Source organism: Staphylococcus sp. HMSC14D10 (genome assembly GCF_001808125.1).
In the GTDB taxonomy this organism is placed as follows: Bacteria; Bacillota; Bacilli; order Staphylococcales; family Staphylococcaceae; genus Staphylococcus; species Staphylococcus haemolyticus.
On sequence record NZ_KV792233.1, the window covers coordinates 674 to 58344 of the forward strand.

The 57671-nt window shown below is 32.4% G+C and carries 55 protein-coding genes and 1 tRNA gene (1 of these 56 cut by a window edge); 14 read left to right on the forward strand and 42 right to left on the reverse strand.

Annotated elements, in window-relative coordinates; all coding sequences use genetic code 11:
* The first annotated feature begins 851 nt into the window (after positions 1 to 851).
* A tRNA-Arg gene (locus tag HMPREF3134_RS01115) sits at positions 852 to 925 on the forward strand.
* Between the two features lie 405 nt (positions 926 to 1330).
* Here the strand turns inward: HMPREF3134_RS01115 and HMPREF3134_RS01120 are convergent.
* The 12 genes from HMPREF3134_RS01120 to zapA form a co-directional block, all read right to left on the reverse strand.
* Positions 1331 to 1840: a YfcE family phosphodiesterase gene (locus HMPREF3134_RS01120; RefSeq protein ID WP_070440215.1), complete on the reverse strand. Its 510-nt coding sequence runs from the start codon at positions 1838 to 1840 to the stop codon at positions 1331 to 1333.
* Positions 1840 to 2421: an XTP/dITP diphosphatase gene (locus HMPREF3134_RS01125; protein WP_070440217.1), complete on the reverse strand. Its 582-nt coding sequence runs from the start codon at positions 2419 to 2421 to the stop codon at positions 1840 to 1842. The genes HMPREF3134_RS01120 and HMPREF3134_RS01125 overlap by 1 nt, the downstream gene beginning before the upstream one ends.
* 16 nt (positions 2422 to 2437) lie before the next feature.
* Positions 2438 to 3238: a glutamate racemase gene (racE, locus tag HMPREF3134_RS01130; RefSeq protein ID WP_037549449.1), complete on the reverse strand. Its 801-nt coding sequence runs from the start codon at positions 3236 to 3238 to the stop codon at positions 2438 to 2440.
* 177 nt (positions 3239 to 3415) lie between these two features.
* Positions 3416 to 4264 carry a succinate dehydrogenase iron-sulfur subunit gene (gene sdhB / locus HMPREF3134_RS01135; RefSeq protein ID WP_070440219.1) on the reverse strand — a complete coding sequence of 283 codons (849 nt, stop codon included), beginning with the start codon at positions 4262 to 4264 and terminating at the stop codon, positions 3416 to 3418.
* Positions 4264 to 6030 (reverse strand): succinate dehydrogenase flavoprotein subunit, encoded by a 1767-nt coding sequence (gene sdhA, locus HMPREF3134_RS01140; RefSeq protein ID WP_070440221.1) that lies wholly within the window; start codon positions 6028 to 6030, stop codon positions 4264 to 4266. Before sdhA ends, sdhB begins: the two co-directional genes overlap by 1 nt.
* Before the next feature lie 123 nt (positions 6031 to 6153).
* Positions 6154 to 6768, reverse strand: a complete 615-nt coding sequence (locus tag HMPREF3134_RS01145; RefSeq protein ID WP_011276091.1) for a succinate dehydrogenase cytochrome b558 subunit — start codon at positions 6766 to 6768, stop codon at positions 6154 to 6156.
* Positions 6769 to 7148: 380 nt separating this feature from the next.
* Entirely contained in the window at positions 7149 to 8936 is a 1788-nt protein-coding gene (gene uvrC / locus HMPREF3134_RS01150; RefSeq protein ID WP_070440314.1) for an excinuclease ABC subunit UvrC, read from the reverse strand.
* Between the two features lie 97 nt (positions 8937 to 9033).
* The gene (gene trxA, locus HMPREF3134_RS01155; protein ID WP_011276093.1) at positions 9034 to 9348 is read right to left on the reverse strand and encodes a thioredoxin; all 315 of its coding nucleotides are present in this window, start codon (positions 9346 to 9348) and stop codon (positions 9034 to 9036) included.
* Positions 9349 to 9548: 200 nt separating this feature from the next.
* Positions 9549 to 11900, reverse strand: a complete 2352-nt coding sequence (locus HMPREF3134_RS01160; RefSeq protein WP_070440223.1) for an endonuclease MutS2 — start codon at positions 11898 to 11900, stop codon at positions 9549 to 9551.
* A 9-nt stretch (positions 11901 to 11909) separates the two neighbouring features.
* Entirely contained in the window at positions 11910 to 13622 is a 1713-nt protein-coding gene (gene polX, locus HMPREF3134_RS01165) for a DNA polymerase/3'-5' exonuclease PolX (RefSeq protein ID WP_070440225.1), read from the reverse strand.
* Between the two features lie 74 nt (positions 13623 to 13696).
* Positions 13697 to 14218: a CvpA family protein gene (locus HMPREF3134_RS01170; protein WP_070440227.1), complete on the reverse strand. Its 522-nt coding sequence runs from the start codon at positions 14216 to 14218 to the stop codon at positions 13697 to 13699.
* Positions 14219 to 14485: a cell division protein ZapA gene (gene zapA, locus HMPREF3134_RS01175; protein WP_011276097.1), complete on the reverse strand. Its 267-nt coding sequence runs from the start codon at positions 14483 to 14485 to the stop codon at positions 14219 to 14221.
* Positions 14486 to 14765: 280 nt separating this feature from the next.
* Here zapA and rnhC point away from each other — a divergent pair, with 280 nt between their 5' ends.
* Positions 14766 to 15698 carry a ribonuclease HIII gene (gene rnhC / locus HMPREF3134_RS01180; protein WP_070440229.1) on the forward strand — a complete coding sequence of 311 codons (933 nt, stop codon included), beginning with the start codon at positions 14766 to 14768 and terminating at the stop codon, positions 15696 to 15698.
* Between the two features lie 51 nt (positions 15699 to 15749).
* On the opposite strand, the gene pheT is transcribed toward rnhC, so the two are convergent.
* The 5 genes from pheT to HMPREF3134_RS01205 form a co-directional block, all read right to left on the reverse strand.
* On the reverse strand, positions 15750 to 18152 hold the full coding sequence (gene pheT, locus HMPREF3134_RS01185) for a phenylalanine--tRNA ligase subunit beta (protein WP_070440231.1): 2403 nt from the start codon (positions 18150 to 18152) through the stop codon (positions 15750 to 15752).
* A complete protein-coding gene (gene pheS / locus HMPREF3134_RS01190; RefSeq protein WP_037536224.1) occupies positions 18152 to 19210 on the reverse strand; it encodes a phenylalanine--tRNA ligase subunit alpha in 1059 nt (352 codons plus the stop codon). The genes pheT and pheS overlap by 1 nt, the downstream gene beginning before the upstream one ends.
* A gap of 363 nt (positions 19211 to 19573) precedes the next feature.
* Positions 19574 to 20314 carry a TrmH family RNA methyltransferase gene (locus HMPREF3134_RS01195; protein ID WP_037536222.1) on the reverse strand — a complete coding sequence of 247 codons (741 nt, stop codon included), beginning with the start codon at positions 20312 to 20314 and terminating at the stop codon, positions 19574 to 19576.
* 201 nt (positions 20315 to 20515) lie between these two features.
* A complete protein-coding gene (gene rpmF, locus HMPREF3134_RS01200) occupies positions 20516 to 20689 on the reverse strand; it encodes a 50S ribosomal protein L32 (protein ID WP_002435373.1) in 174 nt (57 codons plus the stop codon).
* A gap of 82 nt (positions 20690 to 20771) precedes the next feature.
* Positions 20772 to 21326: a YceD family protein gene (locus HMPREF3134_RS01205; protein ID WP_070440233.1), complete on the reverse strand. Its 555-nt coding sequence runs from the start codon at positions 21324 to 21326 to the stop codon at positions 20772 to 20774.
* A 126-nt stretch (positions 21327 to 21452) separates the two neighbouring features.
* On the opposite strand from HMPREF3134_RS01205, the gene HMPREF3134_RS01210 reads away from it, so the two are divergent.
* Complete coding sequence (locus HMPREF3134_RS01210) at positions 21453 to 22595, forward strand: nucleotidyltransferase (protein WP_070440235.1); 1143 nt, start codon at positions 21453 to 21455, stop codon at positions 22593 to 22595.
* Positions 22596 to 22720: 125 nt separating this feature from the next.
* Here the strand turns inward: HMPREF3134_RS01210 and coaD are convergent, their stop codons facing one another.
* Together coaD and rsmD are read right to left on the reverse strand one after the other, a co-directional pair.
* On the reverse strand, positions 22721 to 23206 hold the full coding sequence (gene coaD / locus HMPREF3134_RS01215; RefSeq protein WP_070440237.1) for a pantetheine-phosphate adenylyltransferase: 486 nt from the start codon (positions 23204 to 23206) through the stop codon (positions 22721 to 22723).
* Entirely contained in the window at positions 23199 to 23750 is a 552-nt protein-coding gene (gene rsmD, locus HMPREF3134_RS01220) for a 16S rRNA (guanine(966)-N(2))-methyltransferase RsmD (protein WP_070440239.1), read from the reverse strand. Before rsmD ends, coaD begins: the two co-directional genes overlap by 8 nt.
* 69 nt (positions 23751 to 23819) lie before the next feature.
* Between rsmD and HMPREF3134_RS01225 the strand changes: the two genes are divergently transcribed.
* Positions 23820 to 24209, forward strand: coding sequence for a DUF7147 family protein (locus HMPREF3134_RS01225; protein ID WP_037536215.1), 390 nt, complete (start codon positions 23820 to 23822; stop codon positions 24207 to 24209).
* Between the two features lie 2 nt (positions 24210 to 24211).
* Here the strand turns inward: HMPREF3134_RS01225 and HMPREF3134_RS01230 are convergent, their stop codons facing one another.
* Positions 24212 to 24463, reverse strand: coding sequence for a DUF2129 domain-containing protein (locus tag HMPREF3134_RS01230; protein WP_037536213.1), 252 nt, complete (start codon positions 24461 to 24463; stop codon positions 24212 to 24214).
* Between the two features lie 167 nt (positions 24464 to 24630).
* Here HMPREF3134_RS01230 and HMPREF3134_RS01235 point away from each other — a divergent pair, with 167 nt between their 5' ends.
* Positions 24631 to 25560 (forward strand): glycerophosphodiester phosphodiesterase family protein, encoded by a 930-nt coding sequence (locus tag HMPREF3134_RS01235; RefSeq protein ID WP_070440241.1) that lies wholly within the window; start codon positions 24631 to 24633, stop codon positions 25558 to 25560.
* A gap of 60 nt (positions 25561 to 25620) precedes the next feature.
* Here the strand turns inward: HMPREF3134_RS01235 and HMPREF3134_RS01240 are convergent, their stop codons facing one another.
* The 4 genes from HMPREF3134_RS01240 to cyoE all read right to left on the reverse strand — a co-directional run bounded on the left by HMPREF3134_RS01240 (position 25621) and on the right by cyoE (position 28742).
* Entirely contained in the window at positions 25621 to 26058 is a 438-nt protein-coding gene (locus HMPREF3134_RS01240) for a YlbF/YmcA family competence regulator (protein WP_037536210.1), read from the reverse strand.
* Positions 26059 to 26085: 27 nt separating this feature from the next.
* Complete coding sequence (locus HMPREF3134_RS01245; protein WP_070440243.1) at positions 26086 to 27144, reverse strand: CAP-associated domain-containing protein; 1059 nt, start codon at positions 27142 to 27144, stop codon at positions 26086 to 26088.
* Positions 27145 to 27339: 195 nt separating this feature from the next.
* Positions 27340 to 27801, reverse strand: coding sequence for a DUF420 domain-containing protein (locus HMPREF3134_RS01250; RefSeq protein WP_011276111.1), 462 nt, complete (start codon positions 27799 to 27801; stop codon positions 27340 to 27342).
* Between the two features lie 29 nt (positions 27802 to 27830).
* A complete protein-coding gene (cyoE, locus tag HMPREF3134_RS01255) occupies positions 27831 to 28742 on the reverse strand; it encodes a heme o synthase (protein WP_070440245.1) in 912 nt (303 codons plus the stop codon).
* 247 nt (positions 28743 to 28989) lie between these two features.
* Here cyoE and HMPREF3134_RS01260 point away from each other — a divergent pair, with 247 nt between their 5' ends.
* On the forward strand, positions 28990 to 29904 hold the full coding sequence (locus HMPREF3134_RS01260) for a COX15/CtaA family protein (RefSeq protein ID WP_070440247.1): 915 nt from the start codon (positions 28990 to 28992) through the stop codon (positions 29902 to 29904).
* A gap of 166 nt (positions 29905 to 30070) precedes the next feature.
* Here the strand turns inward: HMPREF3134_RS01260 and HMPREF3134_RS01265 are convergent, their stop codons facing one another.
* From HMPREF3134_RS01265 to HMPREF3134_RS01275, 3 genes are all read right to left on the reverse strand, one after another.
* Positions 30071 to 33520, reverse strand: a complete 3450-nt coding sequence (locus HMPREF3134_RS01265) for a pyruvate carboxylase (RefSeq protein WP_070440249.1) — start codon at positions 33518 to 33520, stop codon at positions 30071 to 30073.
* A gap of 346 nt (positions 33521 to 33866) precedes the next feature.
* Positions 33867 to 35093, reverse strand: coding sequence for a cell division peptidoglycan polymerase FtsW (ftsW, locus tag HMPREF3134_RS01270; RefSeq protein WP_070440252.1), 1227 nt, complete (start codon positions 35091 to 35093; stop codon positions 33867 to 33869).
* 324 nt (positions 35094 to 35417) lie between these two features.
* Complete coding sequence (locus HMPREF3134_RS01275; protein WP_011276116.1) at positions 35418 to 35696, reverse strand: Fpa/YlaN family protein; 279 nt, start codon at positions 35694 to 35696, stop codon at positions 35418 to 35420.
* Positions 35697 to 35836: 140 nt separating this feature from the next.
* On the opposite strand from HMPREF3134_RS01275, the gene HMPREF3134_RS01280 reads away from it, so the two are divergent.
* Together HMPREF3134_RS01280 and HMPREF3134_RS01285 are read left to right on the forward strand one after the other, a co-directional pair.
* On the forward strand, positions 35837 to 36322 hold the full coding sequence (locus HMPREF3134_RS01280; protein ID WP_037549393.1) for a hypothetical protein: 486 nt from the start codon (positions 35837 to 35839) through the stop codon (positions 36320 to 36322).
* Between the two features lies 1 nt (position 36323).
* Positions 36324 to 36515: a YlaI family protein gene (locus HMPREF3134_RS01285; protein WP_070440254.1), complete on the forward strand. Its 192-nt coding sequence runs from the start codon at positions 36324 to 36326 to the stop codon at positions 36513 to 36515.
* Positions 36516 to 36634: 119 nt separating this feature from the next.
* On the opposite strand, the gene typA is transcribed toward HMPREF3134_RS01285, so the two are convergent.
* Positions 36635 to 38479 (reverse strand): translational GTPase TypA, encoded by a 1845-nt coding sequence (gene typA / locus HMPREF3134_RS01290; RefSeq protein ID WP_011276119.1) that lies wholly within the window; start codon positions 38477 to 38479, stop codon positions 36635 to 36637.
* A gap of 97 nt (positions 38480 to 38576) precedes the next feature.
* Between typA and HMPREF3134_RS01295 the strand changes: the two genes are divergently transcribed.
* A complete protein-coding gene (locus HMPREF3134_RS01295) occupies positions 38577 to 38768 on the forward strand; it encodes a DUF5325 family protein (RefSeq protein ID WP_011276120.1) in 192 nt (63 codons plus the stop codon).
* A gap of 71 nt (positions 38769 to 38839) precedes the next feature.
* Here HMPREF3134_RS01295 and HMPREF3134_RS01300 read toward each other — a convergent pair whose 3' ends face one another.
* Positions 38840 to 39655, reverse strand: a complete 816-nt coding sequence (locus HMPREF3134_RS01300) for an inositol monophosphatase family protein (RefSeq protein ID WP_037536186.1) — start codon at positions 39653 to 39655, stop codon at positions 38840 to 38842.
* A 179-nt stretch (positions 39656 to 39834) separates the two neighbouring features.
* On the opposite strand from HMPREF3134_RS01300, the gene HMPREF3134_RS01305 reads away from it, so the two are divergent.
* The gene (locus HMPREF3134_RS01305; protein WP_070440256.1) at positions 39835 to 40446 is read left to right on the forward strand and encodes a YktB family protein; all 612 of its coding nucleotides are present in this window, start codon (positions 39835 to 39837) and stop codon (positions 40444 to 40446) included.
* A gap of 464 nt (positions 40447 to 40910) precedes the next feature.
* Entirely contained in the window at positions 40911 to 42251 is a 1341-nt protein-coding gene (locus HMPREF3134_RS01310; RefSeq protein ID WP_070440258.1) for an Nramp family divalent metal transporter, read from the forward strand.
* 57 nt (positions 42252 to 42308) lie between these two features.
* Here HMPREF3134_RS01310 and HMPREF3134_RS01315 read toward each other — a convergent pair whose 3' ends face one another.
* The 13 genes from HMPREF3134_RS01315 to HMPREF3134_RS01375 all read right to left on the reverse strand — a co-directional run bounded on the left by HMPREF3134_RS01315 (position 42309) and on the right by HMPREF3134_RS01375 (position 54977).
* Entirely contained in the window at positions 42309 to 42794 is a 486-nt protein-coding gene (locus HMPREF3134_RS01315) for a DUF4064 domain-containing protein (protein ID WP_070440260.1), read from the reverse strand.
* Between the two features lie 140 nt (positions 42795 to 42934).
* Entirely contained in the window at positions 42935 to 44137 is a 1203-nt protein-coding gene (auxB, locus tag HMPREF3134_RS01320) for a lipoteichoic acid stability factor AuxB (RefSeq protein WP_070440262.1), read from the reverse strand.
* 72 nt (positions 44138 to 44209) lie between these two features.
* Positions 44210 to 45283: an ABC transporter substrate-binding protein gene (locus tag HMPREF3134_RS01325; protein ID WP_070440264.1), complete on the reverse strand. Its 1074-nt coding sequence runs from the start codon at positions 45281 to 45283 to the stop codon at positions 44210 to 44212.
* Entirely contained in the window at positions 45280 to 46092 is an 813-nt protein-coding gene (locus HMPREF3134_RS01330; protein WP_070440266.1) for an ABC transporter permease, read from the reverse strand. Before HMPREF3134_RS01330 ends, HMPREF3134_RS01325 begins: the two co-directional genes overlap by 4 nt.
* A 5-nt stretch (positions 46093 to 46097) precedes the next feature.
* Positions 46098 to 46901 (reverse strand): ABC transporter permease, encoded by an 804-nt coding sequence (locus tag HMPREF3134_RS01335; RefSeq protein ID WP_070440268.1) that lies wholly within the window; start codon positions 46899 to 46901, stop codon positions 46098 to 46100.
* A complete protein-coding gene (locus HMPREF3134_RS01340) occupies positions 46894 to 47988 on the reverse strand; it encodes an ABC transporter ATP-binding protein (protein WP_070440270.1) in 1095 nt (364 codons plus the stop codon). The genes HMPREF3134_RS01335 and HMPREF3134_RS01340 overlap by 8 nt, the downstream gene beginning before the upstream one ends.
* Positions 47989 to 48003: 15 nt before the next feature.
* The gene (locus tag HMPREF3134_RS01345) at positions 48004 to 48543 is read right to left on the reverse strand and encodes a helix-turn-helix domain-containing protein (RefSeq protein ID WP_070440272.1); all 540 of its coding nucleotides are present in this window, start codon (positions 48541 to 48543) and stop codon (positions 48004 to 48006) included.
* A gap of 170 nt (positions 48544 to 48713) precedes the next feature.
* Entirely contained in the window at positions 48714 to 48986 is a 273-nt protein-coding gene (locus HMPREF3134_RS01350) for a UPF0223 family protein (protein ID WP_037535602.1), read from the reverse strand.
* Positions 48987 to 49173: 187 nt separating this feature from the next.
* On the reverse strand, positions 49174 to 50580 hold the full coding sequence (gene lpdA, locus HMPREF3134_RS01355; RefSeq protein ID WP_070440274.1) for a dihydrolipoyl dehydrogenase: 1407 nt from the start codon (positions 50578 to 50580) through the stop codon (positions 49174 to 49176).
* A gap of 3 nt (positions 50581 to 50583) precedes the next feature.
* Positions 50584 to 51885: a dihydrolipoamide acetyltransferase family protein gene (locus HMPREF3134_RS01360; RefSeq protein ID WP_070440276.1), complete on the reverse strand. Its 1302-nt coding sequence runs from the start codon at positions 51883 to 51885 to the stop codon at positions 50584 to 50586.
* Between the two features lie 202 nt (positions 51886 to 52087).
* Positions 52088 to 53065 (reverse strand): alpha-ketoacid dehydrogenase subunit beta, encoded by a 978-nt coding sequence (locus HMPREF3134_RS01365; RefSeq protein WP_011276134.1) that lies wholly within the window; start codon positions 53063 to 53065, stop codon positions 52088 to 52090.
* Positions 53066 to 53068: 3 nt separating this feature from the next.
* Positions 53069 to 54181 (reverse strand): pyruvate dehydrogenase (acetyl-transferring) E1 component subunit alpha, encoded by a 1113-nt coding sequence (pdhA, locus tag HMPREF3134_RS01370; protein ID WP_011276135.1) that lies wholly within the window; start codon positions 54179 to 54181, stop codon positions 53069 to 53071.
* A 172-nt stretch (positions 54182 to 54353) separates the two neighbouring features.
* The gene (locus tag HMPREF3134_RS01375; protein ID WP_070440278.1) at positions 54354 to 54977 is read right to left on the reverse strand and encodes a YkyA family protein; all 624 of its coding nucleotides are present in this window, start codon (positions 54975 to 54977) and stop codon (positions 54354 to 54356) included.
* Between the two features lie 130 nt (positions 54978 to 55107).
* Here HMPREF3134_RS01375 and def point away from each other — a divergent pair, with 130 nt between their 5' ends.
* From def to rnjA, 3 genes are all read left to right on the forward strand, one after another.
* A complete protein-coding gene (gene def / locus HMPREF3134_RS01380) occupies positions 55108 to 55659 on the forward strand; it encodes a peptide deformylase (protein WP_011276137.1) in 552 nt (183 codons plus the stop codon).
* Positions 55660 to 56144: 485 nt separating this feature from the next.
* The gene (locus HMPREF3134_RS01385; RefSeq protein WP_002448185.1) at positions 56145 to 56363 is read left to right on the forward strand and encodes a DNA-dependent RNA polymerase subunit epsilon; all 219 of its coding nucleotides are present in this window, start codon (positions 56145 to 56147) and stop codon (positions 56361 to 56363) included.
* Positions 56363 to 57671: the 5' portion of a ribonuclease J1 gene (gene rnjA, locus HMPREF3134_RS01390; RefSeq protein WP_011276138.1), read on the forward strand. Its footprint extends 371 nt past the window's final position; only the first 1309 of its 1680 coding nucleotides appear in the window; it begins with the start codon at positions 56363 to 56365; the stop codon falls past the right edge of the window. Before HMPREF3134_RS01385 ends, rnjA begins: the two co-directional genes overlap by 1 nt.

The window sequence follows — 57671 nt, forward strand, 5'->3', positions numbered from 1 at the left end:
CTTGTACTAATTTTGACATTTAAATCGCTCCATTTCTTTTTATTTAAAGTATTTAAATCTTAATGTATAAAATTCAATAGATACATTAAGCTATTTCTTAAAACCAAAAACGATTAATTGGTAAGTTTTTGTTTACCTATCGTTTTGTTACTTATACTATATAGTGATTTATGCTATTTGCGTTCTATCTTTCTTAACTTATAAATTAGACATCAAAACTGTAGACCTTTGATTACATAAAACACACTTAGGCATTCAAATATGTTGTGCAAAATCTGACAATTCTGCAAACGTTTACAAGACCTTTACATTAGCTTTATATTTCTTTAAAATTCACCTTGTTTTATAAACCCTTTAACCTACTTAGAGACCATTGCAAGTCAAGGATTCTCATTACAACCATTTATCTAAACAGACAAGTGAATATACTCTAGTCCTTTTCAACTATTTAATTAATCGTAATGTTAGTCATTGCAATTTTATTAATTTCTGTATTTCACTATTTATCATGATACTTTTATTTTGTAATTGGATTGAGTATATGAATAATAGATGAGAATAATTTCAACACTTAGGATCTATTTATTACTTTATTCATTCATAGATGTTTATAGTTTGTTCATAGTTGTTTATAATGCCTCCCATTGGTTCTATATATTTGATTACTTCTGCGTCCATATGGCTTGAAGATATTCATTCAATTGCTCGACTTTATGTCTTATTGCACTTGCACATAATCGATATGAGTTACAAATACACATAATTAGTGAAAAATATAAACTTTTTTTATATTAAAGCTATTGCTAAATAAGGTTTCTTTAGCTATAATTATTCTTGTGTTAAAAATTCATGTCCTGGTAGCTCAGCTGGATAGAGCAATGGCCTTCTAAGCCATCGGTCGGGGGTTCGAATCCCTCCCAGGACGTCATTAACTAAAAATTACATATATTTTTAGGTTGAGAACGCTGTTATGACGGCGTTCTTTTTATTTTGTCTTGTAACTAAGCTAAACTGCACCAAAAATAGAAAAACCCGCCATGTTATGACGAGTTTCTAAGATAATATTATTATGTTGTTAGTTTAAAAATTTTTGACACGTATTTGACACGTGATCAACAACTTTTTTACCTAAAAAATTTAGTTTTTAAATGTAAGTATTAAATTAATTATTGAAATGACCAAAATGACTATTGCAAAATAAAACGTTAAAGACGTTAGTTTTTCACTTCTCAATTTAAAAACTCCATTCAATATTAATATTCTATTAACCAATATTATATGTATTGGAATAAACACTTAGGAGTTAATTAAATGCTTAAGTGTCTATATATCAAAGTTCAAATTCAATCGTTTCTATAATATGATTATCTCGATTTCTATAATTTAGAATAGCCCTACCATTCACTTCATCAATAATGAGTTCGGCAAACGTTTCTTCAATACCACTGCGAGATTGTGATATACTGCCTGGATTTATGACATGTACACCATCTAAATGCTCATATTTTGCAACATGAGTATGACCATAAAATGCAAATTGACATCCCTGAGATTTAGCTTTTTGTGCTAAATGCATACGAGTTTGATTTACTGAATACAAATGTCCATGAGTATATAAAGCCTTTAAACCTTTAATTTCCACTTCTTCTTCATTAGGAAATTCAGGATAAAAGTCACAATTCCCTTTTACTCTTCTATATAGGCTTAGTTCAGTATCATTATATTCAAATTCTGAATCCCCTAAATGTAATAAAACATCAGCATCCTTATGCGCTTCATATAAGTGATATAAAATACCAGATTCTGTATGATTGTCACTGACGATAAGCCACTTTGTCATTACTTTTCACTCTCCAAATAAGCATTCAATTTTTTAATTGCATTACCTCTATGACTGATTTCACTCTTTTCTGTTGCTGTAAGTTGAGCCATAGTTTTACCTTTTTCAGGCACATAGAAAATAGGATCATAACCAAAACCATGCTCGCCCTGTCTTTCAGTAGTAATCACTCCAGAAACAGTACCTTTGAAAGTTTGAGTAGTTTCATTAGGTGCACTCATACTAATGACGCAAACAAATTGTGCATCTCGATTTTCGATACTATCTAAATTCTTTAATAATTTATCAATATTAGCATCATCACTCTTATCTAATCCTGCATATCTAGCTGAATAAACGCCAGGTTCGCCATTTAGAGCAAATACCTCTAATCCACTATCATCTGCTATCACACGTTTATTCAATACTTTTGCAGCTTCTTCAGACTTTAATCGTGCATTCTCTTCAAAAGTTGTTCCCGTTTCCTCTACATCAAAGTCTTTTATTAGTTCTGATATACCTATCACATTGTCATTGGGAAAAATTGATTTAAAATCATTAATTTTACCTTTATTATTTGTAGCAATTACGATGTCTGTCATTCATATTCCTCCTTGATTATTCATCTACACTGATGCGTTCAACTTCAACATCTAATTTTAACCATTGTAGAATGATATTTTTAATATGTACTGTATCTCCAGTAGCAAAGAATCTATGCTCTGGATGTTGTGTATAACTCGCATGTTCATTACTAAAAGTTAATAAAGCACTAACTTCACGTGCTGTTTCTAATCCAGAGGAAATAACTTTTTTCTCTCCTCCAAAATAATCATTTATAGGCTTATATAACAATGGATAGTGTGTGCATCCTAAAATTATCGTATCTGCATCAGTATTTCTCCACTGTTTTAACGTTTGATGAATGACAATACTTGTAATTGTAGGGTCATCGTAGCGCATTTGTTCAACTAGTGGAACAAACCCAGGGCAAGCTACACCATAAACATGTACGTTTGGGTTAATGCGCTTAATATGATGTCTATACGCCTCAGATTTAATTGTTCCTTCAGTCCCTAAAATTAAAACATTTTGATTTTTAGTAGTCATAATGGCTGTTCTTGACCCTGGCTCAATAACTCCAATAACTGGAATAGGCAGCAATTGTTGCAAATGTTCTAATGCTACAGCGGTAGCTGTATTACAAGCTATTACAAGCATTTTAATATCAAATTGCATTAATTTATTAGCAAGTTGAGTAGTAAATTGTTTAACTTCATCACCAGGTCTTGGACCATAAGGACATCTTGCAATATCCCCTAGATAGTAAATTGTTTCGTTGGGTAATTGACGCATGATTTCTTTAGCAACTGTCAAACCACCTACACCTGAATCTATAACACCAATTGGTTTGTTCATCTTCATTCATCCTTATAACACATAATACATTTATTTTATCATATACATGCTAAGAGTTTGACTAATCCGATTAAGCATTCATATACATACCTTAAAAAGCTTTATAAAGAAAAAAGTAGTTAATCAATTCAATTAAGAATCATTAACTACTTTTCAAATTATAATTAAATGTATATATTAATCTACTTTGTGGTCTGAGCCGAAGAATGATTTAAACATATGGAATGTTGTTTCTCTATTCATAGCTGCGATAGAAGTTGTCAAAGGAATACCTTTCGGACAAGCATTTACACAGTTTTGAGAATTACCACATTCTTGCAAACCGCCAGCACTCATTAAAGCGTCTAATCGTTCGTCTTTAGTCATTGCACCAGTTGGATGTAAGTCGAATAAACGAACTTGAGAAATTGCCTGAGCACCAACGAATTTATTATTTTGAGTAACATTAGGACAAACTTCTAAACAAACACCACACGTCATACATTTAGATAACTCATAAGCTGTTTGACGTTTTTTCTCAGGCATACGTGGTCCTGGTCCTAAATCATACGTACCATCAATAGGAATCCAAGCTTTCATACGTTTTAAGTTATCAAACATTCTAGTACGATCCACTTGTAAGTCACGAATAACAGGGAAAGTACTCATTGGTTCAAGACGTATAGGTTGTTCTAATTGATCAACAATTGCTGAGCATGATTGTCTAGCACGTCCATTGATGACCATTGAACAAGCACCACAAACTTCTTCTAAACAGTTCATATCCCATGTAACAGGTGTTGTTTTTTCACCTTTATTATTTACTGGATTACGTCTGATTTCCATTAAACATGCGATTACGTTCATATTTTCTTTATAAGGAATTTCAAACGTTTCTTCATACGGTTTAGAATCTTGATTATCTTGTCGTTTGATAATCAACTTGATTGATTTTTGTTTTGGTTCTTTTTGCTCTTTTTCATTTGTATTATTATCGTTTTGGCGAAGTTCTTCGGGAGTGTCTTTTACTGATTGATTGTCAGCCATTATTTTTTACCTCCTTTAGACTTACTTGTATAGTCACGTTTACGTGGTGGAATTAAACTTACATCAACTGGTTCATAAGTGAATTTAGGCGCTTCTTCTCTACCTTGATATTCAGCTAATGTTGTTTTTAACCATTCATCATCATTACGGTCAGGGAATTCTGGTTTGTAATGTGCGCCACGAGATTCGTTACGATTGTAAGCCCCAATTGTAATTACACGTGCTAAAACTAACATATTCCACAATTGACGAGTGAAGAATACAGCTTGGTTACTCCAAGTTTGTGTATCTTCCATATCAATATTTTCATAACGTTTCATTAATTCAACGATTTTTTTATCTGTTTCTAATAATTTATCGTTTTCACGAACAACTGTTACGTTCGCTGTCATAATTTCACCAAGTTCACGGTGAAGTTTATATGCATTTTCAGTTCCACGCATATTTAATAATTTATCAAAGCGTTCTTGCTCTTCATCGACACGTTTTTGATAAATGCTGTCATCTAATTCAGTATATGTTGTTTCTACATTCTCAACATATTTTATTGCATTAGGACCAGCTACAGTACCACCGTAGATTGCAGATAATAATGAGTTGGCACCTAATCGGTTACCACCATGTTGAGAGAAATCACATTCCCCAGCTGCAAATAATCCTTTAATATTAGTCATTTGATCATAGTCTACGTATAAGCCACCCATTGAATAGTGAACGGCAGGGAAAATTTTCATTGGAACTTTACGTGGGTCATCACCCGTAAATTTCTCATAAATTTCAATAATACCACCAAGTTTAACATCTAATTCGTGTGGATCTTTATGAGATAAATCAAGGTAAACCATGTTTTCCCCGTTTATACCTAATTTCTGATTGATACAAACATCAAAGATTTCACGCGTTGCAATATCACGAGGTACTAAGTTACCATAATCAGGATATTTCTCTTCTAAGAAGTACCAAGGTTTACCGTCTTTGTATGTCCAAATACGACCACCTTCACCACGTGCTGATTCACTCATTAGGCGTAATTTATCATCACCAGGAATAGCTGTTGGGTGAATTTGAATAAATTCACCATTTGCATATTTAGCACCTTGTTGGTATGCAATTGATGCCGCTGAACCTGTATTAATCATTGAGTTTGTTGTTTTACCGAAAATGATACCAGATCCACCAGTTGCCATAATAACGGCATCTGAACCAAATGATTTAATTTCAGAAGTTGTCATATTTTGAGCTACGATGCCTCTTGCAGCATTGTCCTCATCTTTGACAATTCCTAGGAATTCCCAACCTTCATACTTAGTTACTAATCCATCTACTTCAAATGAACGTACTTGTTCATCAAGCGCGTATAATAATTGTTGACCAGTAGTTGCACCTGCAAAAGCAGTTCTGTGATAAAGCGTACCACCGAAACGTCTAAAGTCTAATAGCCCTTCTTTTGTTCTACTAAACATAACGCCCATACGGTCCAATAAATGAATGATTGATGGAGCAGCTTCAGCCATAGCTTTAACAGGTGGTTGGTTTGCTAAGAAGTCCCCACCATAAACTGTATCATCAAAGTGAATCCAAGGAGAATCCCCTTCACCTTTGGTATTTACCGCACCGTTAATACCACCTTGGGCACAAACAGAGTGCGAACGTTTAACAGGTACAATTGAGAATAAATCTACATGCGCACCTTGTTCTGCAGCTTTAATTGTTGACATCAGACCGGCAAGTCCTCCACCGACAACAATAATTTTTTTCTCTGCCATAGAAAAGTCACTCCCCTAAAATATATCGATAGCTTAACGTAATTGCTTAAGCTCATTTGATAAGTACGTGATATAAATACTTATCTAAAATTCAACGTACTATATATGATTACAAATTGTGTTTTATACAAATGCGAAAATTGCAGATACTCCAATGTATCCTAGAACTAAGAATACGATTAAAGAGATCCAAGTGAATACACGTTGTGATTGTTTAGATTGTAAGAATCCCCATGTTACAAAGAATGACCATAAACCATTTGAGAAATGGAAAATAACACATAATACACAAACGATATATACGATAACCCAAATTGGATTTTCAAGTGTTTTGTGCATCAATTCAAAATCAACTGCTTTACCAAAGAAGTATTTTTGAATTGTAGTTTGCCATAAATGCATGAAGATAAATACGAATGTCACAATACCTGAAAATCTTTGTAATGCAAACATCCAGTTTCTAAATAAAGAATAATGACCGATATTTTCTTTAGCTGTAAATGCAATGTGAATACCATACAAACCGTGATATAAAATTGGAATATAAATTAATAAAAATTCAACTGCTAATAAAAATGGAATTGATTCCATAAAGCCAGCTGCCTTATTAAAAGCCTCTGCCCCTTGTGTTGCTTGATGATTCACAATTAAATGAACAACTAAAAATGCACCAATTGGAATAATACCTAGTAACGAGTGAACACGTCTAAGGTAGAATTCATTTTTAGACTTTGCCAAAAGGAGTCCCCCCTGTAAAACTATTGATTTAAATAGTTTATTTATAAGAAAGTCTTTACAATCAAGAAACATCATAATGATTTACTATTTTATTTAGTACTTGTTCATTGTTAAATTATTGTGACAATAATCAATAAATATCGGTTCTATTAAGAACTATGTAAACAAGTAGGACTTAAAAAAGTAAATAAATCATATTTGTTTTAATGAGAAATGTTAGTATTACATTAATCATTAATAAAACCACTTTAATGATAATGTTTCTCAATCAGAAAACGCTTCCATACTTTCTTAAAAAAATAAACTTTTTGTTAACTGTATTGTAACATTTTTTATATGTTTTTGGGCTATGAGAATAATTCTCATAGCCCTTTTTTTAATTAATCATTTGATAATGCTTGCTGCAAGTTTAGTGCAACCTTTTCAGGAAGTCCTGCTTTCTTCAAATCCGCTACACTCGCTTCCTTCATTTTCTTAATCGATCCAAATGTTCTTAACAAACTTGTCTTGCGTTTGCTTCCAATTCCATCAACAGTGTCCAATACTGATTGTAATCCTGTTTTTTGACGTGTTTGACGATGGAATGTAATTGCGAAACGGTGTACTTCATCTTGAATTCGATGTAATAAATAGAATGCTTGACTATTCTTCTTCAATGGTACAACTTCTGCATTTGTTCCATAAAGTAACTCTGACGTTTGGTGTTTATCATTTTTTCTTAATCCAGCGACCGGAATATCCAGTCCTAGTTCATTCTCTAGAACATCTAATACACCCGACATATGTCCTTTCCCACCATCAACTATAATCAAATCAGGTAACGGTAAGCCTTCATTTAGAACACGTGTGTATCTACGACGAACAACTTCTCTCATTGATTTGTAGTCATCAGGTCCATCAACTGTTTTAATTTTATATTTTCTATAACCTTTTTTATCTGCTTTTCCATCAACAAAGGTTACCATAGCAGACACAGGGTCTACACCTTGTATGTTTGAGTTATCAAATGCTTCAATACGAATAGGTGTTTGTATACCCATTCGTTCACCGAGCTCCTCTATTGCCTTTATCGTACGTGATTCATCTCTAGCAATTAGCTCGAATTTATTTTCAAGAGCGACTTCCGCATTATGGTTTGCTAAATCTACCATTTCTTTTTTTGCGCCACGAGCTGGCTGTACAATTTTAGTACCTACTACAGATTGAATCATATCTTTATCTAAATTTTTAGGAACATGTACTTCTTTGGGTAATATATGCTGATTTAAACTATAGAATTGACCTATAAATGTATAAAATTCTTCTTCTTCAGATTGCTGTTGTAAAGGAATCATTGTAGCATCTCTTTGTATCAAATTACCTTGACGAATAAAGAAGACTTGAATGCACATCCATCCTTTAGAGACACTATAACCAAACACATCTCGAATCGTATTATCAGATGACATAATTTTTTGTTTTTTAGTTAAATTATGAATATGTTGTATTAAATCACGATATTCTTTTGCACGTTCAAAGTCTAATTTTTCACTAGCATCCATCATACGATCTTCTAAATTTTTAAGTATAGTTTTATCTTCACCATTTAAAAAATCACTTATTTCACGAGTCATTTGTGCATAAACTTGTTGATCAACATCATATACACATGGTCCCATACACTGTCCAATGTGATAATAAAGACATAATTTATCAGGCATTTTATCACATTTTCTAAAAGGATAAATACGGTCTAATAACTTTTTTGTCTCTTGAGCTGAATAAGCATTAGGGTATGGTCCAAAATATTTTCCAGTACCTTTTTTAACTGTACGCGTAACAATTAACTTTGGATGCTTTTCTTTAGTAATTTTTATAAATGGATAACTTTTATCATCTTTTAATAGAATATTGTAGCGAGGCTGATATTGTTTAATTAAATTTAATTCTAAAAGCAAGGATTCAGTTTCACTTGAAGTTACTATAAATTCAAAATTTCGAATTTCTCCTACCAACCGAGTAGTTTTTGCATCATGTGCACCTGTGAAGTATGAACGTAATCTATTTCTTAAACGCTTGGCTTTGCCGACATAAATCACTAGATCATTACGATCTTTCATTAAGTAACAACCCGGTTCAAATGGAACTACACTTAATTTATTTTTAATTTTCTCTTTGTAGTCTGACAACATTTATCCTCCTTCCCATAAAATTAACTACACATAAAAAAGACGGAGCTATTACATTCTATGTAATGCCCCAGTCTCATATACGTTCAAATTATTCTTAAAGATGTTTATCTAATACTTCAGCTAAGTTTTCTTTAGGTTGGAAACCTACTACTTTATCAACTGGTTCACCGTCTTTAAATACGATTAAAGTTGGGATACTCATTACTTCAAATTTAGCTGCTGTTGATGGGTTTTCATCAACATCTAATTTTAAAATATCAGCTTTTCCATCATAATCTCCAGCTAATTCTTCTAAAACTGGTGCGATCATTTTACAAGGTCCACACCAAGTTGCCCAGAAATCAACTAATTTAACGCCTGATTGAATATTTTCATCAAAGTTTGAATCCGTTACTTTTACGATTGCCATAAATGCCAATCCTCCTTAAATTTTGAATGATGAGCAAATTATAACAGACTTTAGTAGTACGTGCATTGCAATTGCTCACTTATTAACTGTCTGTCAATAATTGTCGAATCTCACTCATTTCATTTCATTTTATTTTCACTGGCTTAATTGTACGTTATTTTCTAAAAAAATCAACAACACTGCTTACACTTTATTATGCCTTATTTAAGTTCAGCTACTGTCACACCAAAACCACCTTCACTTGGCATACCACCACGATATGATTTAACACTTTTATGTTTTTTCAAGTGATTCTGTACGGCTTTTTGGAGTGCACCGGTACCTTTACCATGAATAATATAAACTTGCTCATAATTACTCAAGACAGCTTGGTCAATATATTGATCTAATTCGCCAACCGCTTCCTCATAACGATAACCTCGTAAATCTAATTCAGTTTTAATTGTTTGACGATTTTGTCGAGTTACCATCTTAGTTGGTTTCTCTTTTTTCTTTTTAGTTTTTTCAAGGTCTTCAATAGGTAATTTCATTTTAATAATACCCATTTGAACAACTGCTTCTTCTTCATTTACAAGTTCTAATACTTCGCCCTTTTGACCATATGATAATACTTTGACCTCGTCACCTTCATGTATTTCATCATATTTTTGTTTTTGTACATCTTGTTTTATTGATCTCTCTTCATATTGATCATCTAATTGTTTCTTTTTATCAATAAGTTCGTGTTCTTTGACATCTGCACCTTTTTGATCACGTAATGTTCTTAACTCTTTTAAGATTGAATCCGCTTCTTTAGTAGCAGATTTAACACGTTGATTTGCTTTTTCTTTAGCTTCATCCATCAATCTTTTCTCATAATTTTTATACTGCTCGTATTGTTGCTCTAGATCGTTATGTGTTATTTTGGCTTCTTTTAAAAGTCTATCTAACTCTATTCGTTGTTCATCAACACGTTTTGAATTCTTTTCAAGAGATTCAATCATTGAATTAATTTCTTGTTCATCTGTCCCAATCATGGTCTTAGCTTTATTAATAATACCTAAGCTAAGTCCTAATTTGCGGGAGATATCAAATGCATTAGAACGACCAGGTACACCCATCAACAATTTATACGTGGGACTTAACGTATTAACATCAAATTCAACACTAGCGTTCATGACACCTTTACGATTATAGCTATATGCTTTCAATTCTGGATAATGTGTTGTAGCCATTACTAATGAACCTATTTCACGAACGTGATCTAAGATACTCATCGCCAACGCTGCACCTTCACTTGGATCAGTACCTGCACCTAATTCATCAAATAAAACTAAACTATTTTTATCTGTCTCTTGCAAAATTTCCACAATATTCTTCATATGTGAAGAAAAAGTGGATAGTGATTGTTCAATTGATTGCTCATCACCTATATCACAATAAACATTTTCAAAGACACTTAACTGACTACCATCTAATGTCGGAATTAGCAATCCTGATTGTGCCATAATAATAATTAATCCAAGTGTCTTTAATGTAACCGTTTTACCACCCGTATTTGGACCTGTAATTATGACAGTTTCAATATCATCAACAAATTCAATTGTATTAGCTACAACCGTATCTTTATTTAATAGTGGATGATATGCATTAGGTAAATAAACGGTTCTATCTTTGTAAAACGTAGGTTTCGTTCCTTTAATTGAGCGTGCATATCGTGCTTTAGCTGTTAAAAAGTCAATTTGTCCCATGACTGATTCAGCAATTAAGCAACCATCTGCTTCGGCAGCAACCATACCTGTTAATTCTGTTAGAATTCGCTCACGTTCTACTGCCTCATCATTTCGTAAACGACTGATTTGATTATTCATTTCTACAATCGATGATGGTTCTATATAAAGCGTTTGTCCAGAGGCAGATTGATCATGAACAATCCCTTTGAAATCTTGGCGATATTCAGCTTTAACCGGTATAACATTACGATCATTGCGTACCGTTATAATAGCATCAGATAATTTCTTCTGATTGGATTGGCTTTTAACGATACGGTCTAAATTTTGTCTTATGCGTTGGTTTGTACTTGAAATTTTACTTCGTATACCTTGCAATTCATAACTTGCGCTATCATATAAATCGTGTGTTTCACATTTTTCATTTATCTCTTGGAAAAGATCCGATAAAATTGGTAATTGGTTCATTTTATCATTCAAAATTGGATACTTAACAACTTGTTCATCTTCTTCTAATAATTGATTATAAAATGTCTTAAATTGATTTTGAACTTGAATTAAACGTTTAACTAAATTTAGCTCTGTAACATTTAATACGCCACCTATATTTGCACGATGAATCAATGGTGAAATTTTGGCTAAACCACTTAAACTTGGCAAACGATGTTTATTATAAATTTGTGAAATTTCATCTGTCTCATTCATTTGAAATTCTACTGTTTCAAAATCAGTGGCTGGAGACATCTTAGACACTTTTTCACGCCCCAAGTCACTTATTGTTTCCGAAGCTACAAATGACTTGATTTTATCAAATTCTAAGACGTCTAATGTTTTTTGTCTCATACAATCCCTCTATTTCTTCAACTTTTTATTATTTCCAACAAAATCCTTAAACGCTTGACGAGACATTGTGTTAATTACTCGATCTTTATTTACAAACCCTTTTTGAGCAGTGGCTACACCATATTTCATAAAGTCTAAATGATCAATATGATGAGCATCTGTATTAATTGTTAATTTTACATTAGGATATTTTTTAACTGTTTCAGCATTTAAGTCTAATCGCTTAGGATTTGCGTTAATTTCCATTATTGTATTTGTTTCTTCTGCTAACTTCATTAATCGATCGATATTCGGTTTGTACCCTTCTCTACGACCGATAATACGTCCTGTTGGATGAGCGATGTGTCGTACATATGGATTTCGACATGCATTTTCCAAACGTTTCATAATCTCTTCTTCTGATTGATTAAAGTTTTGGTGAATCGCAGCTATAACATAGTCAAGTTGTGATAACACATCATCATCATAATCTAACGAGCCATCAGGAAGAATATCCATCTCTGTGCCTGAAAAGATATCTATTTCTGCATATTCTTCATTTAGCTTCTTAATTTCTTCATTTTGACGTAATAAACGTTCAACTTGTAACCCATTTGCGACTTTAAGGCTTTGTGAATGGTCAGTAATCACCATGAATTGATAGCCTTTTTTTATATTTGCTTCAATCATATCTCTAATAGAAAAAGCACCATCACTATATGTGGTATGCATATGAATATCTCCGTTAATATCATCCAAAGTAATAATTTCACTTAAATCTTTATCAAATTCGCTACCGTCTTCACGTAAAGCGGGTGCAATCCATTCACTACCGAAATGTTGATAAATCTCTTCCTCACTCTGTAACTGAAGTAAAGTGCCATCTTGCTGTTCAATTCCATATTCACTTATTTTTTCATTTTGCGCTTTAGCCATTTGTCTTATACGAATGTTATGATCTTTAGAACCTGTAAAATGTTGTAATGTGTGATAGAACGCAACTGGCTCAATAAGGCGAAAATCTACGCCAATAGTCTCATCATCATACGTCAACTCTAATGAAACTTTCGTTTGGCCAACAGCAACATCTTTAACTTTATTAGGTATATTTAAAAGTTGTTGTTGTACTTCGTCTGGATGCTTCGTACTAATAATATAATCCAAATCTTTACTCATTTCTTTATAACGACGGAAGCTTCCTGCTTCTGAGTATCTCTCAATACTATCAATTGTTTCTAAATAATCGATTATGATACGATTTAAACCTCGCATAGTGTCTATTGGATAGCTATCTTTTTTTGCTCCTAAAGCTTTAACTGCTTCAAGTATATTTTGTTCAGTTTTTTTAGCAAAACCACTTAGTTCGCTCACTTTTCCACTTTCACAAGCCAATTGTAAACTTTCTTTATCTGTAATATTAAGTTCTTTATATAATTTAGCTATTTTTTTACTACCTAATCCTTGAATCTTCATTAATGGAATCAAGCCTTCTGGAACAAGTTGTTGTAATTCTTTTAAATAACTTGATTCACCTGTTTTACGATATTCATCAATGACTTCCCCTACACCTTTACCAATACCTTTTAATTCAGTAACATCTTTAATATCATCAAGTGGTCGTTCATCAATTTCTAAGCTTTGAGCTGCTTTTCTATACGCAGATACTTTAAACGTATTTTCCCCATTTAATTCCATATATATAGCAATTTTTTCTAATAATTGAATTACATCTTTTTTTGTCATTCTAATCACTCCATAAAAAGAAGACCAGGACATTTAACAAAGAAGCCTTGTCCTGACCTTATATCAGTTTTGTTTTATAAATTTAAAATATAAGACGAGAAAAATGGTGTATGAAACAAGATAAGTTTGCCTATGTACGCATGTTGTAAATTGTGTTGTAACCACTCAATTGGATACAATGCTAACACATAGATTGATAACTGTATCGCAACAACTGCCATCACTACACTTATTAAACTACCAAATAGTCTACTGATTTGGTTAATCATTCGATACGTCACTATATTATCAAAAGTAATTATTATAAGATATAAAATCAACTTACAAAGTGAGGCAATTAGTAAAAATGCAATAATTGTATCAAAGCGTTGCTGCAAATCATTAAAATGAAATGCATACTTCATATCATATGCAATTGTCTTTGGAAAAGGTATAAATACAATTAACTGCGAACTAATTCGATAATAAAATTGATGTGCTATAACTAATGAGACTATCGTTGAAAATAAATGTAAACTATTCAACCATCCCCCTCTTCTATACCCTATAATAAGACCATACACAATAATAATAGCTATCGTAAAATCAATAATCATCTATTCTTCTCGTTGTTTTAATTGTTGAATTTCTTGTAATAGTTTGCGGTTTTCTTCTTCTAATTTAACCTTTTCATGCATAATATTAACCGCTGTTAGGATTGATTTTCTTGTAGTATCTAATCCTGTTGATTTACGTCCCATTTCTTTTAACTTTTCATCAACTAAATGTGCTACGTAACGAATATGCTCGGGGCTGTCTTCACCAATGATAGTATAATTCTGATCGTTAATTGTGACATTGATTCGATTTCTAAATTCTCCCATAGCAATAACTCCTGACATTATTTATTCTTTAAGCCTATCAATGGTTACATATAAATAACCACCTCATCTTGTACTTCAATTTAGTATGCACTTTACGCAATTTATGTAGTAGAATATCACAACTTATTATACATTAGGATATGTTGTTTGGTAAGTAGCTAACGCGTAATCATTTTAATTAATGTAAATTTGAACTACATAACTTTTCTTATGAACGTCCTCAATATGTTATGCTTATCTATGTTTTATTATATTTTGAAAAGTGAGGATCAACTAGCCTATGGCAAATGTCGTTCATAAATTATCAGAATCAGAAATCCAACATCTCTTACAACAAATTACATTTGAAACATCTCAATTACCTCCAGGAATGAAAGCGAGAACTAAATACAAACAATCTGTGATAAATATTTATAATTCAGGCAAAGTTATGTTTCAAGGAAAAAATGCGGAAGCTGTTGCCCAACAATTACTTCCAGATCATACCACTACTTCCAAGAATTCATCATCTTCTAACCAATCTTCAGGTGAAACATTAGCTTATAATCATTATAATTGTATAGGAAGTGATGAAGCAGGAAGTGGTGACTACTTCGGCCCTCTAACTGTTTGTGCTGCTTATGTTTCTAAGGAGAATGTTAAAATTTTAAAAACACTTGGTGTGGATGATTCAAAAAAATTAAATGATCAAAAAATAATCGAACTTGCTGAACAATTGATTACATTTATTCCTCATTCACTTTTAACGCTTGATAATCCAAAATATAACGATAGACAGGCTATTGGTTGGTCCCAAGTTAAAATGAAAGCTGTACTACATAATGAAGCTATCAAAAACGTCACCCAAAAAATTAATTGCAATGAGTTAAATTATATCGTTATTGATCAATTTGCAGTACGTGGTGTTTATCAACGCTATGCTTTAAGTTCACTACCCTACCCAGAAAAAACTAAATTTGAAACGAAAGGTGAATCTAAATCATTAGCAATCGCAGCTGCTAGTATTATTTCAAGATACGCCTTTGTTAAACATATGGATCATATATCACATAAAATGAAACAAGATATCCCTAAAGGTGCTAGCAATAAAGTAGATTTGATAGCTGCTCAAATTATTGATAAACATGGAATAGAAACGTTAGATATGATCTCAAAAAAACATTTTAAAAATAGAGAAAAAGCCCAAAATTTAGTGACTAAAAAATATAAATAAATTTATAAAGAGACGAATTCCATTAATACAGAATTCGTCTCTTTTACTTCATTATCTAATTGTAGCACCTTGAGCTTGTAATGCTTCCAAAATCTTATCATGAATTTTAGATACGCGTTCATCAGTTAAAGTGTCTTCTGTGTCTAAATAATTTAATCGGATTGCTACTGATTTTTTGCCTTTTTCTAAATGTTCACCTTCATAAACATCAAATACTAATGTACTTTGTAAGATGTCTTCACCATTATTATGAATAATTTGTTTCAATTCAGAAGAAGGTACATCATGATTAACTTCTAATGCAATATCTCTTGTCACACCAGGGAATTTAGGAATTTGTTTATAATTAATATATCCAACCGCTACTTGCATCATTGCATCATAATTTAATTCAAACACATACGTGCGTTTTAAATCATTATCTGCTGCAACTTGTGGGTGTAATTCACCAATGAAACCAATGTCTTGCCCTTCTAAAGATACAATCGCTGTACGTCCTGGATGTAAACCTTCAATTTTTCCAGCTTTATAACTAAATTCTAAATTTAATTTTTCCGCAACTCGGTCTACAACACCTTTAGCGATAAAGAAGTCAATTTCTTCCTTTTTACCTTGCCAAGCATTAACAACATATTCTCCAGTTAAAATACCACTTAAATATTCAACTTCATCCGGAAGTTCGCCTTCACCATTGCCAAAGAATACACGACCAACTTCATATAATCTAACATCTTTATTTTTACGAGCTACATTATATGCAGTTGCTTCAATTAAATGTGGTAATAAACTCTGACGTAAAGTAGCATGTGCTTCACTCATAGGCATTAATAAACTGATTGTTGAACGTTCTTGAAGTGCGAAGTCCTTAGCATGATCTTTAGAAACTAATGAATATGTGATTGCTTGGTTCAATCCAGCACCTTCTAGCGTTTCTTTAACGGTACGTGTTTTATGTTGACGATCCGTTAATTCTCCACTTGTTACTTCGCCAAATACTGGTAATGTTGAAGGGATTTCATCGTAACCATAAATACGCGCGACTTCTTCAATTAAGTCTTCTTTAATAGTAATATCTTTACGACGTGAAGGCACATTGACCGTTAATGTTTCGCCTTTTAATGTTGTTTCGAAACCTAATTGTCTAAAGATAGCTTGAATTTCGTCATTAGACAAATTAAAACCAATTGTTTTATTTACCTTTTCAGCTGTAATATCGATTGGTGTCACAAATGATCCTAAATCTCCTGAAGATACTCTATCTTGTAGTACTTCACCAGAAGCTAACTCTTGTAATAAGTAACATGCTCTGTCAACCGCTTCGTCAACAAATTCTGTTGCGATACCTTTTTCAAAACGACTAGAGGCTTCACTACGTAAGTTTAAACGACGTGAAGTGTGACGAATTGATACTGGGTCGAATATTGCACCTTCTATTACTACGTTGGTAGTTTGTTCAGTTACTTCTGAAAAGTCGCCACCCATTACGCCAGCTAATGCAATAGGTTCTTTACCATTAGAAATAACGATATCAGTATCTACTAGCTTGCGCTCATTATTGTCTAATGTAGTCATTGTCTCTTCATCTTTCGCTTGTCGTACAACAATGTCTTTAGAGCCGATATGATTTTGATCAAACATGTGTAACGGTTGACCATATTCTAATAAAACATAGTTTGAAATATCTACAACATTATTAATTGGTCGTATACCTGCTTTTATTAAACGTGCTTGCATCCAAATTGGAGATGGTTCTATACTTATGTTTTTAACAACACGCGCACTATAATAAGGGACTTTTTCAGGATTATTGATTGTTACTGATAATTCATTTGTTGCAGATTCTGAAATTTCATTACTTTTAGTAGTTGGTTTCGTCATTTCAGTTTGATACAACGCAGCTACTTCATAAGCTGTACCTACCATACTTAATGCATCGGCACGGTTAGGTGTTAAATCAAATTCCATCACTTGATCATTTAAATATAGTGCTGTTAATGCATCCGTTCCTGGCTCAACTTCTGTCGGAAAGACAAAAATACCATTTTCATATGCTTTAGGTACCACATTACTTGAAATACCAATTTCTTGTAATGAACAAATCATACCTTCTGAACGCTCACCACGTAATTTAGCACGTTTAATTTTAATGCCTCCTGGTAAGCGACCACCAACTTTCGCAACAATGACGTGTTGACCAGCATCTACATTGGGTGCACCGCAAACGATTTGAACAGGTTCTTCCTCACCAATGTCTACTTGGCAAATATTTAATTTATCTGCATCAGGATGCTTTTCTTTTGATTGAATATAGCCGACCACTAGATTTTTAACATCTTTTGTATAATCTATCATGTCATCTACTTCAATACCTGTACGGGTAATACGTTCTGCTAAATCTTCAACCTTAACCCCTGCATCTACGTAATCTTTTAACCATTCATTAGAAATCAACATTATGCTTCACCTCTATCTTCAACAGCTTTAAATTGTTCAAGGAATCGAACATCATTTGTATAGAAATGACGAATATCTTCAATACCATATTTCAACATCGCGATACGGTCAGGACCCATACCAAATGCGAAACCAGAATACTCATTTGAATCGAATCCAGCCATTTCAAGTACATTCGGGTGTACCATACCCGCACCTAAAATTTCAATCCATCCTGTATGTTTACATACGTTACAGCCTTTACCTTTACATTTGAAACATGATACGTCCACTTCTACAGAAGGTTCAGTGAACGGGAAGTAACTAGGACGTAATCGAATTTCACGGTCTGCACCGAATAATTTTTTCGCCACTAATTCTAATGTTCCTTTTAAATCACTCATTTTAATGTTTTTATCAACAACTAGTCCTTCAATTTGTGTGAACTGGTGACTATGTGTCGCATCATCTGAATCACGGCGATAAACTTTACCAGGACAAATAATTTTAACTGGTCCTTGTCCATTGCGTTTTTCCATTGTGCGTGCTTGTACTGGAGATGTGTGTGTACGCATTAAGATTTCATCAGTAATATAAAAACTATCTTGCATATCACGTGCCGGATGGGATTTAGGTAAATTTAAAGCTTCAAAATTATAATAATCTTGTTCTACTTCATAGCCATCAACAATTTCGTAACCTAGACCTAAGAATAAATCTTCAATTTCTTCAACTGTTCGTGTTAAAGGATGTTTAGAACCTATACTAATTTGTCGACTTGGCAATGTTACATCGATTGTTTCTTCTGCTAATTGTTGATTTAATTTTTCGTTTTTTAACAATTCTTGCTTCTCATCTAATTCTTTTTGAATTGTTTGACGTAGTTCATTTACTTTTTGACCATATGCTGGCTTTTCTTCATTAGGTAAATCTTTCATATTTTTCATTAATCCACTTACTGAGCCTTTTTTACCTAAGTATTTAACTTTAACATCTTGTAATTCGCGTTCATTTTGAGCTTCATTAATATCAACAAGTGCTTGTTGTTTTAATTCTGCCATTGAATCGTTTTGAGTCATTGACTTACACCTCTCACATTATATTCACTATTTATTGTTAACATTTTTTCATAAAAAAAGACTTCCATCCCAAAACTGGGACGAAAGTCTTTCCGTGGTACCACCCAAATTTATGCATATGCATACACTTGTAATCGTTGGTAACGAAGACGTACTCCGACCTAAATTTCTTTAAGTAACCAAAAAGATGAAAGAAACTAATACATGTTGGAGTAAATTGCAGTCATGTTTACTCTCCCTGTACAACACTTTATATCAGTTAAGGTCTTTTTATCGGTTATATTTTCAATTTTTATAACTTAAGTTATTAATTTACATTGATTATTGTGTACATCTAAGTATAGCCGATTTTATTTCTCAAGGTCAACCTTTCAAATGATAAAGTAAAATACTTCCAGCAATAGCTACATTTAAGCTTTCCGCCTTGCCGTAAATTGGTATTGTTAAATTTTGTGATGTTTCATTTAATAATGCTTTGTTCACACCTTCACCTTCATTACCTAGTAATAAGGCAAATATATCTTGAGATGCTACCTCCTTATATGGTTGCGCATTCTCAAGCGCAGTACCATAAACTGGTCCATTAAAATCAGCGATAAATGTTTTCAAATCTGCGGTAATAACCGGAATATGAAATACACTACCTTGACTTGCTCGTAAAACCTTGTCTTGATATGGATCGGCTGTACCTTTTTCCATTACAATCAAATCTATTCCCGCTGCATCAGAAGTACGAATTAATGTGCCTAGATTACCCGGATCTTGAATGCGATCGATTAATAATACTTGTTTGGCTTGCGTAACATCATATTTAGGCTTTTCAATTACAGCAAAAAAACCTTGAGGTGTTATCGTACCTGACAATGATTCTGCAACTTTCATATTAATTTCAAATGTCTCTTCAGCATAATCCTTAAGCGCTTCATCTGTTCTATTTGGTTCAATTACAAATAGTTGCTTAATGACAATGCCGCTTTGGTAAGCTTCTTCGATTAAATGAATACCTTCAATCAATGCTTGTCCAGTTTTATCACGATCTCGCTTTTTCTTTAATTTATTCGCATTTTTTATCTTACTGTTTTGTGCTGACGTAATTTGTTCCATATAGTTCTCCATTTTATAGTAGCTATTATTGATGGTGTTTACTAATTTATATTAACATAACTAAATCGATCATAATGGAAACTTAAACATTATATGTATAACCATTTTTATCGTCGATTATTATAAAATTTGATTATTGATAAAAAAAGAAGCATCGAACAAAATTAAATTGTCCATGCTTCACTAAAATCATTAAGTCGATTATTTAGAAACGACTTCTTCACCGTTGTAAGAACCACAGTTTTTACATACGCGGTGAGATAATTTGTATTCTCCACAACTTGGGCATTCAGTCATACCAGGTACTGAAATTTTGAAGTGAGTACGACGTTTGTTTTTTCTAGTTTTAGACGTTCTTCTTTTTGGTACTGCCATGATATATCCTCCTTAATATTAAACACATATCTTAAGTGTTAGGTCATTAAATCATTATACAATAATTTAAAACAACCTGCTATTACTCTTTATCGTATAATTGTTGTAATTTTTGAAGCCTAGGATCAACTTGTTGCGTTTGGGAATCATCATTGTCTTTTTCTTTTTCAAGTTCAATCATTTGATCTTCGTCAATAACTTCCCAACCATTACCTTCTGTAAGCATCTGATTGCTATTCTCAGAGAAAGCTCTCATCGGTTTCTCAATGATTACCAATTCTTCAGCAATGTCTCGAATATTAATCATACCATCAGTAGCTAGATGATAGTGTTCATCCTCTTCTACTTCTTCATCGGTATAACTATCATAACCTTCCAAATCAAATATTTCAGATGTTCTTACATCTAAAGGAACTTCTACAGGTACAAGCGTACGTGCACAAGGCATTGTATATGTTCCAGTTAAATGAATATCTGCAATAACTTCATTGGCTTTAACGGTTAATTCACCTTCAACATTGATGTCTGATAAATCAATCAAGCCTAAAGGTTCTATTAAATGTTCAAAATTTGCCGTTTGATTGAATTCAAATGGCTTACCTTGATATTTTCTTAATTGCGTTATTGACCATTTCATATGGCTTCACCTCTAACAAACACAAAATTTATTTTAACTTTACAAGTATAAGTTGTCAAGATTTTTTCTTAACATACTTTCATCTGTTACAATACTAATAATGAATATCGAAAGGATGAATTGCAAATGAAAAGTGTTGGACTAATCACAGAATATAATCCATTTCATAATGGCCACTTATATCACGCTCAACAATCTAAGTTACAGTCCGACGCGGAAATAAGTATTGCAATTATGAGTGGCAATTTCGTCATGCGTGGCGAGCCAGCAATTTATAATAAATTCTTGAGAACAAAGATGGCTTTGTCAGGCGTTGATTTAGTTGTTGAACTTCCAGCGATTGCTAGTCTGTCATCGAGTGATTATTTTGCAACTTTTGCAATTAAAGTAGCTCACTATTTAGATATTGATACTATTGCATTTGGCAGTGAAATCAATGACATTTCACGTCTTGAAAACGTAGCATCTAATATTAACTCGCTTGAACAATCGTCATATTTTCAAGACTTAATTAAACAAGGGAACAGTTACGCCAAAATTGTACATGACCTAATTGATGATCAACAAGTGTTACGCTCTCCTAACAATATATTAGGTGTAGCATACATAAAAGCCATTAGCAATATAGCTCCAACTATAAGAAGAATCGCTATTCAACGTCAATCTACCGCACATCACGATCAAGAGATTAAACATGACAGTTTCGCAAGTGGCTCAGCTATTAGACACGCTTTATTAAATAAAGAAAACACCTGGAAAGATGTCGTACCAACAGATATAAAGTATTTATATGAAACGCCACACCTTTTGAAGAAGCAAACGTTTAATTTTATTAAATATAATATTTTAAGTCGTTCCTCTGAAGAATTATCACACATTTATACCATGTCTGAGGGCTTTGAACATCGTCTCAAATCAAACATTCAAAATGCGCAAGATTTCGACACGTTTATGTCTTTAATTAAAACTAAACGTTTCACATACACGCATATACAGCGCGTTCTGATGCAAATATTACTAAACATTAACAAAAGTGATTTTGATGATGAAATTCTGGGAGTGCGAATTCTAGGCATGAATCAAAGAGGGCAACAGTATTTAAAGTACTTAAAAAAACAATTCCCTAATCGCTATTTTGTTACAAATATTAACAAGGAAACTGCCTCTTTATTTAAAAATGAAATTAAAGCAACTCATATTTATAATTTAATATCTGGTCAAAGAGCTAATGATTTTAATACACCTGTAATAATTAATAAAAAGAACTAGGACTGAGAAATGCTTAATTTAAAGCTCTTTCTCAGTCCTAGTCGGCTAATGCGGAATAAATGTAGACCTATATAAATTAAATTTGCCTCGTACAGTTTTGATTGGAATTATTTTAACCTCATCTATTACTTTTTAAATTTTTCTTTTAATGCTTTCTCAACATTTGGAGGTACAAAATCTGATATATCAGCTTTATATTGCGCCACTTCTTTTACGACGCTCGAACTAATAAAAGAATAGTTTGTACTAGTCATCATATACATCGTTTCTACATTATTATTTAGTTTTTTATTCATTGATGTTAGTCTCAATTCATACTCAAAATCACTGACTGCTCTCAAGCCTCTAATGATTGTTTGAGCACCAATTTTGTCACAAAAATCTACTAACAAACCGTTATAATTATGTACTTCAACATTTGATAAATGTTTTACAGATTCTTCAATTAATGTCATTCGCTCGTCAATATTAAACGTCCCAGTTTTATTACTATTCTTTAACACACAAATATGTAATTCATCAAAGCGCCCTGCACTTCTTTCGATGATATCGATGTGTCCATATGTAATAGGATCAAAACTACCAGGAATGACCGCCTTCGTTTTAGCCATTTTGTTCTCCTTTTTCTAGTAACAAAGTATCAGTAAGACCATAGTGATATTGTTTAATCACTTTAAATCCATTTGTGTTGATTTGCTCATGATTGCTAAACTCACAAATGATGATACCATTTTCTTTCAATAAATTAAACTCTGCAATTTGCTCTAAAGCTTTATCAATCAAACCTTTATTATATGGAGGGTCAAGAAAAATATAGTCAAATTGAATCTCTCTCTTTTTTAAAGCTTTCAATGCACGATCAGCATTATTTTTATAAACTTCAGATTGATCACGTAGGTCTAATTGATTTAAATTAGCTTGTATCACTTTAACAGCTTTAAAATTTTGATCTACAAATATGACTTTTTCCATACCACGAGATAAGGCTTCAATACCTAATGCGCCACTTCCAGCGAATAAGTCTAAACCTAAACCATGTACTTCTTGTAAGCTATTAAATATACCTTCTTTCACTTTATCCATAGTTGGACGTGTATTACGACCTTCTAAACTTTCTAAGGCTTTACTTTTATGTTTTCCAGCAATAACTCTCATCTTGACTTACACTTCCATTTCTCTAGGTTATTTATTATAATTTGTTGTAAAAAGGAGAAGGATTATATTATGAAACAGTCATTTATCGTATTGGGAGAAGGATTAACAGACCTATTTGAATTTAATACCTTAATAGAATACAACCATCTCCGGATAAATAAAATTGTATACTTTCATACACCACAATCTTCAAAACAACTTTCTTCAGTTGCAATGATTATGAATCCAACTTCAGGTAATCATTTCCAAGCTATGTACATCATGCTTGATGCGCTTAAATATCCATATCCTGACAGTAATAAAAAATTTGAACTCATTAATAATCAAGCAAATCAATATAATGTACCTATATTCGGTATAGATGTACAACCACCAGAAGCGTTCCACACGTTAGACCAATACTTTAAGTATTTGATAAGTGTATTACGACTACAAAATTGGATTCCACCCATGCAATAAAATTATAGAATTTCATGTTTTTCTTTTTCATAAGTTTTTTTCAAATATTTATAAGGTGATCCGTCTATATCCACAACGTATTTTAGTTTCATTAATTTATGAACAATTGCATCTGCGTCATTTTCATTAACATACAATACAACATATTTACGTTGCTTATTCGTATAAATAATATGTCCATACTTTCTAATTTGACGCTCATGCTTAATATGTTTTAAATAAACAATTAAACTCACTCTTGGAATTAATTCCATACTATACACACTCCATTTATTATGCATAATAACTATACCACGACTATTTATATTATAAAATCCTTTAATCCCATGAACTGTATCCCTGTGCATCAAATAGCTATTTACTTTTTCGTTGGTGTGAAGTTTGGTACGCTTAATTCAATAATAACAAGGAGGCAATATAAATGACGATCAAAAAACGATGGGTTCTTAATTTGAGCTTAGCGAGCGTTAGTTTTTTGGGTAGTTTATTTTTTATAAATAAAGGTAATAAGGTAAATAAAACTAAAGAAATCCCTAAATTCTTTAATGGTAAAGCACCATACATTTTTGCACATAGAGGTGGCATGGCAGTCAGACCTGAGCAAACCCAATTGGCATTCGATAATGCCGTCGCTTACAACTTAGATGGTTTTGAAACTGATGTTCGACTTACTAAAGATGAAAAACTAATTGTCTTTCACGATGCTACTGTAGATCGTACTACAAATGGTTCAGGCAAGGTAAGTGATCATAGAATTTCAGAATTAAAGCGTTTAGATGCTGGTTATCACTTTAAAGATATTAATGGCCAATTTCCATATCGTGGTCATGATGAAGCAAAAATATTAACTTTTGATGAGCTTTTAAAAATGTATCCTAATATGTATATTAATGTTGATTTAAAAGATGCACCAGATAGTTATGAAGGAACAGTTGCGCCAACAAAAATGTATGAAGATATTATTAATAATCAGGCACAAAATCGCGTATTAGTAACTAGCTTTTACAAAGAACAAAATGATCGCTTTAGAGAAATAAGTAAAGGACAAGTTGCTATTGGAGCAAGTCAAAAAGAAGTTGCAGAAGGATTTATCAAATTTAATTTAGGATTAGGAAATAAGTATCAACCCGTTGCTGATACATTTCAAATGCCTATCCAATTTAAAGTTATTCCATTGACTTCTAAACGTTTTATACAATGGTTAAACTTATTAAATATAGTGCCTGGATTTTACGGAATTAATAGCATTGACCTAATGACCGATTTATATCATAAAGGTGTTCATACATTAGTAACAGATCGCCCAGATTTAGGTAAACAATTCAAATTAAGTCTCAACATTGAGAAATAAACGCACTATAAAGTAAAAGGAGAAAGAAATCAAATGCAATATGATTTCTTTCTCCTTTTTTTATGACAAACTACAATTACAAGTACCACCTGTCGCACATCCATCATGACCTGTTTTAAAGAATGGATTTCCCGCTTCAATTTTGACATTTTCCGAAACTGAAAATGCTATTTTACTTACTACTTCATCAATTAAATTTTGTAGAGCTACCTCTTTAGATTTGTAATCCATGACGACTGGTAACATTTCATAAGCTCTTTTACGTCTTCTTGTTTCTAACATAACCTTTTGATAATCAGGATGATATTTCCCAAAACGCATAACTTCATCATAAGCAACTTTAGATTTCAAAAAAGCCTGATACATAAGATGTGCTTCATCATCATTGTTTAGCATCTCTTGTGCTGCGCGAAAATCATGATAAAGTTCAGATTGAACAATCATATCCGATAGTCCTTCTATATCATCAAGAATTGACATTGTTTCTTCTGTATACAATGTATGGTTCCCCCTTCCATTAATAGATTATTTTTCTAGAAAAATAAGTGAATAATAATCTTTCATAACTTCTCCACCCATTTCCTCATATTTAGTATTCAACATTCTAGAACGGTGCATATCAGAATTCATCCAACTGTGAATTAGTGTCGGTACATCATCAAAATCATATCCGACATTTTGGCTTGTAGAAATGAATGAAATGTTTTCGTTGCTTAATTGGCTTTTCAAAGCATCCTCAGTAAATTCAACTTCATTAGAACCTGTTGCCTCATATAAGTTTACTGATGCAATGTGAGCTATATCTGAATTGACTTTTAGTGGTTTAATATTTTTTAACTTTCTCATCTCATTCGTAATTTCATATAGCGTCATTAATTGATTAGGATTTTGTTCATAAGGAAGATTATCTTTCTTAACTTTATCAAAATCTTCTTCATTATAGTTGTCATCAGATTCATTAGCTAAAGGATATGGTTTAAGAAATGCTAGTGCCTCTTTATCAAGAAAGCGAATCCCCATAATTTGATTTGATTGCTGATCCACATAAACCTGTGCATAAACATTTCCATATTTAATCAATGTTTGTGTTTTTATATCTTCATCAGATAATTCGAAATTATAACTTTGACCATTCACTTTAATAGAAGGATCCGGGTTAATACTTGTATTTTCAAAAATATGTGATGCACTCTCATTAATTTTTAAAGGGGAAACATTAGCTTTACTTCCCGTTACATAAACTGATTTTATTTTATCCTCTTTAGTTGAAACAATGTAATATTGTTCATCTTTTTTGAATACGTAATTCATATAGTGCCCTTTAAATGGATATGTACGACTTGCTTGACCGAATTTATCAGTTAAATCATCTATATCTTTACTAATCCAAGTACCTACACCCTCTTTTGGTGATGGATTTTCACTGGTGTTATGTGTCTTAGGCGCTTGTTCTGAATGATTAGTTGAAACAGTTTTATTTGGATTTTCTAATACATCAAATTTAAGTCTAGGTGAGTAAAATAAATATATAAGAAATAATATTAAAAATATTACACCTAAAACTTTAATTATTAATTTTGCCATCTTTCACCCACCTATTTTGAATTATATCTATTGTACAAAATAACTATTTTACTAATCAAGACATCCTACTTAGCAAGACTACTTTTACCAAGTCACCCTTTTACAAATAAATTGATATTGATGTTACAAAAAAGACTAAGACAATGATGTCTTAGTCTCAATCAATTTGTATTTAAGTTGTTACACTAAATTCGATTATAATCCCAATGTTGCTTTAATTAGTGAAGTCGTTTCTCCACCTGGGTAAAATACATATAAAAGTAAGTAAACTGCTACACCAGTGATAGCTGTAAAGAACCATATAACTGATGCAATTGGACCTGCTTTTCTATGCCATTTAAATTTATCTTTATATGCTGTAATAATTTGAATTAGCCCTAGAACGCCCCCAATTGTAGCTAAATTAATGTGGAAAATTAAGAAAATTTTATAATACGTTCTAACTGAGTCTGGTCCCCCGAAATCTGTATTACCTATAAATATAGTTCTTGATGCATAGATAATAAAGAAAGTTAATGCAAAGATTGCTGCCCATAACATTGTTTTCTTGTGCTTGTCTATATCTCTATGCCAGATTTGCCACCATCCAATGGCAACAAAGATAGCACTAATCACAATACAACTTGTACTAATCGTCGGTAGAATTGGTAAATTCATATGTTTCATCCTTATTAAATTTGTATATTTTAAATCATTTTTATCAGTGAGATAACAACAACTAAAACGAAAAATACTACTAAATAATTTAGGGAGTAAATAAACATTTTTGTTGCCCATTTAGTTTGATCTGTCGCTTTCTTAAAAGAAGTTAAACCAACATAAAGCCAACCTAAATTAAGCAATGTCACTAATACTACAAATGTTGTCCCTAGACTTGATAAAAGAAATGGTAGCGGAAGTAAAAAGACTAACCATATAAACATACTTATTCTAGTACGTTTAAATCCTTTAACAGATGGTAACATAGGTATATTTGCTAATGAATATTCATCACTTCGTTTAATTGCTAGAGCATAGAAATGAATTGGTTGCCAACAAAAAACAACTAAAAATAATACAATTGCAATAAGACTTATATTTCCATCAATAGCAACCCAACCAATTAATGGTGGTACTGCACCCGGAAAACTCCCTACTACTGTGTTCCAAGTTGTATGTCTTTTAGACCAAATTGAATAATAAGACACATAACCCACAATGCCGATGAGTCCTAGTACACCTGATGGTACATTTAATAAGAATAAACAAGCTTCTCCTACTAACATCATACCAAAACTTAAAAATAATAAATTTTTATCTGAAATTCTATCATTAACTGTCGGTCTATTTTGCTTACTTGGCATTATTCTGTCAATATCTTGATCATAATAATTATTTAATGCACAAGCGCCACCCATAATTAATGTTGATCCAATCAACATTAATAGAATTTGAGGTATTGACGATAGGAAGGAATGATTGCTCATCACAACAGCTAACCAAGCACCTGCAAATGCAGGAATTAAGTTACCTTGAACTAAACCCATCTTAATAATTTGTTGTAACTCTTTAAACGATACACGGCTCGATGGTTGTGTCAAAGTTTGCTCTTTGCTCATGATTCCCCTCCTTAAAATTTTCATATAATACTATGATATAGCAATTACTAAAAATTGACTAGTTTATATCAAATTTAATTGTGACACTTTAACGACATTCTACTTCATTAATTTTTTGTTAGTTGCTATTGTTGTATAATTATTTTAATAATAAAATTGTAATAAAAATAGACATTAATTAAGAGCATTCAGTACTAATTTATCTACACTGTCAAAATACTCTTGATTAATGATGGGGTGTATAATATTGTTTAACAAACGAAACCTTAAGTGGTTATCTGTATTAGCAACTATCATAATGGCATTTGTACAACTTGGTGGTGCATTAGTTACTAAGACTGGCTCGGAAGATGGATGTGGATCTTCTTGGCCTTTATGTCACGGTGCATTACTTCCTCAAAATTTACCTATCGATACAATTATCGAATTAAGTCATCGTGCCATCTCTGGTTTATCATTAATCGTTGTACTGTGGTTAGCTATTACAGCATGGAAACATATTGGCTATATTAGAGAGGTAAAGCCATTAGCAATAATTAGTATTGCATTTTTACTAGTTCAAGCATTGATTGGTGCAGCAGCTGTCATTTGGCAACAAAATTCATACGTATTAGCACTGCACTTTGGCATATCTTTAATCAGTTTCTCTTCAGTGTTTGTTTTAATGCTTATCATTTTTGAAGTCGATAAAAAATATGAAGCTGATGAACTATATATCAGAAAGCCATTAAGAAGATTAACATGGATGATGACAGGTATTGTGTATTTAACAATATATACTGGTGCTTTAGTTAGACATGCAAAAGCAAGTTTAGCATATGGTGGCTGGCCTTTACCTTTCCATGACATCATTCCACATACAGAGCAAGATTGGGTACAATTTGCGCATCGTGGTATGGCATTTATAACGTTCTTCTGGATAATGATAACGTTTATTCATGCAGTTAAAAATTACTCTGAGAATAGAACAATTCGATATGGGTATACAACTGCATTTATCCTTATCATCTTACAAGTAATTACTGGTGCACTATCTGTAATGACTAACGTAAATTTATTCATTGCACTTTTCCACGCTTTATTTATCACAATATTATTCGGTATGATAGCTTACTTTATTATGTTAATGCTACGTACCATTAGAAGTGAAAAAATTAAATAATCTATTAGTATAAAAGGAGATGTGAATGGTTCATTCACACCTCCTTTTTATTTTAAAATTTTATTAACGATGACGTTTATAAATATTTATTACTCTATTGACTCAATCTATTCAAACTTCAATATGATATTTATTAATTAGCTCATTTTTAAAATATATTTTGATTTTAATCTGCTTTTTCAATTTCAATAAGTAAGTCACCTGTTGCAATCGCATCGCCGTTTACAACCGTTACTTGTTTTATAGTTCCATTGAATGGTGCTTGAATCGTTGTCTCCATCTTCATCGCTTCTGTAATTAATAAAGGTTGGTTTACTTTTACTTCTTCACCAACTGTAACTTTAACTTCAGTTACCGAACCAGGCATTTGAGCACCAATATGACTAGGATTTGATTTGTCAACTTTAGGTTTCAAGTTCGTATTTGTTTTAATATTTTCATCTTTTATAGAAATACGACGTGCTTGACCATTCATAACATAATAAATTGTTCGATAACCATTTTCATCCGGCTCACTAACTGTTTCAAGTTTAATAATTAATCGTTTACCAGTATCAATCTCTATTTCGACTGTTTCTCCATTACGCATACCGAAGAAGAACGTTGGCGTATCTAATAATGATAAGTCACCATATTGTTGTTTTGTTTGCATAAACTGATCAAATACTTTTGGATATAATACATAACTGATTACATCTTGTTCAGTCACTTCACCATAATCTTTTGCTTCAAGTTCTTGTCTAATTTCATCAAAATTCACAGGATCTAAATACTCACCTGGACGTTCTGTTAGTGGTTGTTGACCTTTGAGGATGACATCTTGCAATTCCTTATTAAAGCCATTGACTGGCTGACCTATATCACCTTTAAAATAAGATACAACCGATTCAGGGAAATCTAACTTATGGCCTTCTTTGATGACTGATTGCTCATCCAAGTCATTTTGCACCATATAAAGGGCCATATCACCTACAACTTTAGATGATGGTGTTACTTTTACGATATCGCCAAATAAGAAATTAACACGACGATACATATCTTTGACCTCGTGGAAACGTTCACCTAAACCTAAACTTTTTGCTTGTTGTCCTAAATTTGAATATTGTCCACCAGGCATTTCATGTTCATAAATTTCGGTATTAGGAGACTTAATGTCACTTTCAAAGTCACTGTAGTATGGACGCACAGTACTCCAATAGTGACTGAGTTCTTCTAATCCTTCAATATCTGCTCTTAGATTTCGATTAAAACCATTTAATCCATAATACAACGAATTGGCGCTAGGTTGACTTGTTAAACCACTCATTGATGCAACAGCTGTATCAATGATATCTACACCTGCATCTATCGCTTCTTTATAGATAAGTAGACCATTTCCACTTGTATCGTGTGTGTGTAAATGTATCGGTAAATTTATCGCAGATTTTAATTCTCCTATAAGTTCATATGCTGCTTTAGGTTTTAACAATCCTGCCATGTCTTTAATTGCTAAGATATGGAACCCTTCACGTTCAAGTTCTTTTGCTAATTTCACATAGTATTCAAGTGTAAATACGTTTGAACGTTTAGGATTTAATATATCACCGGTATAACAGATTGCACCTTCAGAAATCTTACCTGCATTTTGAACCGCTTCATTTGCAACTTTCATTTGATCTACCCAGTTAAGTGAGTCGAAAATTCTAAAGACATCTACGCCTGCATTCGCACTTTCTTTTACGAATTTTTCAATCACATTATCAGCATAATTTTTATAGCCAACTGCATTTGAAGCACGTAATAACATTTGGAATAAAATATTGGGAATTGCTTTACGTAATCTTTCTAGTCGTTCCCATGGATTTTCTTTTAAAAAGTTGTAAGCGACATCAAATGTTGCGCCTCCCCACATTTCTAAAGAGAAACTATCTTTAAACACTTCAGCAGTTTTAGAAGCAATATTCATCATATCCTTAGTACGAACGCGAGTTGCTAAGAGTGATTGGTGTGCATCACGAAAAGTAGTATCAGTGACCAATACGTCGTTTTGCTCTCGTACCCAATTAGCTACTGCTTTAGGTCCTTTACTATCTAGCAGCTGTTTCGTTCCATTCAACGTATTAATTTTACTATGTGGCACTTGTGGTATAGCTGTCGATTCATAATCAGGTTTGAGTCTTTTTTCAACATTAGGGAAACCGTTAATCGTTACATTACCGATATATTCTAACGTTTTAGTACCACGATCTAGAGTCGGTGCAATATTAAATAATTCGGGTGTTTCTTCTATAAATTTAGTCGTATAATCCCCACTGCGGAATTGATCGTTACGCATCACGTTAATTAGAAACGGAATGTTAGTTTTCACACCACGTATACGCATTTCACGAAGAGAGCGTTCCATCTTTTCTTCAGCTTGTTTAAATGTAACCGCATGTGTTGATAACTTAACCAATAGTGAATCATAATAAGGAGATATTTCTGCACCTTGGAAACCGTCACCAGCATCTAAACGTACCCCAAAACCACCACTAGATCGATAAGCGATAATAGTACCTGAATCTGGCATAAAGTCATTAGATGGATCTTCTGTTGTTATACGACATTGAATTGCATAACCTAATGTTTGAATTTCTTCTTGTTGTGGCATAGAAACGCGTTCATCAAATAAGTTAGCACCATCAGCAACTAAAATTTGAGTTTTAACAATATCTATACCAGTAATCATTTCAGTTATTGTATGTTCTACTTGAACTCGAGGATTAACTTCAATAAAGAAGAACTCATCCCCTGATACTAAGAATTCTACCGTACCTGCGTTAACATATTTGATATTATTCATTAATTGTAATGCCGCATCACAAATTCGTTCTCGTAATTCTTTTGATAAGCCAACTGAAGGAGCTACTTCCACTACCTTTTGATGACGACGTTGCACCGAACAATCACGTTCATATAAGTGAACAATATTACCATATTCATCCCCAATAATTTGTACTTCAATATGTTTGGGATTATCTATGTATCTTTCAATATATACTTCACTATTACCAAATGACTTTTCGGCTTCAGATTTAGCTCGATGGAATGCGTCTTCTAATTCTCCTTCTTCATGTACGATACGCATCCCTTTACCGCCACCACCACTCGTAGCTTTAATCATTAAAGGAAAGCCAGCTTCTTGAGCAAATGCTTTTGCTGCTTCAAAGTTTTCAATCGGTCCATCTGTACCGGGAATAACAGGCAAATTAGCATTTATTGCAGTTGTTCTAGCTTTGACTTTATCTCCAAACATATCTAAATGTTCTATATGCGGACCAATGAATTTAATTCCTTCTTCATCACAACGTTGTGCAAATTGTTTATTTTCACTTAAAAAACCATAACCAGGATGAATGGCATCTACACCAGCTCGTTTAGCCACATCTATAATACGTTCAATGTTTAGATAACTTTCGGCTGGTCCCAAATCCTTTCCTACTAAATAAGATTCGTCTGCTTTATATCTATGCAAAGCGTTTTTATCTTCATTTGAGTATATTGCCACTGTTTTAATATTTAATTCTGTTGCTGCCCTAAAAATTCTAATTGCAATTTCGCCACGATTAGCTACTAATAATTTTTTTATATTTTTCAAAAAAGGCACTCCCCTTTTAAAATTTGAATATTCTAACTAATTAGATAATAAAATTTTATACTAACTCAAAAAATAAAGCTATATTTATTTATTAAATAGTTGTTGTAAAATTTGTAAAGTAACTATAATGAAGGAAAATGATTTCCGTATTAATGAACTATTAAAAAATAAATATTTCTATAGTAATCACTAAAAATTATCATTAGTTATAACTTCATATTATCATTTTAAATAATAATACTCCACTTACAATGACGTTGTATATTATATTTTCATAAAAATGTAAAAAACCTTTACATGAAATCAAGCTTATTTCACGTAAAGGTTATCATCCTTATTTAAGAGATTATCTAGTTATACCTAGTTTTTGTTTTCTAGCTTTTTGTGATCGTTTTTCATCAATTTTTATTTGTTTTGCGACTAACAATAGCAGACCCATTGCGATGCTTAAACTCAACATAGATGAACCACCAAAACTTATAAATGGTAGAGGTACACCAGTTAATGGAATCGTTGCTGAAATACCACCTAAATTGACAAAAGTCTGACTTCCAATATAACTAGCAACGCCTACACAAATTAATTTATAGAAATATGATGGTGTTTTAGTAGCTAATACGAAAGCACGATAAACTATGAAGAATAATAAGCAAATGACGAATAATCCACCTACTAAACCAAGTTCTTCACAAATGACTGCAAATATAAAGTCAGTATGTGCTTCTGGTAAATAACCAAGTTTCATAATTCCATTGCCTAAACCACGACCAAATAATCCACCATTTCCAATTGCCATCAATGAGTTAGTTAAATGATAACCTGTACCGGCTTCTGAACTAAATGGGTTCATTAATGTACTAAAACGCGCTTTCAAATAATGTGGCATCATTCCACTTACAATAAAGAGCAATGCAATCGTGATGAAACTTCCAGCAATAAGCAAAACCGGTCCTCTTACTAATTTTTGAACACCGATACCTGCAAAAATAAACATTGAAACAATAATAATCATGATTAACAACGTTTGCCCAATATCACCTTGCAACAATACTAAAAATAAGCATACGCCTATTAAAAAAAGTGGCGCAGCAATTACTTTAATTTTCTCTCTTACTTGCGGTAATTTTCTACTTATTACATATGAAATATATAATATGAATGCAATTTTCAATAATTCCGATGCTTGCAAGTTCATAAATCCAAGATTTATCCAACTTTTAGATCCGTTAATATTTTTACCTATAATAAGTGTTAAAAATAGTAATACGAAGATTATAATCATAATCCATTTTTGAATATTGGGTTGTTGTAATATTTTAATATTCAACATAAAAGCGATAAAAAATACGACAATAAAACTCATAATAACGTAAATGAGTTGTCTATTATAAAAATACGTGCCAGATACTTCAAGTCCACCTGTTAACGTCCCTTTAGTTGCAGCAACCATACTTGCACTATAAACCATGATTAAACCGAAAAGACATAAAACAACGTATGTAATTAATAATGGATAATCGATGAACTTAGCAGTTCTACCTATGTATCTAAATATATTTTTTAAATTACTCATAAAAATGATCATCCAATTCTAGAATTTTAAAATTATAATGGTAAATAAAATTACGTTTTAAACCAAATTTACTGTCTAAACTATTATATACTTTGTGCTCGTTGTTTAACAAATATAAACTAAATTTAAATCTAATCATTACTTTCAATGTTTTTATATTTAATATGATAATAATGCTTAAAATATAAAATGACTGAAAATATTATAAACATAATATTTCAGTCACTATGGTGAGATAATTTGTATGTAATTAATATTACAAATAACTCAAATTTATAAACGAAAAGTAAATGAATAAACTTTACTTATATATTTAATCGATAGTTATTTTACATTTGTAAACGCTTCATGAAGTTTAGATAATTCTTTTTCTAAACGAAGCATTAAATTTTTGCCGTCTTCTTTATCAACTAAGCCAAGCTTAACTGCAAAATCAACTTCTTTTTGTAAACCAAACATTTGTGTGTCGAGAACTTCTTCATATAACGGGCATGAAGGTAAAGTTAAATTATCCATTTGAACTTTAATTAAATGTAAGATTCTATCAGCATCTTGATTTAATTGCTCATAAGCCACGTTACTCATCTTCGATTGCTTCGGCATCACATACTCCCCCTATCATTAAATATCTTCATATCAAAAGTTTATCTTACTACTTTTTAAAAAGCAAGTTTATTCAGTGAATACAAGAATTTAATTGTGATAAAATAATGACTAGAACGAAATTAGGGAGTGGGCAAAAAATGATTCAAATCAAAGGCTTAGTCAAGTTCCCTATCACTTTAGATAGTACAACTTGGATATTCGATGATAGAAAAGTAAAAATTGAAGACATTGAAAGTGGTGTGTTTGAAGGAACGAAACCAATTAGATTCGAAGATAATCGCGAATGGAATAGAGCGATTCTTGAAGGTCAAACGAATCCACCTACTTTAAACTCAGAGATAAAATATCGTAAGCGTTCTGTATTAGAAGATTCATTTGCAATCAATATGACACCTTTCTTTAAAATTGCAGAACCAAAAGACGATGCTACTGCGATAAAATTATTTAATGATGAGTCCTCAATTGAAGTTCCAATAGAGTTATTACCTTATCTATTTTTCCAATTTGCGAAAGATGGAAAGCGTATGTATGATGATAATGCAGTAGACAGCTTTGTTTTCAACCCAGATGAAAAAGGATACTCACATGAATTTAAGTATGTTACGCATATAGAGGTGATCTAATTTGCGTGAAGTTCAGTGTATCATTTGTGATACAAAGGTTTTAATTGATGAAAATACGGTTGAAGCCAAACGACTTCGAAATAATCCTATAAGAACTTTTATGTGCGATGATTGTAAAAGTCGTTTAGATAGACCAAAACAACGTCTTAATAAACACCAACCGTTTAACTTCATTAAGAGTGGAGAATTGTAATTATTTTAGTAAATTTAATTAGGTTTTACTCAAAAAAGCCAGTAAATGAAATGACAAAATTTCATTTACTGGCTTTCAAATTTGATGTTTCAAACTATATTTTACATTATAAACTTTAATTACTCATCTTGCATCATTTGTTTAACACGTTTAGCTTCTTTTTCACGTAATGATTTATTTAAGATTTTCTTTCTTAAACGAATACTTTGAGGAGTAACCTCTACTAGTTCATCATCATTAATATATTCTAAAGCTTCTTCAAGAGTAAGAATTCTTGGTCGGTTCATAGTTTGTGTTTGATCTTTAGTTGCTGAACGTACGTTTGTTTGATGTTTCGCTTTAGTAATATTAACAGTTAAATCATTTTCACGATTATGTTCACCAACAATCATACCTTCGTAGACTTCAGTACCTGGCTCCATGAAGTTAACACCACGATCTTCTAAATTGATGATAGCGTAAGCAGTTGCTTGACCTTGGTCCATTGAGATAAGCGCACCATTACGTCTACCTCCAATTTGTGCTTTAACACGAGGTCTGAACTCTTCGAATGTATGGTTGATAATACCATATCCACGAGTCATAGACATAAATTCAGTTGTGTATCCAATCATACCACGTGCAGGTACCATAAAGATTAAACGCGTTAATCCGTTATCAGTAGTCGACATGTCTAACATTTCACCTTTACGTGCACCTAATGATTCAATTACTGAACCTGCATTTTCAGAAGGCACTTCACATTGAACACGTTCGAAAGGTTCACTTAGAACACCGTCAATTTCACGTAAAATAACTTGTGGCTTAGATACTTGAAGTTCAAAACCTTCACGTCTCATATTCTCAATTAAGATAGATAAATGTAACTCACCACGACCTGCAACTACCCATGTATCAGGAGAATCAGTTGGCGTAACTTTTAATGAAACGTCTGTTTCAAGTTGTTGATCTAGACGTTCTTGGATTTGACGTGCAGTGACATAATCACCCTCACGTCCTGCAAATGGTGAATTATTTACTTTGAATGTCATTTCAAGAGTTGGTTCATCAATACGTAATACAGGGAGAGCTTCTTGGTGATCTGTAGGTGTAACTGTTTCACCTACGTTAATATCTTCCATTCCTGAAACCGCAATTAAATCACCAGCTTGTGCTTCTTCGATCTCTTCACGTTTCAATCCAAAATAACCGAAAATCTTAGTCACACGGAAATTCTTAACTGTACCGTCTAATTTAATAAGTGACACGTTATCACCGACACGCATTTTACCTCTAAATACGCGTCCTACACCAATACGTCCTACATAATCATTATAGTCTAATAATGCTACTTGGAATTGTAATGGTTCATCATGATTATCTAATGGCGCTGGAACATAATCTATGATTGTTTCATATAATGATTGCATGTTTTCATCTTGTTTCTCTGAATCAAGACTAGCAGTACCATTGACAGCTGATGCATATACTACTGGGAAGTCTAATTGTTCATCATTCGCTTCTAATTCGATAAATAAATCTAAAACTTCATCTACTACCCCTTCAGGTCTAGCTGATGGTTTGTCAATTTTATTTACTACTACAACGGGTTTTAAATCTTGTTCTAATGCTTTTTTTAGTACGAAACGTGTTTGAGGCATTGTTCCCTCGTATGCATCTACAACAAGTACAACACCGTCAACCATTTTCATAATACGTTCAACTTCGCCACCAAAGTCAGCATGCCCAGGTGTATCTAAGATGTTAATTCTTGTGCCTTTATAGTCAATCGCAGTATTTTTAGCAAGAATTGTAATACCACGTTCTCTTTCTAAGTCATTAGAGTCCATTGCTCTTTCGTCAACATGTTCGTTCTCTCTGAAAATTCCAGATTGTTTTAGTAATTCATCTACTAAAGTCGTTTTACCATGGTCAACGTGCGCAATGATTGCAATATTACGTACATCTTCTCTTCTATTAGTCATTTTATTATTCCTTTCTCGAGTAAACTCCCACTTTTAATTACAACTTTTTTATTATATCATATTATTAGTAAAAGATAACAAAAAGGTGGGGTATGGGATGGAAAAACCTAAGTCTAAAGGTATATTTTGGGTTCTATCTATTATAGCAGTAATATTTTTAGTGCTTTTTAGTTTCAGCGTTGGTGCTGGTAGTATTCCAATGATGATTTTAACATTTATACTTTTCATTGCAACTTTTGGCGCTGGATTCACGCTTAAAAAGAAATATCGTGAAAATAACTGGCTTTAATATAGAAAAATGTCTCGGTAGTAAAATTTGGAAGAAATTCACCTTTCAAAGTTGACTGACCGAGACATTTTTTATTTTCTAAAACGTTGATGTAACTCTGTTAATACTTCATTATGAGGATTTAAATAATTTTCTAGTATCTCATTATGCGTTGCTTTATTTCCAACTAAAATAGAATTAGCACTTTCAATAGTGAGCGGTTCACCCATTAAATTACTTCCAATTCCACCAACTTCATTTAAAATAATCAAACCACCTGCAAAATCCCATGGTTGCAATCTTGGCGTGATATATGCAGCCAATTGTCCTTTGGCTACACTTATAATTTCTAATGCCGCACTTCCAAAAGCTCTACAACTTCTTGCTTGGTTTACAATCTCTGAAAAAATGGGTCCCATTTTTGGCTTAGTAACCCAGTTTGGATTAATTCCTATTAAACTTTGGTTAAGTTGCGTGTTATCAATGGTTTTTAATTCATGATTGTTTTCAAAAGCACCTTCGCCAACTTTAGCATGGTATAGTACATCCTTCATTACATCATAAACTAAACCTGCATATGGCTTGCCATCTCGATAAATACCTATGGAAATCGCAAATCCCTCTTGTTGATGAACAAAATTTAAAGTTCCATCAATTGGATCAACAACCCATACCACACCATTGACGTCTTCCATATGATGTCCATGTCCTTCCTCACCAATGACGCGATGATCAGGATAGCTTCTTAGAATTGCATCGTATATATAGTTTTCAGTTGCTTTATCAACATTTGTTACTAAGTCGTTTGGGTTCGATTTCGTTTCAATACTTAAATCTTCTTTCATCATTATTCTAACTTTGTTGCCCGCTTCTAGTATTAAACCTTGTGCAAATTCATATAGTGACATATCATCATCTCCTGTTGTCTTCTATTATACAAAATTTCTGGCATTATAATCTATACATCATTGTATACCTTATAATTGTGAGTTTAAACGCTTGAAACCTTAATTCTGCTTTTGGAATGATTGAGTCATTCTATGCTACAATAACTTTAAATTAATTATTCTGAAAAGGAGCAACGCTAATGACACAATATACATTTAAACCTAAAGATTTCAAAGCGTTTGAAGTTGAAGGCTTAGATGCTCGAATGGAAGCATTAAATGAATATGTAAGACCTCAACTTAATCAATTAGGAGATTATTTTAGTGAATATTTCACTTCTCAAACTGGAGAAACTTTTTATGCACATGTTGCAAAACATGCTCGTAGAAGTGTAAATCCCCCTGTAGATACATGGGTAGCTTTTGCTCCAAATAAACGTGGATATAAGATGCTACCTCATTTCCAAATTGGTTTATTTAAAGACCATTTATTTTTAATGTTCGGTGTTATGCATGAAGGTAAAGATAAAGCTGAACGTGTAAAAGTGTTTGATAAGCACTTTGATGTGCTTAAACAATTGCCTGAAGACTATCAAGTGAGTTTAGATCACATGAAACCTGAAAAATCCTTCATTAAAGATTTAAGTGACGATGAGTTACATAAAGCGATTGATCGTGTTAAGAATGTTAAGAAAGGAGAGTTCTTCGTTGCACGCTCCCTCTCTCCTAAAGATGCTGAATTAAAATCTGATAAAGCCTTCCTATCTTTTGTAAAAGAAACATTTGATGAATTTTTAAAATTCTATGAATAAATAAAACATTTAATTCAATATGAGTTGTAAACTATGTTTACCTTAAGTAAAAGCCTGGGCCATAATTCAATGACTCAGGCTACAAATATATATTGGCAATAGTTGACTGATTTAAAAATGTACTTGTAACAAGCTTTTTTAATTCTAGTCATCCTTGCCTGGTGGGCGGGCCCCAACAAAGTGAATTTCCTAAAGAAATACTACAAACTAAGCAAGTTGGGGTTCGGGGCCCCAACAAAGTGAATTTCTCAAAGAAATTCTACAAGCTAAGCAAGTTGGGGTTTGGGGCCCCAGCAAAGAGAATTTCATTAAGAAATTCTACAAGCTAAGCAAGCTGGGGTTACAACGAAATAAATTTTGAAATATTATTTCTGTACCCTCCTTTTTTTACGCCCAATTTTATTAGGTTGACCTAAAAATAAAGTTGGATTATTATAAAATATATTAGTTTAAGGAGTTTTTTTATGGGTACAATAGACAACAAAGAACAACGTAGTTTAGATGAAATTAATAGCACAATCGAATTTAATGGCTCGCAACGTACTAGTCAGAAATTTTTAGCTTTTCTAGGACCAGGTTTACTTGTAGCTGTTGGTTATATGGATCCAGGAAATTGGATTACATCAATGCAAGGTGGCGCACAATTTGGTTATACTTTAATATTTGTAATTTTAATATCTAGCTTATCAGCAATGTTGTTACAAAGTATGACTGTTCGTTTAGGTATCGCTACTGATAAAGATTTAGCACAAATGACTCGTCACTATTTAAACAAACCAACTGCAATTATATTTTGGGTGATTGCTGAACTTGCAATCATTGCCACTGATATTGCTGAAGTAATCGGAAGCGCGATTGCTTTGGATTTACTTTTTAATATTCCTTTAATCATAGGTGCTTTAATAACAGTTTTTGACGTATTTTTATTACTTTTTATAATGAAATTTGGTTTTAGAAAGATTGAAGCAATCGTTGGTACTTTAATCTTTACTGTACTGATGATTTTTGTATTTGAAGTTTACATTTCATCTCCAAATTTAATTGAAATACTTAATGGATTTGTTCCACATTATCAAATTATTGCTAATCATAGTATCTTGTATATTGCATTAGGTATTATTGGCGCTACAATTATGCCTCATAATTTATATTTGCACTCATCAATCGTGCAATCACGTAAGTATAATCGCCATAGCTTTACTGAAAAAGCCCAAGCGATTAAATTTGCAACAATTGATTCTAATATTCAATTAAGTATCGCATTTATTGTAAATTGCTTACTACTTGTTCTAGGGGCTGCTTTGTTTTATGGCGTCAATTCAAATAGCTTAGGTGGTTTCTATGATTTATATCAAGCTTTAAGAACACAACCTGTATTAGGTGTTGTAATGGGAAGTATAATGAGTACACTATTCGCAATAGCATTATTAGCATCCGGTCAGAATTCAACAATCACTGGTACACTCGCAGGTCAAATAGTTATGGAAGGGTTCTTAAAACTTTCTATACCAAATTGGATGAGACGCTTAGTAACAAGAAGTTTGGCTGTCATACCTGTTTTAATATGTCTTGTTATTTTCCAGGGCAATGAGTCTAAAATGGAACAATTGCTAGTATTTTCACAAGTGTTCTTAAGTATTGCACTACCTTTCTCATTAATACCTCTGGAATTAGCAACAAGTAATGAAAAATTAATGGGTCCGTTTAAAAATAAAAAGTGGGTTAATATATGTGCTTGGGGTTTAATCATCATATTGAGCTTCCTCAATATTTATCTAATAATAGAAACCTTTAAAGAATTATAAAAAAATCTAACGATTTAGCATTATAAATACTAAATCGTTAGATTTTAGTTTTATATTTTAATAAATATATGGATCATCTTTCTTACGTTCATTATATGATTTTTCAGTTTGCCATTCATCCATTTTTAATTTTGTTGATTTAGGTTTTTGTTTAGGTAGATTAGGATCCTTTTTAACAAATAGCATGATTGCTACAATAATCCACAATATTCCTGCAATTAAACTCATATTAAATATACCTACTAATGCTGCGACAATTAAAAGACAACCTGCTAAAATAGGACGACCTTTAATGATTAACATACCAATAATGCCTAACAACGTTGAAAAGATTAATGTTCCCATAGAAAAAGCCATAGCAAAGTTGACCATTTCAGGTGTAACTTTAACATCTTGATTTCCAAATTGTTTTATCATTTGTTGATATTGTTCAGTATTATTGTTATTCCTAACCATAAAGTAAGATAGTGATGACATAATTAAATAAATAATACTTAAACCACAAGCAATCCATCCAAGAATTAACTCTACTTTTCTACTCACTTTCTTAGCCTCCATTATTAAAGTATTTAATTAAATCATACTAAAATTGTAATATGTTTGCGACTAACTTCATGAATTAAATTTTGGATATTGACACAAAACGATTAAGCCATATATGACTTAACCGTTCTAAGTGTATATTAGTTTTTATTATCTTCTTCTTGGTTGTTGACGTCTTTCTCTGATTCGATGTCATCTTTATTCAAGATTTGTTTACGTTCTTCATAGTTCATACGACGTTGACTAACAGCACTTGGTTGATTTTTACGACGCTCTTTCATACGTTGATTATAAGCTTTGCGCTTTTCTTTTTTCTTAGCTTTAATTTCAGCTTTTTCTCTCTTACGTTGTGCTTTTTCTTCTCTTTTATCAACTTTTGGCTCAGTATCTACTACATTTTCAGCAAAATCGTAAGACTCTTCATCACTAGTGTTATCAAATTGTGATTTTTTATTCGCCTTTTTGTTGTATTTAGCCTGTCTAGAGAGTACTCCCGTTGCTTCAACATCATCAGCATCCGATTGATATTCTCCAGTAATTGCACGTTTTGGATATTGATTATATTTATCTTCCTCAGTATCAGTTGCTAAATCTTGCTCTTCATCATTACGAATCGTTGTTTCATCGTAGTTGTTATCTCGATAATTACTATCGATATCATCATTGTAATAAGGTTTTTTACGACGTGTACGACGTTCAGATATTTTGGTTTTACGTGGTGATTCAACATAGTCTTCATCATAATCATTATATTGATTATGATCGTCGTAATCATAGTCATCATTAATATTTCTATTAAATCCATAATAACGATCATCATATTCATCTCTAGGATAATATTGATTTTCGTAGCCGTGTGATGGACCATATATAGGCACTGTCTCGACCTTGCTCTTCCTTACAAACATCATGATTGCAATAATAAAGAAGAAAATAGGAATAATTAATGTTACGAATAATAATACTAATGGCAATGTAATAATTGAGGCAATTAAAAATAAGAATCCAGAAAGTATTCTCATATTCATAGATATAAGTGCTAAAAATGAAATAAGCAAACACACTATGAAATAAACGATAATTGCCCATACACCATTTTGTAACCAAATTACAAATTGTGTTGTATTTAAACTATTATTTGTTAAAATTTGCTGAATTAGTTCATTACTATTCATTGAGTTTTCAAGATTTTGAATTGATGTATCATTACTAAATGACACGAGTGCAATAAACATTGTAATAACCGTCAATATAAGTAAGAAAATCCAACTAAACCAACCTAAAAGTTTTTCAGTCAGACGACTCACAGGCCGTTTGATTTGCGTGTAACGTTCTCCTGACATGTATTACAACTCCTTATTTTACTTATCAAATAATTATATCTAATTCATTATAAAATAACTACTATTTATAGTCTATTTTAAAGACATTTTAAAGTTTAAGAAACTTTCGTTATATTCTCCTAAAGTTTTAGGACCTAAATCTTTGTAGACTTCTAATCGTGATTGCTCTTTTTGAGTAGGATAGAAACGATGATCATCTCTAACTTCTTTAGGTAACAACTGACGAGCCACTTTATTTGGTGTAGAATATCCGACCCATTCTGTATTTTGTTTATTATTTTTAGCATCAAGAAGGAAATTCATAAATTTATAAGCCCCTTCTTTATTCTGAGCGGTTTTAGGAATAACCATATTATCAAACCATAGGTTAGATCCTTCTTTTGGAATAACATAATTATATTTGTCACTATCTTGTACTAAAGGAGCTGCAACACCACTCCATACTACTGCAATATTCCCCTCATTTTGTTCAAGCATCATTGTGACTTCGTCTCCAACAACACCACGAACTTGTGGTGTAAGGTGATTCAAATCTTTCTCTGCTTCTTTTAAATGACTTGGATTTGTATCATTTAAACTATATCCTAATTTGTTCAAAGCTAATCCCATAATTTCTCGTGCACCATCAACTAATAAAATATCGTTTTTATATTTAGGTTGATATAATGCTTGCCAACTACTAAAGTCTCCATTTGGGTAAACCTCTTTATTATATAAGATGCCTACAGTACCAAAGAAATAAGGTAGTGAATACTTATTATGTCTATCATATGACATGTTCATGTAATCAGAATCTAAATTTTTTATATTTGGAATTTTACTATGATCTAGTGGTTCCAATAAATTTTCACGCTTCAATTTCTGAACGGTATATTCACTAGGAAAAGCCACATCATAATGGGTTCCACCATTTCTAATTTTAGCTTCCATGGCCTCATTAGAATCAAACGTTTCATATATAACTTGAATACCTGTTTCTTTCTCAAATTGTTTAATTAAAGCGGGGTCTATATATTCTCCCCAATTATACACGTATATCTTTTCACCAGTACTAGTATTATCCTGCGATTTAAACCAGTGACTTACACCTAAGCATATTAATCCAACGACAATTGCACCTAATATTAACTGTAAAAATCGCTTCACTGATTTACACCTCGCTTAGTTAATTGTCGTCTCTTAACTGTATGTTGTATTGCATAATAACCAATAATTCCTAATACAATAGCTGCAAATAAAATAGTTGAAATTGCATTTATTTCCATACTAATACCTTTACGTGCCATAGCGTAAACTTCTACAGATAATACACTAAAGCCATTACCGGTTACAAAGAAACTTACTGTAAAATCATCTAATGAGTATGTTAGCGCCATAAAGAATCCACCTATAATTGAAGGCATTAAATTAGGTATTAATACACGTCCAAGTATTTGTGATTCCGTAGCACCTAAATCACGTGCAGCATTTAGAATATTATTATTCATTTCATATAACTGTGGTAACACTACGATAACTACGATAGGAATGCAAAATGCAATATGCGACGCTAACACTGTTCCAAAACCTAGTCCTAAACCAGTTAAATGCCCTATTGCTGTAAACATAATTAAAAATGAGGCACCAATAACTACATCAGACGAAACCATTAGCACATTATTAAGCGTTAATAATGTTACTTTAAATTTTTTATTTCTTAAATAATATAATGAAATGGCACCAAATGTTCCTATTATGGTAGAAATTGCAGCTGCTAATAGCGCAACTGCTATCGTATTAAAAATTACAGACATCAGACGATCATTCTGAAATAGACTTTGGTAATGTTCCAAAGTAAAATGCTCAAAATGTATCATATTTCCCGCTGAATTAAACGAATAAAACATAAGGAAAAATATCGGAATATATAATATAGCTAATAAAATGCCAATATATAATTTTCCATACCACTTCATTTAATTCACCTTCTTTCGTCCGTGGATTTCGATTTAGTAATGATTAAAATAAATGCCATGAATACAATCAAGAATATGGCAATTGTAGAACCCATACCGTAATTCTGAATAACTAGGAATTGTTCTTCAATCGATGTACCAATATTGATGACTTTATTACCTGCAATTAATCTTGTAATCATGAATAGCGATAATGCTGGAATAAATGTTACTTGAATGCCTGTCATGACACCTTCTTTAGTTAAAGGTACGATAACTTTTCTAAATGTAGTAAATGGACTAGCCCCTAAGTCACTAGAAGCTTGTAACAAATTATTCGGGATAGCTTTCATACTATTAAATATAGGTAGAATCATAAATGGTATATAAATATAGCTTGCTACTAATAAAAATGCCCCCGGTGTAAATAATAGATTAGCCGAAGGTAAATGAATAAAATTTAGAAATCTATTTATTAAACCCTCATGGCTTAGTAAACCAATAAAAGCATATGTTTTAAGTAATAGATTTATCCACGTCGGAATAATTAAAATGAGCAACCACATATTTTGATTTTTTGACGAACGAATAAAATAAGCAGCAGGGTAGCTAATTAATAGAGTGATTATAGTAATTAATGCTGCATAAAAAATCGAATCCCACATCATTTTTAAATATTTCATTGATAATATTTGTTCATAGTTTGTAAAACTAAAATGACCATTTAAATCAGCGAATGAGAAATATACAAGTAAAATAACCGGCACTATTATGAATAACACCATCCATAATAAATATGGAATAATTAGCACTTTATTTATATTACGCATTGTCAAACTCCTCATAACTTTCAATACGTTTATCAAATTCCTCTTCTGTTTCACCTGGAACCATGATGTGTATTGCCTCAGGTTCAAAATAGAGTCCTACTTCGCTTCCAACTTCTGCTTTTTTAGTTGTCTGTATGACCCATTCATATCCTTTTCTATCAATGCAACAAATTTCATAATGAACGCCTCTAAATAACATTGAATCAACAGTAGCTTTAAATAGTCCTTTGTCTGCGTCTATTAATGAAATATCTTCAGGTCTAATGACGACTTCGACATTTTTGCCTGAAGGTATACTAGCATCTACACATTCAAAATCTTGACCATATATATTTACTACGAAATCCTCAACCATTTTACCCTCAACAATATTGGATTCGCCTATAAAATCAGCTACAAAGCGATTGACCGGTTCATCATAAATATCTGTAGGTGTACCAAATTGTTGAATTTTACCGTCTTTCATAACAAATATGTAATCGCTGAGCGCTAATGCTTCTTCTTGATCGTGAGTAACAAAGATGAAAGTAATTCCTAAACGTTTTTGTAATTCACGCAATTCATACTGCATTTCAGTTCTTAATTTTAAATCCAAAGCAGATAGAGATTCATCTAACAATAAAATTTCCGGCTCATTAACTATTGCTCTTGCGATAGCAACGCGTTGCTTTTGACCGCCACTCATTTCATTAATATTTCGTTGTTCATACCCCGATAATTTCACTAGTTTTAAAGCATTTATTACTTTTTCATCAATATCTTTTTTGGAATGCTTTTTCAACTTTAAACCAAAAGCAATATTGTCGTAAACATTCAAATGCGGAAATAAAGCATAATCTTGGAAAACAGTGTTTACCTTTCTCTTATTTGCAGGCAAATCACCTATTGATTTATTTAAATATATAATATCTCCATCATCTGGTTGTTCGAATCCAGCTATAAGTTTTAAGATTGTGGTTTTACCACAACCTGAAGGACCTAGTAATGTATAAAAATGTCCTGACTCAATCTCTAAATCCATTTTGTTTAATATCGTTACATCGTCAAAACCTTTTGTCACACCTTTAAAAGATAACAATGACTCCATTACTATACTCCCCTTTTATAAATATGATGCTGTCGCAACAATTAAAATTTCAATTTCATCGGTTGTTTCATTATGTAATTGATGTATTTCATTAGCCCTAAAATATAAAACATCTTGTTCATTTGCCTGATATCGTGAATTTCCTAATGTAAGTGTTACACACCCTTTTAAGCAATAAATGAATGTATCTGACTCAGATGGATCAAAGTGTTTATAAGATGCACCTGGTTTTAATGATAATATGAGCGGTTCCATTTCAAATTCATTAGATTTCATTACCAACCAATTAAGGACATAACCTCTATCATATTCATCGTAAATAGTTCGTTCATTTTTAGTGTATAGCACTTTTTCTTTTGACTTCTCTTTAAAAAAATCACTAGGAGAAGTACCTAACACTTCTAGAATATTTAAAAATGTTTCCATACTAGGAGAAGCATGTTGACTCTCAATTTGAGATATGTACCCTTTTGATAAATTTGTTCGTTCTGCTAGCTCTTCTTGCGTTAAATTTTTTTGACGTCTTAAATTACGTAATTTATTTCCAATTTGCATCGCTAATCACCTTAAAAAAGCTATACTTTGTTTAGTAATATTAAACATTTTGTTTAATGCTTAATAAAAATAACAAAATATAGCTTTAACTTCAATACTTTTTTGAAATTAATTAAAATTAATGATGCAGATATTATGATTTTTAATAATTAACGTTAAATCGTTATAAGTTATTTTGCGCTGAATGATGTTAATTCGGGATTGTTCTTTACTTCTTGTACAACTTTATAACTATTATAATTACTTTTTTCTTCAAATTCTTTAAATAATTGCTTTTCTTCTGCTTTGCCGGGAACAATTTCTTTGAATCGTTTATAATGATTCATTAAGTCTTGACCGTTAACCGAGTTTTCATAATAATTTTCAATTTTATTAAAGAAAGCAATCACATCAACCATTTCTTCATTAGACCAATCTAAGTCTAGTGGATATTGGTATTCCATTTTATTCCTCCATTCATTGTGTTAGCCATTAGTAATCTATTACCCTTTTTTGGTTAAATAATATAAAAAAGGGGTGAAACCAAGTTCAAACATGAACTTGAGTTGCACCCCTCTTGGATGTCAAATAACCTCAATCAAATCTAATTAAAGTTATTCGATCTATATAGTTAGTCAGTTTGACTAAAAATTACATTGTGTGGATTGGCAATCCAATTGCTTTTTCAGCAGCTTCCATAGACATTTCACCTAATGTTGGGTGAGCATGTACTGTTAATGCGATATCTTCAGCATTCATACCAGCTTCGATAGCTAGACCTAATTCAGAAATGATATCTGAAGCGCCATTACCGGCAATTTGTGCACCGATAACAGTATCGTCTTTTTTAAGTGTGATAAGTTTAACGAAACCAGTTGTGTCATCTAATGATAAAGCACGGCCGTTACCAGCATAAGGGAATTTAGAAGCTTTGTAGTCTAAACCTTCTTCTTTAGCTTGTGCTTCAGTGTAACCTACTTGAGCTAATTCTGGTTCAGTGAAACATACAGCTGGCATACCGATGTAGTCTACTTCTGATGCTTGACCAGAGATAGCTTCAGCAGCTACTTTAGCTTCATAACTTGCTTTATGAGCAAGTGGTAAACCAGGAACGATATCACCAATTGCATAAATATTGTCGATAGAAGTACGGCTTTGTTTATCTACTTCTAATAATCCACGATCTGCGAATTTAAGTCCTAACTCTTCTAAACCTAATTCGTCTGTGTTTGGACGACGACCAACAGTTACTAATACATAATCAGCTTCGATAGTTTTTTCTTCACCTTTAGCTTCATAAGTAACTTTAACGCCATTTTCAGTTTCTTCGGCATTTTTAGCCATTGCTTCAGTAATGATTTCAACGCCTTTTTCTTTCATGCCTTTTTTAACTGGTTGAACCATTTGTTTTTCGAATCCGCCAAGAATTTCTTTAGCGCCTTCTAAAATTGTAACGTCTGAACCAAAGTTAGCAAATGCAGTACCAAGTTCTGAACCAATGTAACCGCCACCTACAACGACTAATTTACCTGGAACTTCTTGTAAGTTTAATGCACCTGTTGAATCGATAACACGTTTACCAAACTCAAAGTTAGGAATTTCAATTGGTCTAGAACCTGTTGCGATAATAGCGTGTTTGAAATTGTAAGTTTGTGCACTTTTTTCATCCATAACACGTAAGCTGTTATTATCAACGAAATAAGCTTCACCTTTTACAATCTCAACTTTATTACCTTTTAATAAGCCTTCAACACCACCAGTTAATTTGTTTACAACTGATTTTTTGAATTCTTGAACTTTGTCGAATTTAAGTGATACGCTTTCAGCGATAACACCTAAGTTTTCAGAGTGTTGAGCTTCTACAAAGCGATGTGAAGCGTGTAATAATGCTTTTGAAGGAATACAACCAACGTTTAAGCATACACCACCTAAGTTACCTTTCTCAACGATAGTAACTTTTTGTCCTAATTGTGCTGCGCGAATTGCTGCAACGTATCCACCAGGACCTGCTCCGATTACAATAGTATCTGTTTCAATTGGGAAATCTCCAACTACCATGTTTTACCCCTCCATTAATAATAATTCTGGATTATTTAATAAGCGTTTAATGTGATTCATAGCGTTTTGTCCAGTTGCACCATCAATTTGTCTGTGGTCAAAGCTTAATGATAAAGCTAATACTGGAGCTGCTACAATTTCACCATCTTTAACGATAGGTTTTTGAGCAATACGGCCAATACCTAAGATAGCTACTTCTGGGTGGTTGATAACTGGAGTGAACCATTGTCCACCAGCTGAACCGATATTACTGATTGTGCATGTTGCACCTTTCATTTCATCAGATGTTAATTTACCATCACGAGCTTTAACCGCTAATTCGTTGATTTCATCTGAAATTTGGAAGATTGATTTTCGGTCTGCATTTTTAACTACAGGTACTAATAAGCCTCTGTCAGTATCAGCAGCAATACCAATATTCCAGTAATGTTTGTGTACAATTTCGCCAGCTTCTTCATTGAATGAAGTGTTAAGTGCTGGGTATTTTTTAAGTGCAGAAACTAATGCTTTAACAACATAAGGTAAGAAAGTTAATTTAGTACCTTGTTCAGCTGCAACTTCTTTGAATTTTTTACGGTGATCCCATAAATCTTGAACATCAATTTCATCCATTAATGTTACGTGAGGAGCAGTGTGTTTTGAGTTAACCATTGCTTTTGCAATTGCTCTACGCATTGCTGGGATTTTTTCAGTAGTTTCAGGGAAGTCTCCTTCAGGTACTGATTGAGTTTGAACTGCAGAAGTATCTTCTGATGTTGATGCAGCTGCACTTTCATTTGAAGCTGTTGCTGCTTGAGCACCACCACCATTTAAGTGGTTATCGATATCTTCTTTAGTAATACGACCATTTTTACCTGAACCAGCTACTGCTTTGATGTTAACGCCTTTTTCACGTGCATATTTACGAACAGATGGCATAGCTTTGATCTGTCTATTTTCATCTACTTCTTCATCTTGTGAAGCTGATGCTGCTGGTGCATCTTCAGTTTTAGCTTCTTCTTGAGTTGGTGCTTCTTCAGATGAAGCATCGTCATCGTGACCACCTTTAAATTGCATATCTTCTGCATCAGGTGCATCGATTTTGACAATAACATCACCTACAACTGCTACAGTACCTTCGTCAACTACAACTTCTTCAACAGTACCGCTAACAGGAGATGGGATTTCAACTACAGATTTGTCATTTTGAACCTCTGCTAATACATCATCTTCTTCAATTGTATCTCCGGCTTTAACAAACCATTTTACAATTTCACCTTCGTGGATACCTTCACCAATGTCGGGTAATCTAAATTCAAATGCCACGTTCTTGTCCTCCTAGATTTCTTATTCATCATTTAATAAATTTATAACATAGAGCAAGGACAGAATAATTTGAAAGCCTAAACACAAACTATTTTGCCCTAATTCTCTAGTTTACACTTACTTATTCACACATAGAGTAAAAAGTAAACATTTTACTTACTTCCTATAAGTCTGCTTGCTAGCTAATTGATAAGCTAAAATATTAGAATTCTAAAGTTGCTTTAGCTTTTTCAATGATGTCGTTTTTGTTTGGTAACCAAACATTTTCAGCTTGTGTAAATGGATATACTGTATCAGCAGCAGCCACACGAGCGATTGGTGCTTCTAATGAAAGAATAGCACGTTCAGCTAATTCAGCAGCTACAGTAGCACCAACACCAGCTTGACGTTGAGCTTCTTGAACTACTACAGCACGGCCAGTTTTTTCAACTGATGCAACTAAAGTATCGATATCGATAGGTTGAACAGTACGTAAGTCAATAACTTCAACTGAGTAACCTTCTTTTTCTAATTCTTCAGCAGCTTTTTCAGATTCTTGAACCATTGCACCGTAAGCGATTAATGTGATATCGTTGCCTTCTTTTTTCACATTAGCTTTACCGATGTCAATTGTATATTCTTCTTCAGGAACTTCTTCACGGAATGAACGATATAATTTCATATGTTCTAAATATACAACTGGGTCATTAGATCTGATTGATGAAAGTAATAAACCTTTAGCATCATATGGACCTGAAGGAATAACTACTTTAATACCAGGTGATTGAGCTAAAATACCTTCTAAGTTATCAGCGTGAAGTTCAGGAGTATGAACACCACCACCGAATGGTGCACGGATTGTAACAGGTGCTACTTTTGAACCACCTGAACGGAAACGTGTACGAGCAATTTGACCTGCAACTTCGTCAAATACTTCAAATACGAAACCAAGGAATTGGATTTCCATTACAGGGCGGAAACCTTCAACAGTTAAACCAAGAGCTAAACCACCGATACCTGATTCAGCTAATGGTGTATCGAATACACGGTCTTCACCGAATTCTTTTTGTAAACCTTCAGTTACACGGAATACACCGCCGTTAACACCAACGTCTTCACCGAAAACTAATACGTTTTCGTCATTTTGCAATTCAGTTTTAAGCGCATTATTAATCGCTTGAACCATTGTCATTTGTGCCATGGCTTATTTCGACTCCTTCTCTTTGTAAATTTCATATTGTTCAGCTAAGTTTTGAGGCATATCTTCGTACATGATATCCATTAAGTCAATAACTGTTTGTTTTGGAGTATTGTCAGCCTCTTTGATAGCTTTCTTGATGTCGTCTTTAGCACGTTCAATAACTTCATTTTCTTTTTCTTCGTTCCATAATCCTTTGTTTTCAAGGAATTTTCTGAAACGAACTAATGGATCTTTTTTCTCCCAATCTGCATCTTCATCTGAAGTTCTATAACGAGTTGGGTCATCTCCAGCCATTGTATGTGGACCATAACGGTAAGTCATAGTTTCAATTAATGTTGGACCTTCACCATTAATAGCACGATCACGAGCTTCTTTAGTAGCTTGATATACAGCTAATGCATCCATACCATCAACTTGGATACCTGGGATACCTACTGCAATAGCTTTTTGAGCTAATGAAGTTGCTGCTGTTTGTTTACTACGTGGTGTAGAAATAGCATAATTATTGTTTTGGATAACAAAAATTGCTGGTGCTTTATAAGCAGAAGCAAAGTTGATACCTTCATAGAAGTCACCTTGTGAAGAACCGCCGTCACCAGTGTATGTGATAGCAACTGCTTTTTTACCACGTTTTTTAATACCGAATGCTACACCAGCAGTTTGAATATATTGAGCACCGATAATGATTTGTGGACTAAATGCATTAACACCTTCAGGGAATTGATTTCCTTTGAAGTGTCCTCTTGAGAATAAGAAAGCTTCAGTTAATGGTAAACCATGCCAAATGATTTGTGGCACATCACGGTAACCAGGTAAGATGAAGTCCTCTTTTTCTAAAGCATATTGTGAAGCTAATTGAGAAGCTTCTTGTCCAGCTGTAGGCGCATAGAAACCTAAGCGTCCTTGTCTGTTTAATGAAATAGAACGTTGGTCAAGAATACGTGTCCATACCATTCTTTCCATTAATTCTACTAGTTGTTCATCAGTTAAATCAGGTACTAAGTCTTCATTTACGACATTACCATCTACATCCAAAATTTGAACCATTTCAAATTTCGACTGAGTATCATTTAATACTTTTACTGCATCGAATTGGGCTTGTAACTTAGGAGCCATTCAATTCACCATACCTTTCCCATATAATAGAAATTCATTTTATCCTCTCATAGTGTACCACAATTTATTTATACTGTTAAATATTTTAGTAAAGTTCTGTATTACTAAAAAAGATACAGTTTTTTACAACTGTATCATTCCAATCAACTAATCTGTACTAATGCTTATATTGCTACAGATTATCAACATCTTGTTTTTCTTTATTTACTGTGTTCATAGCTTTTGAATAATCTTTAAATTTATTTTGGAAATTCTTCTGAGCTTTATTCAATGCATCATTTTTTTCATCAACTTGTGATTGAGTTACACCCTCTTGTTTAATAAGTTCGAACAAGTCTTTTTCTTTTTCCAAGACATTTTTATACGCACTTGCATATTCATCATGTACTTTATATTTATTTTTTACAGCATCGTCTAATTGCTTAACTTCTTTTTTCTTATCATCACTTTTAATTTCATCAATATGTGACTCGCCTTTTTTAAACTGTTTTTCAGAATCATTTAAAGTTGATACTTCTTTATCAAATGTTTCTTGTCTCTGTTTGATATTTTCAAGAATATCATCAGCAGCTTTCTTACGAGTATCCTCATTATCACTATTAGCTTTTTTATATAAACCTTGCTTCTTTTCCTCAAGTGAGTTTAATTTTTTGCTAATGCTATTAATTGATTGCTCTTTATCAAAAGCTTTTTGAATATTTTCATTATACGCTTTAACTTCTTTTTTATCTGTTGTACAGCCTGCTAATAAAATAGTTGATGCTGCTACTACCGCAACTGTTTTACGTAGTTTCATTGAGTGTAAACCTCCTAGTAGTCATTCGACTGTAATAATATAGAATTATACTTTATAAATCAAATGAAATAAGATAATGTACTTATTATTCATTTTTCTGTTATATTTTATTGTAAGGAAGGTGTATGACATGTTAACTATGAAAGATATTATAAGAGATGGTCATCCTACGTTACGTGCTAAAGCTGAAGACGTAAGTTTGCCTCTTTCTGATGAAGATAAAAATACATTAAAAGAAATGCGTCAATTTTTAATTAATAGTCAAGATGATGACATTGCAAAAAAATATGGTTTACGTTCTGGTGTAGGTCTAGCCGCCCCACAAATTAATGTTTCAAAACGAATGATTGCTGTCTATTTACCTGATGATGGAAATGGAAAAGCTTATGACTATATGCTAGTTAATCCTAAAATTATGAGTCACAGTGTTCAACGTGCTTATTTACCTACTGGAGAAGGTTGCTTAAGTGTGGATGAAAATATCCCTGGTTTAGTTCATAGACACTTCAGAGTAACAATTAAAGCGTTAGACATTGATGGTAACGAAGTTAAATTGAGATTAAAAGGTTACCCTGCAATTATATTCCAACATGAGATTGATCATTTAAATGGTGTTATGTTCTATGACTATATTGATCAAGATAATCCATTAACTCCACTACCTGATTCTGTTGAAGTATAACTTTTAACAATTTTATTTTGCTCAAACTATTTTCAATGATGGAACTAGTTTGAGTTTTTTATTTGTATTATGGTTATTAAATTAAATTTATTCCTTTTAATAATTTTAAAAAATATATAACGTTTATGAAGTAATGAAGAGATATAAACTGCTTTATTTATTTATATACATAATGTAAAATGAGTAGTAACTGAAATCTTAGTGTAACGCTAATTTTCAAATAATGAACGACATTAACAATTACCTTAGTGAAAGCTTGAGACTCAAATTTACAAGATATTTATATGAATGTATATCATTAGGTCGACAATCATCAAGTGACTTTAAAATCATTATTTATACAGATAAATTTATCTTCTTATTTATGATTTATGAAGCAATTCCTATTGTCGTAATCAACTAGATTTGAAGTATCAAGTTAATAAATTAGGGTTCAGATTAATATAATCAATTTAGATGTTTAAATTTAGGAGGAACTATCCAATATGGCAGTATTTAAAGTATTTTTCCAACATAATAAAGATGAAGTAATCGTTCGTGAAAACACAAATACGATTTATGTTGAAGGTGAAACAGAAGAACAAGTAAGACGTTATTTAAAAGACCGCAATTACAATATCGAATTCATTACTAAATTAGAGGGCGCACATTTAGAATATGAAAAGGAACATTCTGATCATTTTAACGTGGAGAATGCTCAATAATGAAGCAATTACATGCTAACGAAGTAGGTGTATATGCTTTAGGTGGCTTAGGTGAAGTCGGTAAAAACACTTATGCTATCGAATATAAAAATGAAATTGTTATCATTGATGCCGGAATAAAATTCCCTGATGATAATTTATTAGGGATTGATTATGTTATTCCTGATTACACTTACCTCGAACAAAATCAAGACAAAATTGTCGGTCTATTCATTACACATGGACATGAAGACCATATAGGTGGTGTGCCCTACCTATTAAAGCAAATTAATGTACCTATCTATGGCGGTCCATTAGCATTAGGATTAATTCGCAACAAGTTAGATGAACACAACTTATTACGTAATGCTTCATTAAATGAGATTACAGAAGATAGTGTTATTAAGTCTAAACACTTTGAAATATCATTTTACTTAACTACACATAGTATTCCTGAAGCTTATGGTGTAATAATTGATACACCTGAAGGTAAGATTGTTCATACAGGTGACTTTAAATTTGATTTCACTCCTGTAGGCGAACCTGCGAATATTGCTAAAATGGCAGAATTAGGTAAGGAAGGCGTATTATGTCTATTATCTGACTCAACAAATGCATTAGTACCTGATTTCACATTAAGTGAACGTGAAGTAGGTCAAAATGTAGATAAAATTTTCCGTAACTGTAAAGGACGTATCATATTTGCTACATTTGCTTCTAACATTTACCGTGTACAACAAGCGGTTGAGGCTGCTATTAAATACAATCGTAAAATAGTAACATTTGGTCGTTCCATGGAAAATAATATTAAAATTGGTATGGAATTAGGCTATATTAAAGCACCGCCAGAAACTTTTGTTGAACCAAATAAGATTAACAATATTCCAAAACATGAATTACTAATTTTATGTACAGGATCTCAAGGTGAACCGATGGCGGCTTTATCAAGAATTGCAAATGGAACTCATAAGCAAATTAAAATTATACCTGATGATACTGTTGTATTTAGTTCATCACCTATTCCAGGTAACACTAAGAGTATCAATCGCACGATTAATGCATTATACAAAGCGGGTGCTGATGTTATCCACAGTAAAATTTCAAATATCCATACATCAGGTCACGGTTCTCAAGGCGATCAACAACTTATGCTTCGCTTGATTCAACCGAAATATTTCTTACCAATACACGGTGAATATCGTATGCTTAAAGCGCATGGACAAACTGGTGTCGACTGTGGTGTTAAAGAAGAGAACGTCTTTATCTTTGATATCGGTGATGTACTCGCATTAACACATGACTCTGCTCGTAAAGCCGGGCGCATACCTT

Coding starts and splice junctions, on each gene's coding strand:
- HMPREF3134_RS01120 (WP_070440215.1), bottom strand. CDS start 1,840: ATGACAAAGTGGCTTATCGTCAGTGACAATCATACAGAATCTGGTATT.
- HMPREF3134_RS01125 (WP_070440217.1), bottom strand. CDS start 2,421: ATGACAGACATCGTAATTGCTACAAATAATAAAGGTAAAATTAATGAT.
- racE (WP_037549449.1), bottom strand. CDS start 3,238: ATGAACAAACCAATTGGTGTTATAGATTCAGGTGTAGGTGGTTTGACA.
- sdhB (WP_070440219.1), bottom strand. CDS start 4,264: ATGGCTGACAATCAATCAGTAAAAGACACTCCCGAAGAACTTCGCCAA.
- sdhA (WP_070440221.1), bottom strand. CDS start 6,030: ATGGCAGAGAAAAAAATTATTGTTGTCGGTGGAGGACTTGCCGGTCTG.
- trxA (WP_011276093.1), bottom strand. CDS start 9,348: ATGGCAATCGTAAAAGTAACGGATTCAAACTTTGATGAAAATATTCAA.
- HMPREF3134_RS01160 (WP_070440223.1), bottom strand. CDS start 11,900: ATGAGACAAAAAACATTAGACGTCTTAGAATTTGATAAAATCAAGTCA.
- polX (WP_070440225.1), bottom strand. CDS start 13,622: ATGACAAAAAAAGATGTAATTCAATTATTAGAAAAAATTGCTATATAT.
- HMPREF3134_RS01170 (WP_070440227.1), bottom strand. CDS start 14,218: ATGATTATTGATTTTACGATAGCTATTATTATTGTGTATGGTCTTATT.
- zapA (WP_011276097.1), bottom strand. CDS start 14,485: ATGGGAGAATTTAGAAATCGAATCAATGTCACAATTAACGATCAGAAT.
- rnhC (WP_070440229.1), top strand. CDS start 14,766: ATGGCAAATGTCGTTCATAAATTATCAGAATCAGAAATCCAACATCTC.
- pheT (WP_070440231.1), bottom strand. CDS start 18,152: ATGTTGATTTCTAATGAATGGTTAAAAGATTACGTAGATGCAGGGGTT.
- pheS (WP_037536224.1), bottom strand. CDS start 19,210: ATGACTCAAAACGATTCAATGGCAGAATTAAAACAACAAGCACTTGTT.
- HMPREF3134_RS01195 (WP_037536222.1), bottom strand. CDS start 20,314: ATGGAACAAATTACGTCAGCACAAAACAGTAAGATAAAAAATGCGAAT.
- rpmF (WP_002435373.1), bottom strand. CDS start 20,689: ATGGCAGTACCAAAAAGAAGAACGTCTAAAACTAGAAAAAACAAACGT.
- HMPREF3134_RS01205 (WP_070440233.1), bottom strand. CDS start 21,326: ATGAAATGGTCAATAACGCAATTAAGAAAATATCAAGGTAAGCCATTT.
- HMPREF3134_RS01210 (WP_070440235.1), top strand. CDS start 21,453: ATGAAAAGTGTTGGACTAATCACAGAATATAATCCATTTCATAATGGC.
- coaD (WP_070440237.1), bottom strand. CDS start 23,206: ATGGCTAAAACGAAGGCGGTCATTCCTGGTAGTTTTGATCCTATTACA.
- rsmD (WP_070440239.1), bottom strand. CDS start 23,750: ATGAGAGTTATTGCTGGAAAACATAAAAGTAAAGCCTTAGAAAGTTTA.
- HMPREF3134_RS01225 (WP_037536215.1), top strand. CDS start 23,820: ATGAAACAGTCATTTATCGTATTGGGAGAAGGATTAACAGACCTATTT.
- HMPREF3134_RS01230 (WP_037536213.1), bottom strand. CDS start 24,463: ATGGAATTAATTCCAAGAGTGAGTTTAATTGTTTATTTAAAACATATT.
- HMPREF3134_RS01235 (WP_070440241.1), top strand. CDS start 24,631: ATGACGATCAAAAAACGATGGGTTCTTAATTTGAGCTTAGCGAGCGTT.
- HMPREF3134_RS01245 (WP_070440243.1), bottom strand. CDS start 27,144: ATGGCAAAATTAATAATTAAAGTTTTAGGTGTAATATTTTTAATATTA.
- HMPREF3134_RS01250 (WP_011276111.1), bottom strand. CDS start 27,801: ATGAATTTACCAATTCTACCGACGATTAGTACAAGTTGTATTGTGATT.
- cyoE (WP_070440245.1), bottom strand. CDS start 28,742: ATGAGCAAAGAGCAAACTTTGACACAACCATCGAGCCGTGTATCGTTT.
- ftsW (WP_070440252.1), bottom strand. CDS start 35,093: ATGAGTAATTTAAAAAATATATTTAGATACATAGGTAGAACTGCTAAG.
- HMPREF3134_RS01275 (WP_011276116.1), bottom strand. CDS start 35,696: ATGCCGAAGCAATCGAAGATGAGTAACGTGGCTTATGAGCAATTAAAT.
- HMPREF3134_RS01280 (WP_037549393.1), top strand. CDS start 35,837: ATGATTCAAATCAAAGGCTTAGTCAAGTTCCCTATCACTTTAGATAGT.
- typA (WP_011276119.1), bottom strand. CDS start 38,479: ATGACTAATAGAAGAGAAGATGTACGTAATATTGCAATCATTGCGCAC.
- HMPREF3134_RS01295 (WP_011276120.1), top strand. CDS start 38,577: ATGGAAAAACCTAAGTCTAAAGGTATATTTTGGGTTCTATCTATTATA.
- HMPREF3134_RS01300 (WP_037536186.1), bottom strand. CDS start 39,655: ATGTCACTATATGAATTTGCACAAGGTTTAATACTAGAAGCGGGCAAC.
- HMPREF3134_RS01305 (WP_070440256.1), top strand. CDS start 39,835: ATGACACAATATACATTTAAACCTAAAGATTTCAAAGCGTTTGAAGTT.
- HMPREF3134_RS01310 (WP_070440258.1), top strand. CDS start 40,911: ATGGGTACAATAGACAACAAAGAACAACGTAGTTTAGATGAAATTAAT.
- auxB (WP_070440262.1), bottom strand. CDS start 44,137: ATGTCAGGAGAACGTTACACGCAAATCAAACGGCCTGTGAGTCGTCTG.
- HMPREF3134_RS01330 (WP_070440266.1), bottom strand. CDS start 46,092: ATGAAGTGGTATGGAAAATTATATATTGGCATTTTATTAGCTATATTA.
- HMPREF3134_RS01335 (WP_070440268.1), bottom strand. CDS start 46,901: ATGCGTAATATAAATAAAGTGCTAATTATTCCATATTTATTATGGATG.
- HMPREF3134_RS01340 (WP_070440270.1), bottom strand. CDS start 47,988: ATGGAGTCATTGTTATCTTTTAAAGGTGTGACAAAAGGTTTTGACGAT.
- HMPREF3134_RS01345 (WP_070440272.1), bottom strand. CDS start 48,543: ATGCAAATTGGAAATAAATTACGTAATTTAAGACGTCAAAAAAATTTA.
- HMPREF3134_RS01350 (WP_037535602.1), bottom strand. CDS start 48,986: ATGGAATACCAATATCCACTAGACTTAGATTGGTCTAATGAAGAAATG.
- lpdA (WP_070440274.1), bottom strand. CDS start 50,580: ATGGTAGTTGGAGATTTCCCAATTGAAACAGATACTATTGTAATCGGA.
- HMPREF3134_RS01365 (WP_011276134.1), bottom strand. CDS start 53,065: ATGGCACAAATGACAATGGTTCAAGCGATTAATAATGCGCTTAAAACT.
- pdhA (WP_011276135.1), bottom strand. CDS start 54,181: ATGGCTCCTAAGTTACAAGCCCAATTCGATGCAGTAAAAGTATTAAAT.
- HMPREF3134_RS01375 (WP_070440278.1), bottom strand. CDS start 54,977: ATGAAACTACGTAAAACAGTTGCGGTAGTAGCAGCATCAACTATTTTA.
- def (WP_011276137.1), top strand. CDS start 55,108: ATGTTAACTATGAAAGATATTATAAGAGATGGTCATCCTACGTTACGT.
- HMPREF3134_RS01385 (WP_002448185.1), top strand. CDS start 56,145: ATGGCAGTATTTAAAGTATTTTTCCAACATAATAAAGATGAAGTAATC.